Origin of the sequence: Erwinia aphidicola (assembly GCF_024169515.1) — a bacterium.
GTDB classification, from domain to species: Bacteria; Pseudomonadota; Gammaproteobacteria; order Enterobacterales; family Enterobacteriaceae; genus Erwinia; species Erwinia aphidicola.
Genome location: NZ_JAMKCQ010000001.1, coordinates 2297163 through 2353677 on the forward strand (window position 1 = coordinate 2297163; position 56515 = coordinate 2353677).

General features: G+C 57.7%; 56 protein-coding genes (2 of these 56 only partly in view). 44 read left to right on the forward strand and 12 right to left on the reverse strand.

Features of this window, described 5'->3' with window-relative positions; genetic code table 11:
- The 5 genes from J2Y91_RS10540 to J2Y91_RS10560 form a co-directional block, all read left to right on the forward strand.
- Positions 1-892, forward strand: the 3' portion of a protein-coding gene (locus J2Y91_RS10540) for an adenylosuccinate synthase (protein ID WP_133625131.1). The gene continues 407 nt to the left of window position 1, outside the view; only the last 892 of its 1299 coding nucleotides appear in the window; the start codon falls outside the window, past its left edge; it ends in the stop codon at positions 890-892.
- 183 nt (positions 893-1075) lie between these two features.
- On the forward strand, positions 1076-1519 hold the full coding sequence (gene nsrR, locus J2Y91_RS10545) for a nitric oxide-sensing transcriptional repressor NsrR (protein WP_048917397.1): 444 nt from the start codon (positions 1076-1078) through the stop codon (positions 1517-1519).
- A gap of 16 nt (positions 1520-1535) precedes the next feature.
- Positions 1536-3974 carry a ribonuclease R gene (rnr, locus tag J2Y91_RS10550; protein ID WP_048917396.1) on the forward strand — a complete coding sequence of 813 codons (2439 nt, stop codon included), beginning with the start codon at positions 1536-1538 and terminating at the stop codon, positions 3972-3974.
- Positions 3975-4094: 120 nt separating this feature from the next.
- The gene (rlmB, locus tag J2Y91_RS10555) at positions 4095-4832 is read left to right on the forward strand and encodes a 23S rRNA (guanosine(2251)-2'-O)-methyltransferase RlmB (protein WP_253538156.1); all 738 of its coding nucleotides are present in this window, start codon (positions 4095-4097) and stop codon (positions 4830-4832) included.
- 84 nt (positions 4833-4916) lie between these two features.
- Positions 4917-6548 (forward strand): isovaleryl-CoA dehydrogenase, encoded by a 1632-nt coding sequence (locus J2Y91_RS10560; RefSeq protein WP_253538159.1) that lies wholly within the window; start codon positions 4917-4919, stop codon positions 6546-6548.
- Here the strand turns inward: J2Y91_RS10560 and bsmA are convergent.
- Positions 6522-6848 carry a biofilm peroxide resistance protein BsmA gene (gene bsmA, locus J2Y91_RS10565; RefSeq protein WP_048917430.1) on the reverse strand — a complete coding sequence of 109 codons (327 nt, stop codon included), beginning with the start codon at positions 6846-6848 and terminating at the stop codon, positions 6522-6524. The genes J2Y91_RS10560 and bsmA overlap by 27 nt on opposite strands.
- A 46-nt stretch (positions 6849-6894) precedes the next feature.
- Entirely contained in the window at positions 6895-8829 is a 1935-nt protein-coding gene (locus J2Y91_RS10570) for a methyl-accepting chemotaxis protein (protein ID WP_253538162.1), read from the reverse strand.
- 74 nt (positions 8830-8903) lie between these two features.
- On the opposite strand from J2Y91_RS10570, the gene yjfP reads away from it, so the two are divergent.
- The 5 genes from yjfP to rplI all read left to right on the forward strand — a co-directional run bounded on the left by yjfP (position 8904) and on the right by rplI (position 11326).
- Positions 8904-9653 (forward strand): esterase, encoded by a 750-nt coding sequence (yjfP, locus tag J2Y91_RS10575; RefSeq protein WP_253538166.1) that lies wholly within the window; start codon positions 8904-8906, stop codon positions 9651-9653.
- Positions 9654-9882: 229 nt separating this feature from the next.
- Complete coding sequence (rpsF, locus tag J2Y91_RS10580; protein ID WP_034891402.1) at positions 9883-10278, forward strand: 30S ribosomal protein S6; 396 nt, start codon at positions 9883-9885, stop codon at positions 10276-10278.
- Between the two features lie 6 nt (positions 10279-10284).
- The gene (gene priB / locus J2Y91_RS10585; protein ID WP_048917429.1) at positions 10285-10602 is read left to right on the forward strand and encodes a primosomal replication protein N; all 318 of its coding nucleotides are present in this window, start codon (positions 10285-10287) and stop codon (positions 10600-10602) included.
- Positions 10603-10606: 4 nt separating this feature from the next.
- Complete coding sequence (gene rpsR / locus J2Y91_RS10590; RefSeq protein WP_002210155.1) at positions 10607-10834, forward strand: 30S ribosomal protein S18; 228 nt, start codon at positions 10607-10609, stop codon at positions 10832-10834.
- A gap of 39 nt (positions 10835-10873) precedes the next feature.
- Positions 10874-11326: a 50S ribosomal protein L9 gene (gene rplI, locus J2Y91_RS10595; RefSeq protein ID WP_253538169.1), complete on the forward strand. Its 453-nt coding sequence runs from the start codon at positions 10874-10876 to the stop codon at positions 11324-11326.
- A gap of 54 nt (positions 11327-11380) precedes the next feature.
- On the opposite strand, the gene J2Y91_RS10600 is transcribed toward rplI, so the two are convergent.
- On the reverse strand, positions 11381-12076 hold the full coding sequence (locus tag J2Y91_RS10600) for an OapA family protein (RefSeq protein ID WP_436232195.1): 696 nt from the start codon (positions 12074-12076) through the stop codon (positions 11381-11383).
- A gap of 208 nt (positions 12077-12284) precedes the next feature.
- Between J2Y91_RS10600 and bamJ the strand changes: the two genes are divergently transcribed.
- Positions 12285-12905, forward strand: coding sequence for a BamJ family beta-barrel-assembly machinery protein (bamJ, locus tag J2Y91_RS10605; protein ID WP_048917390.1), 621 nt, complete (start codon positions 12285-12287; stop codon positions 12903-12905).
- Positions 12906-13084: 179 nt separating this feature from the next.
- Entirely contained in the window at positions 13085-13825 is a 741-nt protein-coding gene (gene cysQ, locus J2Y91_RS10610) for a 3'(2'),5'-bisphosphate nucleotidase CysQ (protein WP_253538172.1), read from the forward strand.
- A 120-nt stretch (positions 13826-13945) separates the two neighbouring features.
- Here cysQ and J2Y91_RS10615 read toward each other — a convergent pair whose 3' ends face one another.
- Positions 13946-14503, reverse strand: coding sequence for a YtfJ family protein (locus J2Y91_RS10615; protein WP_253538175.1), 558 nt, complete (start codon positions 14501-14503; stop codon positions 13946-13948).
- A gap of 319 nt (positions 14504-14822) precedes the next feature.
- Here J2Y91_RS10615 and J2Y91_RS10620 point away from each other — a divergent pair, with 319 nt between their 5' ends.
- Positions 14823-15029 carry a DUF1107 domain-containing protein gene (locus J2Y91_RS10620; RefSeq protein ID WP_048917387.1) on the forward strand — a complete coding sequence of 69 codons (207 nt, stop codon included), beginning with the start codon at positions 14823-14825 and terminating at the stop codon, positions 15027-15029.
- A 94-nt stretch (positions 15030-15123) separates the two neighbouring features.
- Here J2Y91_RS10620 and paeA read toward each other — a convergent pair whose 3' ends face one another.
- A complete protein-coding gene (paeA, locus tag J2Y91_RS10625) occupies positions 15124-16458 on the reverse strand; it encodes a polyamine export protein PaeA (RefSeq protein WP_133624863.1) in 1335 nt (444 codons plus the stop codon).
- A gap of 545 nt (positions 16459-17003) precedes the next feature.
- Here paeA and tamA point away from each other — a divergent pair.
- The 9 genes from tamA to J2Y91_RS10670 all read left to right on the forward strand — a co-directional run bounded on the left by tamA (position 17004) and on the right by J2Y91_RS10670 (position 29326).
- Positions 17004-18719 (forward strand): autotransporter assembly complex protein TamA, encoded by a 1716-nt coding sequence (tamA, locus tag J2Y91_RS10630; protein WP_253538178.1) that lies wholly within the window; start codon positions 17004-17006, stop codon positions 18717-18719.
- Entirely contained in the window at positions 18716-22489 is a 3774-nt protein-coding gene (tamB, locus tag J2Y91_RS10635) for an autotransporter assembly complex protein TamB (RefSeq protein ID WP_253538181.1), read from the forward strand. The genes tamA and tamB overlap by 4 nt, the downstream gene beginning before the upstream one ends.
- A gap of 2 nt (positions 22490-22491) precedes the next feature.
- Positions 22492-22839, forward strand: coding sequence for a gamma-glutamylcyclotransferase family protein (locus J2Y91_RS10640; protein ID WP_253538184.1), 348 nt, complete (start codon positions 22492-22494; stop codon positions 22837-22839).
- A gap of 580 nt (positions 22840-23419) precedes the next feature.
- Positions 23420-24073, forward strand: coding sequence for a DUF1120 domain-containing protein (locus J2Y91_RS10645; protein ID WP_253538187.1), 654 nt, complete (start codon positions 23420-23422; stop codon positions 24071-24073).
- A gap of 92 nt (positions 24074-24165) precedes the next feature.
- On the forward strand, positions 24166-24870 hold the full coding sequence (locus tag J2Y91_RS10650) for a fimbria/pilus chaperone family protein (protein WP_253538191.1): 705 nt from the start codon (positions 24166-24168) through the stop codon (positions 24868-24870).
- A gap of 5 nt (positions 24871-24875) precedes the next feature.
- Complete coding sequence (locus tag J2Y91_RS10655) at positions 24876-27353, forward strand: fimbria/pilus outer membrane usher protein (RefSeq protein ID WP_253538206.1); 2478 nt, start codon at positions 24876-24878, stop codon at positions 27351-27353.
- A gap of 25 nt (positions 27354-27378) precedes the next feature.
- Positions 27379-28029 carry a DUF1120 domain-containing protein gene (locus J2Y91_RS10660; protein ID WP_253538210.1) on the forward strand — a complete coding sequence of 217 codons (651 nt, stop codon included), beginning with the start codon at positions 27379-27381 and terminating at the stop codon, positions 28027-28029.
- A 24-nt stretch (positions 28030-28053) separates the two neighbouring features.
- Positions 28054-28782 (forward strand): fimbria/pilus chaperone family protein, encoded by a 729-nt coding sequence (locus tag J2Y91_RS10665; protein WP_253538212.1) that lies wholly within the window; start codon positions 28054-28056, stop codon positions 28780-28782.
- Positions 28775-29326 (forward strand): DUF1120 domain-containing protein, encoded by a 552-nt coding sequence (locus tag J2Y91_RS10670; RefSeq protein ID WP_253538215.1) that lies wholly within the window; start codon positions 28775-28777, stop codon positions 29324-29326. The genes J2Y91_RS10665 and J2Y91_RS10670 overlap by 8 nt, the downstream gene beginning before the upstream one ends.
- A 107-nt stretch (positions 29327-29433) precedes the next feature.
- Here J2Y91_RS10670 and ppa read toward each other — a convergent pair whose 3' ends face one another.
- The gene (ppa, locus tag J2Y91_RS10675) at positions 29434-29961 is read right to left on the reverse strand and encodes an inorganic diphosphatase (protein ID WP_048917376.1); all 528 of its coding nucleotides are present in this window, start codon (positions 29959-29961) and stop codon (positions 29434-29436) included.
- Between the two features lie 467 nt (positions 29962-30428).
- Between ppa and J2Y91_RS10680 the strand changes: the two genes are divergently transcribed.
- The 6 genes from J2Y91_RS10680 to J2Y91_RS10705 all read left to right on the forward strand — a co-directional run bounded on the left by J2Y91_RS10680 (position 30429) and on the right by J2Y91_RS10705 (position 37237).
- Positions 30429-31097: a DUF1120 domain-containing protein gene (locus tag J2Y91_RS10680; protein WP_253538220.1), complete on the forward strand. Its 669-nt coding sequence runs from the start codon at positions 30429-30431 to the stop codon at positions 31095-31097.
- Positions 31098-31126: 29 nt separating this feature from the next.
- Positions 31127-31795 (forward strand): DUF1120 domain-containing protein, encoded by a 669-nt coding sequence (locus tag J2Y91_RS10685; protein ID WP_253538223.1) that lies wholly within the window; start codon positions 31127-31129, stop codon positions 31793-31795.
- A gap of 153 nt (positions 31796-31948) precedes the next feature.
- A complete protein-coding gene (locus tag J2Y91_RS10690; RefSeq protein ID WP_253538226.1) occupies positions 31949-32644 on the forward strand; it encodes a fimbria/pilus chaperone family protein in 696 nt (231 codons plus the stop codon).
- Positions 32644-35058: a fimbria/pilus outer membrane usher protein gene (locus J2Y91_RS10695; protein WP_253538229.1), complete on the forward strand. Its 2415-nt coding sequence runs from the start codon at positions 32644-32646 to the stop codon at positions 35056-35058. The genes J2Y91_RS10690 and J2Y91_RS10695 overlap by 1 nt, the downstream gene beginning before the upstream one ends.
- Positions 35030-35575, forward strand: a complete 546-nt coding sequence (locus tag J2Y91_RS10700; protein ID WP_048917372.1) for a DUF1120 domain-containing protein — start codon at positions 35030-35032, stop codon at positions 35573-35575. The genes J2Y91_RS10695 and J2Y91_RS10700 overlap by 29 nt, the downstream gene beginning before the upstream one ends.
- Positions 35576-35671: 96 nt before the next feature.
- A complete protein-coding gene (locus J2Y91_RS10705; RefSeq protein ID WP_253538232.1) occupies positions 35672-37237 on the forward strand; it encodes a methyl-accepting chemotaxis protein in 1566 nt (521 codons plus the stop codon).
- A gap of 99 nt (positions 37238-37336) precedes the next feature.
- On the opposite strand, the gene fbp is transcribed toward J2Y91_RS10705, so the two are convergent.
- Positions 37337-38341 (reverse strand): class 1 fructose-bisphosphatase, encoded by a 1005-nt coding sequence (gene fbp, locus J2Y91_RS10710; protein ID WP_048917370.1) that lies wholly within the window; start codon positions 38339-38341, stop codon positions 37337-37339.
- Positions 38342-38508: 167 nt separating this feature from the next.
- Between fbp and mpl the strand changes: the two genes are divergently transcribed.
- Complete coding sequence (mpl, locus tag J2Y91_RS10715; RefSeq protein WP_253538234.1) at positions 38509-39861, forward strand: UDP-N-acetylmuramate:L-alanyl-gamma-D-glutamyl-meso-diaminopimelate ligase; 1353 nt, start codon at positions 38509-38511, stop codon at positions 39859-39861.
- A 92-nt stretch (positions 39862-39953) separates the two neighbouring features.
- Here the strand turns inward: mpl and yjgA are convergent, their stop codons facing one another.
- Complete coding sequence (gene yjgA, locus J2Y91_RS10720; RefSeq protein WP_048917368.1) at positions 39954-40499, reverse strand: ribosome biogenesis factor YjgA; 546 nt, start codon at positions 40497-40499, stop codon at positions 39954-39956.
- Between the two features lie 150 nt (positions 40500-40649).
- Between yjgA and pmbA the strand changes: the two genes are divergently transcribed.
- The 14 genes from pmbA (at position 40650) to J2Y91_RS10790 (ending at position 52080) form a co-directional block, all read left to right on the forward strand.
- Positions 40650-41990: a metalloprotease PmbA gene (gene pmbA, locus J2Y91_RS10725; protein WP_253538236.1), complete on the forward strand. Its 1341-nt coding sequence runs from the start codon at positions 40650-40652 to the stop codon at positions 41988-41990.
- A gap of 77 nt (positions 41991-42067) precedes the next feature.
- A complete protein-coding gene (gene cybC, locus J2Y91_RS10730) occupies positions 42068-42454 on the forward strand; it encodes a cytochrome b562 (protein WP_253538238.1) in 387 nt (128 codons plus the stop codon).
- Positions 42455-42757: 303 nt separating this feature from the next.
- On the forward strand, positions 42758-43096 hold the full coding sequence (locus tag J2Y91_RS10735; protein ID WP_048917365.1) for a glycine dehydrogenase: 339 nt from the start codon (positions 42758-42760) through the stop codon (positions 43094-43096).
- A gap of 211 nt (positions 43097-43307) precedes the next feature.
- Positions 43308-43667: an SFCGS family glycine-rich protein gene (locus tag J2Y91_RS10740; RefSeq protein ID WP_048917364.1), complete on the forward strand. Its 360-nt coding sequence runs from the start codon at positions 43308-43310 to the stop codon at positions 43665-43667.
- Positions 43667-43966, forward strand: coding sequence for a DUF4312 family protein (locus tag J2Y91_RS10745; protein WP_048917363.1), 300 nt, complete (start codon positions 43667-43669; stop codon positions 43964-43966). Before J2Y91_RS10740 ends, J2Y91_RS10745 begins: the two co-directional genes overlap by 1 nt.
- A 34-nt stretch (positions 43967-44000) precedes the next feature.
- Positions 44001-44777 (forward strand): DUF4311 domain-containing protein, encoded by a 777-nt coding sequence (locus tag J2Y91_RS10750; RefSeq protein ID WP_048917362.1) that lies wholly within the window; start codon positions 44001-44003, stop codon positions 44775-44777.
- A 13-nt stretch (positions 44778-44790) separates the two neighbouring features.
- Entirely contained in the window at positions 44791-45435 is a 645-nt protein-coding gene (locus J2Y91_RS10755; protein ID WP_048917361.1) for a DUF4310 family protein, read from the forward strand.
- Positions 45436-45480: 45 nt separating this feature from the next.
- Positions 45481-46614, forward strand: a complete 1134-nt coding sequence (locus J2Y91_RS10760) for an amidohydrolase/deacetylase family metallohydrolase (protein ID WP_253538240.1) — start codon at positions 45481-45483, stop codon at positions 46612-46614.
- Positions 46598-47734, forward strand: coding sequence for a DgaE family pyridoxal phosphate-dependent ammonia lyase (locus J2Y91_RS10765; RefSeq protein ID WP_253538242.1), 1137 nt, complete (start codon positions 46598-46600; stop codon positions 47732-47734). The genes J2Y91_RS10760 and J2Y91_RS10765 overlap by 17 nt, the downstream gene beginning before the upstream one ends.
- Positions 47731-48471 (forward strand): 2-dehydro-3-deoxy-phosphogluconate aldolase, encoded by a 741-nt coding sequence (dagF, locus tag J2Y91_RS10770; protein WP_187497267.1) that lies wholly within the window; start codon positions 47731-47733, stop codon positions 48469-48471. Before J2Y91_RS10765 ends, dagF begins: the two co-directional genes overlap by 4 nt.
- Positions 48472-48580: 109 nt before the next feature.
- A complete protein-coding gene (locus tag J2Y91_RS10775; protein WP_253538244.1) occupies positions 48581-50491 on the forward strand; it encodes a BglG family transcription antiterminator in 1911 nt (636 codons plus the stop codon).
- Positions 50492-50700: 209 nt separating this feature from the next.
- Positions 50701-51066: a tlde1 domain-containing protein gene (locus J2Y91_RS10780; RefSeq protein ID WP_253538246.1), complete on the forward strand. Its 366-nt coding sequence runs from the start codon at positions 50701-50703 to the stop codon at positions 51064-51066.
- Complete coding sequence (locus tag J2Y91_RS10785) at positions 51063-51596, forward strand: hypothetical protein (protein WP_253538249.1); 534 nt, start codon at positions 51063-51065, stop codon at positions 51594-51596. Before J2Y91_RS10780 ends, J2Y91_RS10785 begins: the two co-directional genes overlap by 4 nt.
- 1 nt (position 51597) lies before the next feature.
- Positions 51598-52080 carry an Hcp family type VI secretion system effector gene (locus tag J2Y91_RS10790; protein ID WP_253538252.1) on the forward strand — a complete coding sequence of 161 codons (483 nt, stop codon included), beginning with the start codon at positions 51598-51600 and terminating at the stop codon, positions 52078-52080.
- 194 nt (positions 52081-52274) lie between these two features.
- On the opposite strand, the gene dolP is transcribed toward J2Y91_RS10790, so the two are convergent.
- Genes dolP through J2Y91_RS10810 form a run of 4 tightly spaced genes read right to left on the reverse strand, consistent with a single transcriptional unit; the run spans position 52275 to position 55852 of the window.
- The gene (dolP, locus tag J2Y91_RS10795; RefSeq protein WP_048917356.1) at positions 52275-52847 is read right to left on the reverse strand and encodes a division/outer membrane stress-associated lipid-binding lipoprotein; all 573 of its coding nucleotides are present in this window, start codon (positions 52845-52847) and stop codon (positions 52275-52277) included.
- 9 nt (positions 52848-52856) lie between these two features.
- Positions 52857-53447 (reverse strand): DnaA initiator-associating protein DiaA, encoded by a 591-nt coding sequence (diaA, locus tag J2Y91_RS10800; protein WP_048917381.1) that lies wholly within the window; start codon positions 53445-53447, stop codon positions 52857-52859.
- An 18-nt stretch (positions 53448-53465) separates the two neighbouring features.
- Positions 53466-53858 carry a YraN family protein gene (locus tag J2Y91_RS10805; RefSeq protein WP_048917355.1) on the reverse strand — a complete coding sequence of 131 codons (393 nt, stop codon included), beginning with the start codon at positions 53856-53858 and terminating at the stop codon, positions 53466-53468.
- On the reverse strand, positions 53816-55852 hold the full coding sequence (locus J2Y91_RS10810; protein ID WP_253538254.1) for a penicillin-binding protein activator: 2037 nt from the start codon (positions 55850-55852) through the stop codon (positions 53816-53818). Before J2Y91_RS10810 ends, J2Y91_RS10805 begins: the two co-directional genes overlap by 43 nt.
- 62 nt (positions 55853-55914) lie before the next feature.
- Here J2Y91_RS10810 and rsmI point away from each other — a divergent pair, with 62 nt between their 5' ends.
- Positions 55915-56515, forward strand: the 5' portion of a protein-coding gene (gene rsmI, locus J2Y91_RS10815; RefSeq protein WP_253538259.1) for a 16S rRNA (cytidine(1402)-2'-O)-methyltransferase. Its footprint extends 266 nt past the window's final position; the window shows 601 of its 867 coding nt (coding positions 1-601); its start codon is at positions 55915-55917; its stop codon lies beyond the right edge, outside the window.

Sequence of the window (56515 nt, forward strand, 5' to 3'; positions counted from 1 at the left end):
GGCCTACGAAGATAAAGTTGCCCGTCGCGGCCTGCGTGTTAGCGACCTGTTCAACAAAGAAACCTTCGCGGCGAAGCTGAAAGAAGTGATGGATTACCATAACTTCCAGCTGGTGAACTTCTACAAAGAAGAGGCAGTCGACTTCGACAAAGTGCTGGCGGATACTCTGGCGATTGCCGATATCCTGACGGGCATGGTGGTTGACGTTTCTGAACTGCTGGACGGCGCGCGCAAGCGTGGCGACCTGATCATGTTCGAAGGCGCGCAGGGTACGCTGCTGGACATCGACCACGGTACGTATCCGTACGTAACCTCTTCCAACACCACCGCAGGTGGCGTGGCAACCGGTTCGGGTATTGGTCCGCGCTACGTTGATTACGTGCTGGGCATTGTCAAAGCCTACTCCACGCGCGTTGGTGCAGGTCCATTCCCCACCGAGCTGTTCGACGAAACCGGTGAGTTCCTGTGCAAGCAGGGCAACGAGTTTGGCGCCACCACTGGCCGTCGTCGTCGCACCGGCTGGCTGGATGCGGTTGCCGTGCGCCGCGCGGTGCAGATCAACTCCCTTTCTGGCTTCTGCATGACCAAACTGGACGTGCTGGATGGCCTGAAAGAGGTAAAAATCTGTGTAGCCTACCGCATGCCGGATGGCCGCGAAGTGACCACCACCCCGCTGGCAGCAGAGGGTTGGGAAGGCATTGAGCCAATCTACGAATCCATGCCGGGCTGGTCTGAGACCACCTTCGGGGTGAAAACGCTGGATGGCCTGCCGCAGGCAGCGCGCGACTACATCAAGCGCATTGAAGAAGTGACCGGAGTGCCGATTGATATTATCTCTACCGGCCCGGACCGCAGTGAAACCATGATTCTGCGCGACCCGTTTGACGCATAATTCAGTTTCAGGCCGGGCAATGCCCGGCCAGCTTTTATCCAGCACCGGTTATCCGCCGTTCCCCTCTGCTGTCATGATAAATAAAATGGCCCCAATCGCTGAGGCTGGTTTATTATCATTGCTAATCACACCCATTCTTAAGCGGACGATCGCAACAACCGCGGTGAACTCTCTGAGGTTTTCTTGCAGCTGACCAGTTTTACAGATTATGGTTTACGTGCGCTGATCTATCTCGCCACGCTTCCGGCAGGCCAGATGACCAGTATCAGCGAAGTCACGGACACTTATGGCGTGTCACGTAATCATATGGTCAAAATAATCAATCAACTTAGTCGTGCTGGCTATGTTGCTGCCGTGCGCGGTAAGAATGGCGGTATCCGACTGGGTAGGCCTGCTGAAGAAATAGTGATAGGTCAGGTGGTGCGCGATATGGAACCGCTACAGCTGGTGAACTGCCACAGCGATTTCTGCCACATCACCTCTGCCTGCCGCCTGAAAAAAGCGCTGCATGACGCCGTCCAGAGTTTTCTGCGTGAACTGGACCAATACACCCTGGCCGATCTGGTTGAAGACAACCATCCGCTCTACAAAATTTTGCTGAATGAACGACCTTCATTCAGCAGCTGACAACGGAGGAACCTCGATGTCACACGATCCCTTTCAGGAACGAGAAGCTGAAAAGTACGAAAACCCCATTCCAAGCCGCGAGTTCATTCTTGCCCATCTGGACAAACGCGAAAAGCCGGCCAGCCGTGAAGAGCTGGCGCAAGAGTTAGATATCAGCGGCGAAGAGCAGATCGAAGCGCTGCGCCGCCGCCTGCGCGCCATGGAGCGCGATGGCCAGCTGGTCTTTACCCGCCGCCAGTGCTACGCGCTGCCGGAGCGCCTTGATCTGCTGAAAGGCAAGGTTATCGGCCACCGCGACGGCTTCGGCTTCCTGCGCATTGAAGGTAGCAAAGACGATCTCTACCTCTCTGCCGAACAGATGAAAATGTGCATGCACGGGGATATGATCCTCGCGCAGGCGATGGGCGCCGACCGTAAAGGCCGCCGCGAAGCCCGCGTAGTGCGCGTGGTTGAGCCGCGTAACGCACAGATTGTTGGCCGTTACTTCACCGACTCCGGCGTTGGCTTTGTCGTCCCGGATGACAGCCGCCTGAGCTTCGACATCCTGATCCCGGCTGAAGAGCTGATGGGTGCGCGCATGGGCTTTGTGGTGGTGGTGGAGCTGACTCAGCGCCCAACCCGCCGCAGTAAAGCCGTCGGTAAAGTGGTGGAAGTGCTCGGCGATAACATGGGCACCAGCATGGCGGTCGATATGGCGCTGCGCACCCATGATATTCCACACGAATGGCCGGAAGCACTGGAAAAACAGATTGCTCACCTTAGCGAAGAAGTGCCGGAAGAGGCGAAACAGGGCCGCGTTGACCTGCGCGATCTGCCGCTGGTCACTATTGATGGCGAAGACGCCCGCGACTTCGATGATGCGGTATTCTGCGAGCGTAAGCGCGGCGGCGGCTGGCGCCTGTGGGTAGCGATTGCTGACGTCAGCTACTACGTGCGCCCGGGTACCCCGCTGGATGACGAAGCGGTGAATCGCGGTACCTCGGTTTACTTCCCTTCCCAGGTGGTGCCGATGCTGCCGGAAGTGCTGTCAAATGGCCTCTGCTCGCTGAACCCGGAAGTTGACCGTCTGTGTATGGTGTGTGAGATGACTATCTCCTCCACCGGCAAGCTGACCGGCTACAAACACTACGAAGCGGTGATGAACTCCTTCGCCCGCCTGACCTATAACAAGGTGTGGAACATTCTGCAGGGGCATCAGGAACTGCGCGAGCAGTACCAGCCGCTGGTGAAAGATCTGGAAGAGCTGCACCGCATGTATCTGGCGCTGGAAAAAGCGCGCGAGCAGCGTGGCGGTATCTCCTTCGAGACCGAAGAAGCGAAATTTGTCTTCAACGCCGACCGCCGCATTGAGCGCGTCGAGCAGGTATCGCGTAACGATGCGCACAAGCTGATCGAAGAGTGCATGATCCTCGCCAACATCGCTTCAGCCCGCTACGTTGAGAAAAACAACGAACCGGCGCTGTTCCGCGATCACGACCGTCCAGGTGATGAGAGCATCAAGAGCTTCCGCTCGGTGCTGAATGAGCTGGGCCTGACGCTGCCGGGCGGCGACAAACCGCAGCCGGTGGACTACTCCGCGCTGCTGAGCCAGATCGCCGGTCGTCAGGATCACGAAATGCTGCAAACTATGCTGCTGCGTTCAATGAAGCAGGCGGTATATGACCCGGAAAACCGTGGCCACTTCGGTCTGGCGCTGGCTTCTTACGCGCACTTCACCTCGCCGATCCGCCGCTACCCGGACCTGCTGCTGCACCGCGCCATCAAGTATCTGCTGGCGAAAGAAGCGGGCACCCTGCAGGGTAACACCACGCCAACCGGCGGCTACCATTACGAAATGCCGCAGATGCTGCAGCTTGGCCAGCACTGTTCGCTGACCGAACGCCGCGCCGATGAAGCCACGCGTGATGTTGCCGACTGGCTGAAGTGCGACTTTATGCAGGATCAGGTCGGGGAAACCTTTAGCGGCGTGATCTCTAGCGTCACCGGCTTCGGCTTCTTCGTGCGCCTGACCGATCTGTTCATCGATGGTCTGGTACACGTTTCGACGCTCGACAATGACTACTACCGCTTTGACGCCATCGGCCAGCGCCTGATCGGTGAATCCGGCGGTCGTACCTATCGCCTGGGCGATACTGTTGAAGTCCGCGTTGAGGCGGTGCATATGGATGAGCGTAAGATCGACTTCGCGCTGATCTCAAGCAGCCGTAAGCCGCGTGGCGAAGGCAAAACCGAGCGCGAGCGTGAAAAACGCGGTGCGGCGAAAAACAGCGGCAGCCGTCGTCGCGCACCGCGCAAGGGTGCCAACTTCGAGCCGGACAGCGCCTTCCGCCCGGCCAAAGGGGCAGAAAATACCCCTGCGGCAAACAAAGAGAAGAAACCGCGTAAGCCGTCGGATAAAACCCGTAAACCTGGCGCCACGCGCGCTAAGCGCGCGAAGAAGACCGACGACGCCTAATCGCATCCGGGCGATGCAGCGAAACGGGGTAACCTGTTTTTCGTAGGGGCTGACCCTCTTTTTCGGTCAGCCTGCTTCGGTCACCCACTAAATGAATATGACATTTGAGTATCCTGAACCATGAGTGAAATTGTTTTTGGTATCCACGCCGTGCAGGCGCTGCTCGACAGCGACCCGCAGCGTTTCCAGGAAGTATTTATCCTGAAAGGGCGTGAAGACCGCCGCTTGCAGACGCTGGTAAAAGCGCTGGAAGCACAGGGCATCGTTATCCAGGTTGCCAACAAGCAGATGCTGGACGCTAAATCTGAAGGTGCCGTGCATCAGGGCATCATCGCGCGCGTCAAGCCGGGCCGTCAGTATCAGGAAGGCGATCTGCCGGACCTGCTGGCCAGCCTGGATAACCCGTTTCTGCTGATCCTTGATGGCGTCACCGACCCGCATAACCTCGGGGCCTGCATGCGCAGCGCTGATGCTGCTGGCGTTCACGCCATCATCGTGCCCAAAGATCGCTCCGCGGCGCTTAACGCCACGGCGAAAAAAGTCGCCAGCGGCGCAGCAGAGCACGTGCCACTGATCCGCGTGACCAACCTGGCGCGCACGATGCGCGTGCTGCAGGAGGCCAACGTGTGGATCGTCGGAACGGCTGGCGAAGCTGACCATACTCTGTACCAGAGCAAAATGACCGGCCCGATGGCGCTGGTGATGGGCGCGGAAGGCGAAGGCATGCGCCGACTGACGCGTGAGCACTGCGACGAACTGATTAGTATCCCAATGGCGGGTAGCGTTTCATCGCTGAACGTCTCCGTCGCCACCGGTGTTTGCCTGTTTGAAGCGGTGCGTCAGCGCAGCGTGAAGTAAATTGTCCGGGGCGTGACCTGCGCCCCAGCATTCTCCTCTGTCCGTCCTATCCTTTCCTCTGGCTTGTCAGAAAAGGATGCCGCAATGGACTGGAAAACTCATCGCGTTTTTAATCAGCCCCGACCGCTCAGCAACAGCAATCTGTTTCTCTCTGATACTCCCCTGCTTGAGGCCGTGCAGCGTGAAGGCGCTGGCTGGGACAGCGAGCGCCTGGCGTCCGTCGGTCAGCAGTTGGGTAGCGCCGAATCGCTCGAACTGGGGCGGCTGGCGAACCGTCATCCTCCTGAACTGCTGCGCTATGATGCCCGCGGCGAGCGGCTTGACGAACTGCGTTTTCACCCGGCATGGCACCTGCTGATGCAGGGGCTGTGCGCCAACCGCGTACACAACCTCGCGTGGCAGCCGGATGCGCCAGCGGGCGCGTTCGTCGCGCGCGCCGCGCGTTTTCTGCTGCATGCGCAGGTGGAAGCCGGCACGCTGTGCCCGGTAACCATGACCTTCGGCGCCATTCCGCTGCTGCAAAAATCCCTGCCGCCACCTTATCAGCACTGGCTGCCCGGGCTGCTTTCCGACCGCTACGATCCCCATCTGCGCGGCGGCGAACAAAAACGCGGGCTGCTGATCGGCATGGGGATGACGGAAAAGCAGGGCGGTACCGACGTGCTGAGCAACACCACGCGGGCAGAACCGCTGGCGCAGCGCGGGCCGGGCGAAGCCTACCGGCTGGTGGGGCACAAATGGTTCTTCTCGGTGCCGCAGAGCGATGCGCATCTGGTGCTGGCGCAGACGGCGGGCGGGCTCTCCTGCTTCTTTCTGCCGCGCCTGCTGCCGGACAATACGCGTAACGCGGTGCAGATCGAGCGCCTGAAGGACAAACTGGGTAACTGCTCCAACGCCAGCGGTGAAGTGGAGTTTCGCCACGCCAGCGGCTGGCTGATAGGCAAAGAGGGCGAGGGCGTGCGGCAGATCCTCAAAATGGGCGGCTACACCCGCTTTGATTGCGCGCTCGGCAGCCACGCCCTGATGCGCCGCGCCTTCTCCGTGGCGCTCTATCATGCTCACCAGCGCCAGGTGCAGGGCAAAACCCTGATCGAACAGCCGCTGATGCGCCAGCAGCTGTGCGCGCAGGCGCTGCTGCTGGAAGGGCAAACTGCCGTGCTGATGCGGCTGGCGCGCGCCTGGTCCCAGCCCGCCACGGCCGGCGAGCGCAGCTATTGCCGCCTGCTGACGCCCGCCGCCAAGTTTGCCGTCTGCCAGCGCGGGCCGGGATTTGTCGCGCAGGCGATGGAGATCCTCGGCGGGATTGGTTACTGCGAGGAGAGTGAGCTACCACGGCTGTACCGTGAAATGCCGGTCAACAGCATCTGGGAGGGATCGGGCAATGTGATGTGCCTCGACGTGCTGCGCGTGCTGGCGAAGCAGCCTGCAGTGCTGGAGCAGCTTGAGGCCGGTTTTGACGGTGTGAAAGGGCAGAGCCGCTACTTTGACCAGCGCTGGCGCCAGCTGCGGCAGGCACTGAAGCGCCCGCAGGAAGCGCAGGCGCGGCAGCTGGTCGAGCGTTTATTCACTCTGGCAACGGCGGAGCAGGTGCTGCGCCATCTCGACCCACCGCTGGCGGATGCGTGGTGCCGCCAGCAGTTAGATCCGCAGTCAGGTTATCTGCTGACGGAAAAGGTCTGTCAGCGCCTGCTACTGCGCGCCAGCGGCGGCAGCTGACGGGCCGTAAAGAATGGCTGAGCCGTACCACATGCCCGGCGCCACGGTCTCACTGACCATCTGGATCAGATAGTAAGTGGCACCTGCGGCGTTGGCTTTCGCGGCCAGCTCACGCTCGGCATCGTCCGGGGAGCCGCGCACCGTCGCGCTGATGGTGCCCAGGCGCGGCAGGGTGCCGCTCTGCGCGCGGGTGATCTCCTGGGCCTGCGACGTTGCCGCAGGCGGCGGTTGTGGCGTGGTATTCAGCGCGCTGCAGCCCGTCAGCAGCAGCGCGACCAGCAGAGCAGGTATCTGGCGCATGATATTCATCTCAAAACAGTCTGAATATCAGTGTACGCCACAATCATCACTTCACGCTAAACACCTTCACCAGCTCGCTCAGATGGTGCCCCTTGCGGCTCAGCTCCTGCGCGGTCAGCTCGGAGTGTGTCACCAGCTCGCTGTTCTGGTGGGTAGCCTGGCCGATCTGCGCCATCGCCAGATTGACGTGGCCGATCCCGGTCGTCTGCTCCTGCGATGCGATATTGATTTCGCTCATCAGCGTCTTCACCTGGCCGATGCTGGCAGTGATGTTATCCATCGCCCTGCGCGTCTGTTCGGACAGTTCATGCCCCTGCACCACTTTGCTCAGCGAGTTGGCAATCAGCCCCTCGATCTCTTTTGCCGCCTGCGCGCTGCGCTGTGCCAGCGAGCGAACTTCGGCCGCCACCACCGCGAAGCCTTTGCCGTTTTCCCCGGCGCGCGCCGCTTCAACCGCCGCATTGAGCGCCAGAATATTGGTCTGGAAGGCGATCGATTCAATCACCTGGGTAATATCGGCAATGCTCTGCGAGGCGGTTTTGATATCCGACATGGTGGCGACGGAGCGGCTAACGGTATTATCGCCGAGGCTGACGGCACAGGCCGCCTCACCCACCAGCTGCAGCGCCTGAGTCACGTTACCGGCGTTTTGCGCCACGGTGGCGCCGAGCTGTTCCATGCTGGCCGAGGTCTCTTCGACGCTGCTGGCCTGGCGCGTGATCTGCTCGCTGATATTGCCGCTGCTGGCGACAATCGCCTCGGTGCCGCTGGCGATCTCATCGGCCGCATGGCGCACCTGCGCCACCACCCGCTCCAGTCCCTCGCCGATACCGTTAATCGCCACGATCAGCTGGCCCACTTCATCCTGGCGCCGAGTGTTCAGCGTCGAGCGCAGATCGCCGGCGGCATACTGGCGTGCCAGGGCGATCACCTGCTGCAGCGGCTGGCTCAGCCAGCGGCGTGTTACCCAGACAAACGTCACGGCGAATACCAGGACCATCGCGCTGCCGATCAGCAGGAACAGATTGCGCGTCTGCTGAACCGGGGCCAGCAGGCTGGCTTTATTGACCTGCGCCACCACCACCCAATTCCACTCCGGCAGATACTGCCAGGCGAGGATCTGCGGGTCGCCGTGTTCATCCAGGGTTTCCAGCCGGCCCTGAGGCTGGTTCAGCAGCTGCTGCTGGATCGCCTGCGGCAGCGTGGGCCGCTTCCCTTCCAGCGTCGGGTGGAAAAGATACTGGCCGTACTGTTTCCCTGCCGCGCGGTTCAGCACGAAGAACGATCCGCTGTCGCCGAGATGTTTCGCCAGCACTTTCTGGCGGATGGCCGCGTACTGCTTGCTGATATCCACTCCGACGAACAGAATGGCAATCACCCGGCCCGCCTCATCGCGCACTGGCTGGTACTGGGTGATATAGCGTTTGCCAAACAGCAGGGCCACGCCGCGGAAGATTTCCCCTTTTTGCACCGGCTGCCAGGCCGGGCTACTGTGGTCAAGCAGGGTGCCGATCGCCCGATCGCCGTTCTCTTTGCGCAGCGAGGTTGAAACGCGCATAAACTCGTTATCGTGGGTCAGGGCAAAGATAGTGGCAATCGCCCCGGTGCGCTCCTGAAAGTCATCCACCAGTACCTGGTCGAGGTTGAGGGTGCGCAGCCCGGCGCGCAGCGTTGGCGTGGGTTGCGCCCCGACGACAATCTGCTGGGATTCATCCAGCGTAAAACGCTTTGGCAGGAAGCTCTGGAACAGCCCGGTGTAATTACTCACCTCTTCAGCCAGCGTGGTGTTGAACATGCCCGCCATATCGCCGATGCCGTTAACCTGGTTTTCCATATCGCTCAGGGTCAGCGTATGAACCTGCTTCGCGGCGCTGTGGCTGAGCGCCAGGGTTAACACGAGGAACAGGACCGCCACGCCAAGCGAGGTCAGTACCGAAAGTTTGACGCCCAGACTCCATGTCTTGAGAGAGAGACGCTTCATTGTTGTGCCTTAATTAGGTTAGGGTGTTACACGGATTAACGGCATGGCGCGGATAAAGTTTATGAGGAAACCTGATGATCGAGCTGAATAGTGAAAGTTTCGCCGGAATTGAGTGCCTGCATGCCTTTCCGGCCGGCAAACGCGATGCGCCACTGCCCAGCGTGATTTTCTATCACGGCTTCACCTCGTCAAAAGAGGTTTACGCCTATTTCGCCGTCGCGCTGGCCCAGGCCGGTTTTCGTGCGGTGCTGCCGGACGCTGACCTGCACGGTGCGCGCTACAGCGGCGACAGCGAACTGCGCCTGACGCATTTCTGGGAGATCCTGCGTAGCAATATTGACGAACTGCCCGGAATTGAACAGGCGCTGCGCGCGCGGCAGCTGGTAGACGCTGAGCGGCTGGCGGTGGCCGGGGCATCAATGGGCGGCATGACGGCGCTGGGGGCGATGGCGCGCTATCCGCAGCTGCGCGCGGCGGCGAGCATGATGGGCTCCGGCTATTTCAGCCAGCTGGCCCGGACGCTGTTTCCGCCGCGGGTGGCGCGCACGCAGGAGGAGAAAAAACAGCTGGACGAGCGGCTGGCACCGCTGGCGCAGTATGATGTCGGCCACCAGCTGGAAAAGCTGGCCAATCGCCCACTGCTGCTGTGGCACGGGGAAGCCGATGAGGTGGTGCCCGCCGCAGAAAGTGCGCGGCTGGAAAAAGCCCTGCGTGACAGCGGGCAGGACGGCAACCTGACGTACCTTACCGAGTCCGGCGTGGGCCACCGCATCACCCCGCCGGCGCTCAGCGCGTTTACCGCCTTTTTTAAGCATCATCTATAAGCCGTAGGGGCGGACCCTCTTTTTCGGTCCGCCCGACATCCCCGTCTCCGCGCCAATATTTACCTTGTGTTTATCCCTCCTCGCCAGTATGATTACGCGTCAATTTTTCAGCCGCATTCTCAGGTTGTGACCCGGAGTTTACTCTGGTCACGGCTTATAACGTTCCTTGCTTCCATGGGCCGCGGCTGACCCTGACAGGAGGCTGAATAATCCGTAAGGAGCAAATTCGATGCGTCATTACGAAATCGTATTTATGGTTCATCCTGACCAAAGCGAACAGGTTCCTGGCATGATCGAGCGTTACTCTGCAACCATCACTGGTGCAGAAGGTACGATCCACCGCCTGGAAGACTGGGGCCGCCGTCAGCTGGCTTACCCGATCAACAAACTGCACAAAGCTCACTACGTTCTGCTGAACGTGGAAGCTCCGCAGGAAGCGATCGATGAGCTGGAAACTAACTTCCGCTTCAACGACGCCGTTATCCGCAGCATGGTTATGCGCGTTAAGCACGCGGTAACTGAAGCATCTCCGATGGTTAAAGCGAAAGATGAGCGTCGTGATCGTCGCGAAGATTTTGCTAACGAAACCTCTGATGATGCAGATGCTGGGGATTCTGAAGAGTAATTGTCCGTGACGGCCAATCGTCTGACGCTGTCTGGCACCGTGTGCAAGACGCCGATACGAAAAGTGAGCCCGTCAGGAATTCCACACTGCCAGTTCGTGCTTGAGCACCGTTCAGAGCAGGTGGAAGCCGGTTTTAACCGGCAAGCCTGGTGTCGGATGCCGGTGATTATCAGCGGCAAAGCCCATCAGGCCATTACTCAAAGTATAACGGTCGGTACGCAGGTTACGGTTCAGGGATTTATTAGCTGCCATCAAGGGCGCAATGGCCTGAACAAGATCGTACTGCATGCCGAGCAGATTGAATTGATAGATACTGGAGACTAGCCTAATGGCACGTTATTTCCGTCGTCGCAAGTTCTGCCGTTTCACCGCGGAAGGCGTTGTAGAGATTGATTACAAAGACATCGCTACGCTGAAAAACTATATCACTGAAAGTGGTAAAATTGTCCCGAGCCGTATTACCGGTACTCGTGCAAAATACCAGCGTCAGCTGGCTCGCTGCATCAAGCGCGCTCGCTACCTGTCCCTGCTGCCATACACTGATCGTCATCAGTAATCGGCCGCCGTCTATTAACGACTTAAAGAGGATAAGGTAATGCAAGTTATTCTGCTTGATAAAGTAGCAAACCTGGGCAGCCTGGGTGACCAGGTTAACGTTAAAGCGGGCTACGCTCGTAACTTCCTGGTACCACAGGGCAAAGCTGTTCCTGCTACCAAGAAAAACGTTGAGTTCTTCGAAGCACGTCGTGCAGAACTGGAAGCCAAACTGGCTGACGTTCTGTCTGCAGCTAATGCACGCGCTGAGAAAATCAATGCACTGGGCACCGTGACCATCGCGTCTAAATCAGGCGACGAAGGTAAGCTGTTCGGTTCCATCGGTACCCGCGACATCGCTGATGCAATTACTGCAGCTGGCGTTGAAGTGGCTAAGAGCGAAGTTCGTCTGCCGAACGGCGTTCTGCGTGTGACCGGTGAGCATGAAGTGGACATCCAGGTTCACAGCGAAGTCTTCGCTAAGCTGATCGTTAACATCGTTGCTGAAGCTTAATCGCTGACGTTAGCGTTGTTCAAAGCGCCGCCCCTCGGGGCGGCGTTTTTGTTTCTACTGCGCTTTTAAGAATGTCCCATCGGGCTGGCGGGTAAACAGTATTTCCCCGTTGCCGCTGTCCAGCGTCAATCCTGTCACCACACCCTGCGCATCCTGACGAATCTTCACCGTCTGCCCGGCATGTAACGTGCTGAGCGGTTTATCGCTGCCCTCAACCCGCGCCATCGCAAACACATCGTTGACCGGCAGATTATTGTCACGGAACAGCTGCGCCAGCGTCTGGCCGGAGGCAATCAGGTATTCATGCCACTCGCCCTGGCTGTCCGGCTGGGCGGTGCTGGTTTGCGCGGGCGGCGCGGTGGGGGTTGTTGCTGGCGGAGGGCTATCGGTGATTTCCGCCTGTAACGGTACCTCAGTGCCGGCGTCGCCGCTCTGCATGGGCGTGACCGGCTGCACCGCACGCTGTTGCGGGGTTGACGGCCACAGGAAGGCCAGCAGGACAACCAGCGCGGCGGCAATAATGCCGCGGCGATGAGGCGCTGGCAGCGGGTTCATCCAGCTTATCTGGTCCGGCAAATGCCAGATTTGATGAAGCCACGACGATAAACGTGATGTTGGCGATGCGTCTGGCATTGCTTCTTCCTCCTGGCGCGACACTCGCGCAATCAGTGAGCGGTTTGCCAGCCAGTTTTTGACCTGGCTGACTAACTGCGGCTGGCCTTTCCTTCGCCTGCGGGCAATCTGGCCCATTTATACCTCTAATACACTGTAGCTTAGCCCGTTGCTGGTGGCGTGTTTTTATCGGTACAGGCCAGCAAGGGGTTTTGGGGCTAATAATCGGAAGTGATATTGTTTCCGTTTCACGGCGAAAAGTCACCAGTGGAAGATGGGATTTTACGCCCGTTGTCTGCGCTGTTATGCTTCGTCTTCGGTTTTATCAATGATGAAAGGAAAATCCATGACAACCCCTTCTTTTGACAGCGTTGAAGCGCAAGCAAGTTACGGTATCGGTTTACAGGTCGGTCAGCAGCTGCAGGAATCTGGTCTGCAGGGTTTACAGCCAGAAGCACTGCTGGCAGGCCTGCGCGACGCGCTGGAAGGGAATGCCCCGTCCGTTCCTGTTGATGTGGTTCACCGCGCGCTGCGTGAAGTTCACGAGCGTGCAGAAGCCGTGCGTCAGGAGCGCCAACAGGCCATGGCAGTAGAAGGTCAGAAGTTCCTGGAAGACAACGCCAAGCGCGACGGCGTCAGCAGCACCGAGACCGGTTTACAGTTCAGCGTGCTGACTCAGGGTGAGGGCGCAATCCCATCCCGTCAGGACCGCGTACGCGTCCACTATACCGGTAAACTGATCGACGGCAGCGTGTTCGACAGCTCCGTACAGCGTGGCGAGCCGGCTGAATTCCCGGTAAGCGGCGTGATCCCAGGCTGGATCGAAGCGCTGACCCTGATGCCGGTTGGCTCTAAATGGGAACTGGTGATCCCACACAACCTCGCCTACGGCGAGCGCGGTGCGGGTGCTTCCATCCCACCATTCAGCACCCTGGTGTTTGAAGTCGAACTGCTGGAAATCCTGTAAGTTCTTCGCGGGCCGGGCATCGCGCCCGGCCCCTGAGCCTGCCTGCGAAAACACCGCCACAACCCGCCTTTTCCCCGCCCCTTAACTCTGTGATTTATCATAAAATACCAGGAAATCGTGTCCCTGCGCGTCAGGTGCGTTATGCTGTTGAAAACACCAGAACAGTCAGGAGGTGGGAAGTGTTAGACCAAATTTGTCAGCTGGCGCGTGATGCCGGTGATGCCATTATGCGAGTGTACGACGGCCAGGCGCCGCTGGATGTCGCCCATAAATCCGATGATTCCCCGGTTACGGCAGCAGACATTGCCGCACACAAGGTGATCGTTGCTGGCCTGCAGGCGCTGACGCCGGCGATCCCGGTGCTGTCAGAGGAAGATCCTGCCGGCTGGGAAGTGCGTCAGCACTGGCAGAAATACTGGCTGGTTGACCCGCTTGATGGCACCAAAGAGTTTATTAAGCGTAACGGCGAGTTCACGGTGAACATCGCGTTGATTGAGGGCGGCAAGCCGGTGCTCGGCGTGGTTTATGCGCCGGTATTACAAGTGCTCTATTCCGCCGATAATGGCAAAGCCTGGAAAGAAGAGGGCGGGCATAAGGTGCAGATCCAGGTACAGAACGCGCATCCGCCGCTGGTGGTGGTGAGCCGCTCCCATTCCGATAGCGAGCTGGAAGATTATCTCAGCCAGCTGGGCGAGCATCAGACCACCGCGATTGGCTCATCGCTGAAGTTTTGCCTGGTGGCGGAAGGCAAAGCGCAGCTCTACCCGCGCTTTGGGCCAACCAATATCTGGGACACCGGTGCGGGCCACGCGGTGGCGCTGGCAGCGGGCGCCCACGTGCACGACTGGCAGGGAAAAACGCTGGATTACACCCCGCGTGAGTCGTTCCTCAACCCCGGTTTCCGCGTCTCAATATATTGATGTTTGCCGCGCCGGCCCCATGCTACCTGGATTTCTGTAGGGGCGGACCTTGTTTTTCGGTCCGCCATGATTAGGGGTCTGTAGGGGCGGACCTTCTTTTTCGGTCCGCCCTGGTCATCATTAGTGCAGTAACTCTTGCAACAATGTCATCACCTGCTTCACCTCATCCTGCGTCAGCGCACCCTCTTTGGCGAACCGCACCTTACCCTGCTTATCCAGCACGATAATCGCTGAGCCGCCGCTCTCCAGCTGCCAGGCTTCACGTGCCGCACCGTTGCTATCGACAATGAACTGCGACCACGGGAACTGCTGCTTGTTGCTGTGAATGCTGCTGCGCACGAACATCCCGGTGCCGGGAATGGCATCATCGGTGTTCACCACCGTGGTTGTCTGGTAGCGGTCGTGCGGCAGTTTTGCCGCTTTGATCGCCTCAATCAGCGCCGCGTTCTGCTCTTTAGCGGAAGATCGCCCGGCAATATGCTGTATCACGCGCACTTTCCCGGGCAGCTGCGCGCTGTTCCAGTTTTTATAGCTAAACTTATCCTGCTGCAGCACCAGTTCCCCCTTGTCGGCAATCCCGACCGGCGCAACGCGTTCCCCCATGTTGAAGTTGTGCGCGGCGACGGTAAAAGGGATAAAAAGGCAAAGCATAGCTGCCAGTTGGCGGGCTGTTGTCATGATGGCTCCCGAGTTTCGATGTGATCCGACCAGTTAGTCATGGTTCTGCAATAATAAGCGCGGATGATGCTGCTGTCGCATCGAAACAACATCTTTGCAACAGATCGCACAAAACCCTATGTATTGAAGGTTTACACTGCGCAGGTACGTTCAGGTAACAGAGAGTTCTGTCATGATGTGTAAAAACAGTAAAAAAAATCGCTTTTAGGAACATCGGCAACGAATGTTGTTCTATATTGTAGTCACTTTGCGCTTCACCACTTCGTACCGTGCTTGGTCACGATGAAGCGTACGCTATACGTTCAGGAGTAAAAACAGAATGAAGATCTTCCAGCGATATAATCCATTTCAGGTCGCTAAATACGTCAAAACGTTGTTCCGGGGAAGGTTGTATATCAAGGATGTGGGCGCGTTTGAGTTCGATAAGGGTAAGATCCTTATTCCCCGCGTCAAGGATAAACAGCACTACAGCGTGATGTCAGAAGTTAACCGTCAGGTTCTGCGCCTGCAGACTGAGTTTAACTGATAAAAAAGATTCAGGGTCAGGCATGCCTGACCCGACAAGTAGGGTCGAGGCATGCCTCGACCGCAAACCACCCTTGCACCATTCTCAATGCATTCTACGAAACCACACTCTCTTCAGGATCTTTCGGCAGCGCCGGCGTAGTCGGGCGTGCATCAATACGCGTCACCAGCAGCTGGTCGATGCGGTAACTGTCGATGTCGACAACTTCAAACTTAAAGCCGTGGAACTTCACGAAGTCGGTGCGCTTTGGAATTTTGCGCAGCATAAACATCATAAAGCCGCCGATGGTTTCATAGTTGCCGGACTGCGGGAACTCGTCGATATGCAGCACGCGCATCACGTCATCAATTGGCGTTCCGCCCTCTACCAGCCATGAGTTCTCGTCGCGCGCGACAATTTGCTCTTCCATTCCCTGGCCGACCAGGTCGCCCATCAGCGTGGTCATCACGTCGTTGAGGGTGATAATGCCCACCACCAGCGCGTATTCATTCATGATCACCGCGAAGTCTTCACCCGCCGCTTTAAAACTTTCCAGCGCTTCAGAGAGCGTCAGCGTGTCCGGCACAATCAGCGCCGAGCGGATCTGCACGCCGCTGTTCAGCGCCATGCTCTGATTACCCAGCACGCGCAGCAGCAGCTCTTTCGAGTCGACGTAACCGATAATGTGGTCAATATCTTCGTTGCACACCAGGAACTTGGAGTGCGGGAAGCGGGCGATCTTCTCTTTCAGGCTGCCCTCATCTTCGTGCAGGTCAAACCACACCACGTTTTCGCGGGAGGTCATCGATGAAGGCACGGTGCGCGACTCCAGCTCGAACACGTTCTCGATCAGCTCATGCTCCTGCTTGCGCAGCACGCCAGCCAGCGCGCCCGCCTCCACCACCGCATAGATATCGTCGGAAGTGATGTCGTCTTTGCGCACCAGCGGGATTTTAAACAGGCGGAAGATGATGTTAGCCCCGCCGTTAAAGAACCACACCAGCGGGCGGAACAGAAACAGGCAGAAACGCATCGGGTTGATGATCTTCAGCGCCACGGTTTCCGGCGCGATCATGCCAAGGCGTTTAGGGAACAGGTCGGCAAACAGAATAAACAGGCTGGTGACCACGGTGAAGGAGCAGATAAAGCTAATGCGCTCCGCCATCTCCGGCTCGAAGAAGCGTTCAAACAGCGAGCGGAAAGCGGGGGAGAACGCGGCATCGCCGACAATACCACCAAGAATGGCGACGGCGTTCAGGCCAATCTGCACCACGGTAAAGAACATGCCGGGGGTTTCCTGCATCTTCATTACGCGCTGCGCGTTGATGTTACCTTCGTCCGCCAGCAGCTTAAGTTTAATTTTGCGGGCAGCCGCCAGAGAAATTTCTGACAGAGAGAAAAATGAGCTGATGGCAATCAGCAGTACGATGACAAGCAAGCTGTCTAACATAGAACATCCATTATTTGGCTCGGCTCTGTGGCGGTGAGAATAGGCTCGCGGTCAGAGTGGGCCGGGTTAATCACTTGTCATTTTTGGCCTGGGCAGCGCGCAGGATGATGTCGAATCGGGTCGATCAGGGCTATCCGTGCCAAAAATGTCTGCGGTTCGGCAAGTGCGCCGGAGCAGAAGGGTAATCAGGGCGCGGTGCGCCCTGCCGGCAGATTATAACTGTGCCGGCGAGCGCTTACAATTACGGCAGTTGCGGGAGTGGATTGCGCGCGGCGAAAAAGTGCGGCGACTTGTCCGATCGCCATAGCGCGTTACACTCCTTTTACCCGCAATCGCGATACTGTGTTGTAACGTACCGTGACTTTGCACACAATAGGCACAAAATTTGTCTTAGGTTTAGATGCGACTTAGCCACAGTGATTCATGCAGGGTTGAAAGCTGTTGCAGCCCAATGGTCGCATAATGGGATTATCAGGTTAAGCCCGGTGGATTGCGGGCTGGCAATAAAAACGGGAGTAAGCGTGCCAAGAGTTCATGTGGTTTGCATGTCTTGCCTGCTGATCGTTGCGCCTGCCGTAGAGGCAGCGAACGTTCGTTTGCAGGTGACAGGGTTATCAGGGGAGTTACAGAAGAATGTCAGGGCGCGTTTATCCACCATCACTAATGATGAAGTGACCTCCGATGGCCGCTTCCGCTCGCGGGTGAGCGAAGCGGTGAAAGAGGGCCTGAAGGCGCTGGGATACTACGAACCTGAGATCGACTTCGAACTGCAACCTCCTCCTCCTGGCGGAAAGCGTCCGCTGCTGCTGGCAAAAGTCACCCCTGGTGAGCCGGTAAAACTGGCGGGAGAAACCGTGATCCTGCGCGGCGGCGCCCGCACAGACGAAGACTATCAAAAGCTGGTGAAAAGCGGAAAACCGCCGCTGGGGACGGTGCTCAACCACAGCGACTATGAAAAATTCAAAAGCTCGCTGAGCAATCTGGCGCTGCGCAAAGGCTACTTTGACGGCGACTACCGTAAAAGCCAGCTGGGGGTGTCGGTAGAGCGGCGTGAAGCCTTCTGGGACCTCGACTATGACAGCGGCCAGCGCTATCGCTTTGGCGACGTCAGCTTCTCCGGTTCGCAAATCCGCGAAGACTATCTGCAAAACCTGGTGCCGTTTAAACAAGGCGATTACTACAACTCCCGCGACCTGGCTGAACTGAATCGCCGCCTGTCGGCGACCGGCTGGTTTAACTCGGTGGTGGTGGCCCCCGAGTTTGATAAGGCGCGCGACAGCAAAGTGTTGCCGCTGCATGGCGTGGTGTCGCCGCGCACCGAGAACACCATTGAGACCGGTGTAGGTTACTCGACCGACGTGGGCCCACGCGTCAAAGCAACGTGGAAAAAGCCGTGGGTCAACGATCGTGGCCACAGCTTCAGCACCAGCGCCAATATTTCTGCCCCCGAGCAGCAGCTGGACTTCAGCTATAAAATGCCGCTGCGCAAAAGCCCCCTCGAGCAGTACTACCTGCTGCAGGGCGGGTTGAAGCGCACCGATCTCAACGACACCAAAGCCGACTCCAGCACGCTGGCTGCCTCGCGCTACTGGGACAGTTCCAGCGGCTGGCAGCGGGCGATTAATCTGCGCTGGAGCCTCGACCACTTTACCCAGGGCAGCGTCACCAACACCACGATGCTGATCTACCCTGGCGTCAGCGTTAACCGCACCCGCTCGCGCGGTGGGCTGATGCCAACCTGGGGTGATTCCCAGCGCTACTCGCTGGATGTCTCCGATACCACCTGGGGCTCCGATATTGACTTCGCCGTGATGCAGGCGCAGAACGTCTGGATCCGCACGCTGGAAGACAAACACCGCTTTGTGGTGCGCGGTAACCTCGGCTGGATAGAAACCAACAACTTCAGCAAGGTCCCACCCGATCTGCGCTTCTTCGCCGGGGGCGATCGCAGCATTCGTGGCTATAAGTACAAGGGTATTTCGCCGCGCGATGACGAAGGCAAGCTGACCGGTGCCTCCAAACTGGCGACCGGCTCGCTGGAGTATCAATACAATGTGTCAGGCAAATGGTGGGGGGCGGTGTTTGTCGATTCGGGCGAAGCCGTCAACGTCATCAAGCAGAGTAATTTCAAAACCGGCGCGGGCTTTGGCGTGCGCTGGCAGTCGCCGGTTGGGCCAATCAAGCTGGACATTGCCCGGCCAATTGGCGACCAGGACGATCGCGATATTCAGTTTTACATTGGACTGGGGCCTGAACTATGAAGTGGTGGAAAAAGGGCCTGATTGGCATTGGGGTTTTTGTGGTAGTGCTGCTGGGCGGCGTTGCCTTTTTACTCGGCACCACCACCGGTCTGCATCTGGTGCTGAACGGCGCTGCGCGCTGGGTGCCGGGGCTCGATATCCAGCAGGTAGACGGTGGTTGGCGTAATCTCACCGTCAAAGGGCTGAAGTATGAGATGCCGGGCGTCACGGTTAACGCCGGGGAGTTCCATCTTGCGCTCAAGCTAAGCTGCCTGAAAGAGAGCGCGTTCTGCGTCAACGACCTGTCGCTGAAGGACGTCAATGTGGTGGTGGACAGCAAAAAAATGGCCCCAGCCGCCACGCCACCGGTTGAGGAAGAGAGCAGCAGCGGGGAGATCAGCACCCCCTATCCGCTCACTCTCAGCAGGCTGGCACTGCACAACATCAATCTGAAAATTGATGATACCGCCATTTCTCTCGCCGACTTCACCAGCGGAATGCACTGGCAGGCGCGCAGCCTGACGCTGACCCCGACCCATATTCAGGGGCTGCTGATCGCGCTGCCGAAAGCGGCAAAAGTCGCCAACGAGCAGGTGGTCCAGCCAAAAGTGCAGGATCCTCAGCCGGATGAAAAGCCGCTGGGTGAAACCCTGAAGGCGATGTTTGCTAAACCGCTGCTGCCGGACCTGCCGCAATTCACGCTGCCGCTGGATGTTGAGGTGCAGCAGATCCTCGGCGAGCAGCTGCGCATCACCGGCGATACCGATATTGCGGTCAACCGCCTGCTGCTGAAGGCGAAGAGCGAAAACAGCCTGCTGCAGCTGCAAACCCTCGACATTGACTCACCGCAGGGGCAGCTTAACGCACAGGGGCAGGCCACGCTGAGCGGCAGCTGGCCGGTCAGCTTCAACCTCTACAGCGCGCTGAATATCGACCCGATCAAGGGCGAAAAAATCAAGATGACGCTGGACGGCGGGCTGCGCGATAGCCTCAGGCTGGCGCTGAATCTCTCCGGCCCGGTGCGCGCCCAGCTGAATGCGGATACGCAGCTGGCTGAAATCGGCCTGCCGCTGAATATGACGCTGCAAAGCCCGCAGCTGCGCTGGCCGCTGGATGGCGCGGCGCAGTATCAGGCGGATAACCTCAACTTCACCTTCAAAGGCAAAGCCACCGATTACGTGATGTCGCTGAAGGCGGCGTTGCAGGGCCAGGGCATTCCTCCTGCCACCCTGACGCTGGACGGTAAAGGCAACGTTGAGCAGTTTGCGCTGGATAAGCTGCGGCTGGCGGCGCTACAGGGCAATGCTGACCTGAGCGCGCTGGTGGACTGGAGCAAGGCGGTCAGCTGGCACAGCGAACTGCTGCTGAGCGGCATCAATACCGCGAAGCAGTACCCGGACTGGCCAGCGAAGCTGGACGGCAAAATCACCACGCGCGGCAGCCTGTACGGCGGCAGCTGGCAGATGCGCGTGCCGGAGCTGAAGCTGAAAGGCAACGTCAGAAACAACGCGGTCAGCGCCGACGGTTCGCTGTACGGCAACAGCTACAACCAGTGGAATATTCCCGGCATCAAACTGGTGCTGGGGCGTAACAACGTTGATGTGAAAGGCTCACTCGGCGATAAGCTGAACCTTGATGCCAATATCGATGCGCAGCATCTCGACAATGCGCTGCCGGGGCTGGGCGGCGTAGCGAAAGGCACTCTCCGCGCCCGTGGCGACCTGAAAACCCCACAGCTGCTGGCCGACCTTACCGCCAGCGGGCTGCGCTGGCAGGCGATGCGCATTGGCCGCATCAAGCTGGATGGCGACGTCAGCTCCGGCGAGCAGGTGCAGGGCAAACTGGCGCTGCGCGTCGAGCAGCTGAAGCAGGATGCGCTGGCGGTGGATCTGCTGACCCTTGATGCCAGCGGCACGGAGAAGCAGCATCAGCTCAAGCTCAATCTCAAAGGTGAACCGGTTTCCGGCCAGCTGGCGCTGAACGGCAGCTTTGACCGCGCCACCCAGCGCTGGCAGGGCAATCTCAACAACACCCGCTTTGATACCCCGGTTGGCGAGTGGCGCCTAACCCGCGCTATCGCGCTCGACTATCTCAACAGCGCCCAGACGGTGAAGATTGGCCCACACTGCTGGCAGAACCCGAACGCCGAGCTGTGCGTGCCGCAGACGGTGGAAGCGGGCCCTTCCGGCAACGCGCGCGTGGTGCTGAATCGCTTTGACCTGGCGATGATCAAACCGTTTATGCCGGAAGCGACCCAGCTGCGCGGCGTGTTCAACGGCGATGCCGATGTCTCCTGGACTGCCGATGGTGCACTGCCGACCGGGCGCATCGCGCTGAAGGGCAGCGGGGTGAAAGTGGAGCAGGATGTGCAGGGCAACACGCTGCCGGTCGCCTTCGACACGCTGAACCTTAATGCGGCGCTGAAAAATGGCCGCGCGCAGCTCGACTGGCTGATCCGCATCGCGGGTAACGGCCAGCTTGACGGTAACGTGCAGATTGCCGACCCGCAGGGCAAGCGCACGCTCTCCGGCAATATCAATATTGCCAATTTGTCGCTGGCGATGCTCAACCCGGCGCTGATGCAGGGCGAGAAAATCGCCGGGGTGCTGAGCAGCAACCTGCGCCTTGGCGGCAATCTGCAGAAACCGCAGGTGTTCGGCCAGCTGGGGCTGCGCAATGTCGATGTCGACGGCAGCTTTATGCCGGTTGACCTGACGGCAGCCAATCTGAATATGGTGTTCAACGGCATGAGTTCGACGCTGGAGGGGCTGATCCAGACCTCACAAGGGCAGATAGCGCTGAACGGTGACGCCGACTGGAGCCAGCTGGATGCCTGGCGCGCGCGCGTGGCGGCCAAGGGCGATAAAGTGCGCGTCACCGTGCCGCCGATGGTGCGTATGGACGTGTCGCCGGACCTGGTGTTTGAAGCCACGCCGCAGCTGTTTAATCTCGATGGCCGCGTCGACATCCCGTGGGCGCGCATTACGGTGCAGGAGGTGCCGGAGAGCGCGGTTGGCGTCTCCTCCGACGAAGTGCTGCTGGATAAAGACCTCAAGCCGATTGCGCCGAAGTCCACCGCCATCCCGATCAACAGCAATCTGATCATCCACGTCGGCAACGATGTGCGCCTCAGCGCCTTTGGCCTGAAAGCGAAGCTCAACGGCGATCTTAAGCTGGTGCAGGATAAGCGTGGCCTCGGGCTGAACGGGCAGATCAACATTCCGTCCGGTCGCTTCCACGCCTACGGGCAGGACCTGCTGGTGCGCAAGGGCGAGCTGCAGTTCTCCGGCCCGCCGGACCAGCCTTACATCAATATGGAAGCGATCCGTAACCCGGAAGCCACCGAGGATGATGTCACCGCCGGGGTGCGCGTCACCGGGCTGGCGGATGAACCCAAGGTTGAGATCTTCTCCGACCCGGCGAAATCCCAGCAGGAGGCGCTCTCCTATCTGCTGCGCGGCCAGGGTTTAGGCGCCTCCGGCAGCGACAGTGACGCATTAACTTCAGCGCTGGTCGGATTGGGGGTTGCACAAAGTGGTCAGGTTGTGGGTAAAATCGGGGAGACCTTCGGCGTCAGCAACCTGGCGCTGGATACTGCAGGGGTTGGCGACAGCCAGCAGGTGCAGGTCAGCGGCTACGTGCTGCCGGGTCTACAGGTAAAATACGGTGTTGGCATATTTGATTCACTGGCGACGTTAACGCTGCGTTACCGCCTGATGCCCAAACTCTATTTGGAAGCGGTGTCTGGTATCGACCAGGCACTGGATGTGCTCTATCAGTTTGAGTTTTAGCAATGCGAATAATCGTTTATGGCAGCCTGCGGCGCAAGCAGGGCAACAGTCACTGGATGACCAACGGGCAGTGGCTGGGCGATCATCAGATCGACGGCTACGAACTCTATAACCTCGGGCTCTACCCGGGCGTGGTTCACGGTGAAGGTCAGGTCTACTGCGAAGTCTACCGCATCGACGCCTCCACGCTGGGCGAGCTGGATGCGTTGAGAACCAAAGGCGGTGAGTACAAACGGGAGCTGCTGCAAACGCCGTATGGCAGCGCCTGGCTCTATGTCTATCAGCGTTCCGTCGCCGGCAGGCAGCATATCGCCAGCGGCGACTGGCTGCGGCGCGATGCGGCTGAATAATCCCCCAAAAAACACCGCTTTCGAGCGGTGTTTTTTTTGCCTGTTATCTGGGCCTTTGTCTCTTCAGTAATACTGGCTGATAAATCAGTGGAAAATAGGAGGGTTCTGTTGCTGTTTTACCGGGGATATAAACTGTGGGGCAGTAGGGTAGATATCAATCATATCGCCTTACTAATGATAAGACATTATTGCGATATTAAATGCTAAATAAAAAGCTTTTTTTTGCAGTATTTATTATTTTGGCGGATGTGGCTAAGTGGTCTGTAGATTTATTAATTTCGCATGTTATTATACGCCCCGATTAACTTAGCAGGTGTTATTTAATCTTATTTTGGAACCATATTTCCATTAACTTCCTTAAATAAGGGGCTTTTGGTAAATGAAACACCTTAAATACATTTATGATCTTTTACAGGATTAATGTGTATTAAAGGTGTTCTGTTTCTGTTTTTTTGGAAAGGAATGCACCCGATGGTCAGCGCTAAGCGGCGGCTGTTGCTGAGCGGCTGATTATTTCCAGACCGATACTGCCGCAGTATCTGCGAGTGGTCAGGTCACTATAAAATAAAGGACTATTGCAATGAAAAAAATAACCGTACTTGCCGCATCAATCCTCTGCGTTATCGCTTCTGGCCAGGCTATGGCTAGCTCATCGGCAAATCTGCAGGTGACCGGCAAGCTTGTGCCGTCTGCCTGCGACGTAACCGTGGGCGGTGGTGGGCAGGGTATCGCCTTTGGTGATATTGATGTCGCTAAGCTTAACAAAGATAAACCTACCGAGTTGAAAGATATCGCGAAGAAAATTGCCATCACGGTGACCTGCCCGGAAGCAGCCTTTACCGGTATCAAATTCTCCGATATGGCTACGGCTAACAAGGACGGCTTTGCTTTCTCACTCGGTTATAAAAACGACGCAGAACTGGGAACTTTCAAGCTGGTATTTGATCCTAAAGAAAGTAACATCGACGGCAAGCCTACCAATGCCATGTACTGGCGTGATAAGAATGGCCGCTTCATGGGTGGCCCTGGGGCTTCAGAGGCTATTATGAAAAATAGCACCGTGAATACCACGGCAGGTTTTGATATTAGTTCGTCGCAAGATGGGCGTACTTTGGCGAAAGTTAAGCGTTTCGGTCTGTCCGTTATTCCAACCATTAATGCCCTTAGCTCAATTGGCAGTGTGCAGGAAGCCGAACTGACTGGTGTCGCAACGGTTGATATCATCTACTTATAATTAATCATGCCACCGGAACAACAGTTCAGCTCAGGCTCGTAGCGGTTGCGCCGGTGGCTGTATTACCCGATTAAGCATCAAGGATGATTGTTATGCTCAAGCTTTTTTTTCCTCTGTTATTTTCCCTCCCGTCGCTGCTGTTTTTTCATTCTGCCTTCGCTGTGATGCAGCCGCAAAGCTCAATGATATTAATTAATGAGGAGAAGGGCGGTGGCAGTATTAATGTGACCAATACGGACGATCGGGAGGCACTGCTGTATGTCAAAGTCATCGATCTGGATGACGATAAACAGCCGCAGGTGGTGGTCACCCAGCCGGTAGTGCGTGTTGGTGCAGGGCAGACCCAGCGGGTGCGCTTTTTGCTGTCAAGCCAGCAGCCGTTAAGCGTGGAACACATAAAACGGGTGACGTTAGAAGGGCTTCCTCTGATATCTGAACCTGGAAAAAATAAGGTTAATATCAACGTTCGCCAGAACCTTCCGCTGATTATTCGTCCGCGCACGCTGGTTGCCGCAGCCGACCCGTGGAAAGCACTGGCATGGTCGGTGGGCGGTGAAAAAATGACGGTCCACAACGCCACGGCTTATGTCATCAGGCTTGGACAAGACATTACGCTGATTCCCAGCGGGCAAAAAGCCAAAATAACGAAAAGCTACCTGCTGCCGGGCGAGACGTTGGCTGTGGCGGTATCGGATGCCAGAGCCCTGGCCAATGTGAGCAAGGTGCGCTTTGAGACCCTTTCGCAGTACGGGTTTGATACCGGCAAAGTAGACATGCCTGTCAGTCACGGCAGCTGATTATCATGTCTTCCCGTTGTCTGAGGCCGGCACCACTCTGCGTTCTGGCGCTGCTGGCGCTGCCGGCAGAAGTCCTGAGCGATGTCGCGCTGCCGCCGTTAAATAAAACACCGCTGGCGCTGGGTAAGCAGCGTGAGCCGGACGAATCCCAAAGTGCTGCCGCAGACAAGGAGTCGCTGGCGGTAAAATTACTGAAAGCGCGCGGAATTGACCCCGCTCAGCTCAGCATACTGGAGAACAGCGCGCGCTTTCCTGCTGGCGTCAATGTCCTCGATCTCAGCGTCAACGGTGAGTTTAAAGGCACCTTCAGCGTCACGGTGAGTGCCGAAGGGGATCTCTGTTTTACCCCGCAGCTGATCGCGCAGCTGGGGTTAAAATCCGTGGAAAAGATGCCGCCGCAGGGCTGCTTTGCCTGGGTAAAGCGCGACCCGCATATCACAACCCGCTCCGATCCCGCCACGCTGTCAGCCAGTATTGTGGTACCGCAAAGCTGGTTGGCCCCTGCTGAGCGGGGGAACAGCAGCGAAACCGGGGGTGCCGGGGCGCTGCTTAACTACAGCTACTTTAATACCCTCAACGTCAGCCGCAACGCCCGCAGCCGCTACAGCTATCTGACGCTGGAAGATGGCCTCAATCTCGGCGGCTGGATGGTGCGCAGCTATCAGCAGCTGAGCCAGAGTAATGGGGTAAACAGTGCCAGCGTCAGCTCTCTCTATGCTGAGCGCGCCCTTGCCCGCTGGCAGCAGCGGCTGCAGTTTGGTCAGATTAGCGTCAGCGATACGCTGTTTGCCGTCGGCGACATTAACGGGGTACAGCTGATCCCTGATAATGGCTTCGAACAGCAGGAGGAGAGCGGCGTCATGGTCGAGGGCATTGCCAGTACGCCGCAGGCGCGCGTCGAGGTGCGTCAGTATGGTGTGGTCATTTATAACACCCTGGTGCCGGCTGGCCCGTTTCACCTGCGTAATATTCCGCTGACCAACCGCAACAGCGATCTTGAGGTCAGCGTGCTGGAAACCGACGGTCGGCAGCAGCACTTCAGCGTGCCCGCCAGTCAGCTGATGGCGTTTAGCAGCGCTGCGCCACGCGGATTTTCGCTGGCGCTGGGTAAACTGCGTGACGCAGGCAGTCAGAATCATGAAGTGCCAGCTATTTTCACCCTGAATAAGAGCTGGCAGCCGACGTCGCGTCTCTCGGCACAAAACGGCATCATGCTGGCGAAAAAGTACCAGTCGCTGGCAATGGCGGTCAGCGGCCAGCTGCTGCAGGGTTTTCAGCTGGCGGCGCAGATCATGGCGACCAACGACAGCTACAGCAAGGTGCGCAGCGGCCGGCTCTCATTGTCAGCCAGCTATCGGCTCTCCGCTCTGCTGTCGCTCAGCGGCAGCGTGAGTAAGAACACGCCGAACTATTTAACACTCAGTGAAGCCAGCAGCCGCTGGCGCAACGGCGTCCGCGACCTGGAAAACACCCAGTACTCGCTGTCGGCCAACCTGTCGCTACCGGTGTTGGGGAGTGTTTCCCTCAGCCACTCTGAAAGCACCAGCTTTGGCACCGGGCGTGGTGCCACGCGTTACAACATGCTGAGCTGGAGTCGAAATATCAACAGGGCGCTGCTGTCGGCCAGCTATGTGCGCAGCAGCGGCGGCTCTGGCGATAAACAGCTGTCGGTCAACCTGACGCTGCCGCTGGGACAGCAGCAGCTCAGCAGTTATTACCGCAGCAGTGCCAGCTCCAGCCAGCTGGGTGCCCGGACGCAGGGGGCGCTTAACAATAATATGAGCTACGCGCTGTCAACCGAACGCGATCTGCAGCAGCGCACGCAGTCGGTGCAGGGCGGGGTTAATGCCAACCTGCACTACACCATGATGGGGGTCACCACCCAGCAGAGCGGCGGGGGATACCGCAGTTACTCACAGAGCGGCAGCGGGAGTATGGCGCTGATCGATCGCCATCTGCTGTTCTCATCTAATCCGATCGGCCAGACCTTTGGCCTGATTGCGCTGAATGAACCGCTGGCCAACGTTGAGATAAGCACCCCCGGCGGCACCAGCTGGACCGACTGGCGCGGGCTGGCGCTGGCGCCCAACCTGCAGGCATGGAGAGAGAGCGGGCTGGATTTGAACACCGAAACGTTGCCGAAGCGCAGCGATGTCAGCAACGGCCACCGTAGCGTCAACCTGGCGCGCGGGGCGGTCAAACGCATCAACTTCTCGGTGCTGACCACGCGCCGGCTGCTGCTGACGCTGCAGCTCAGCGATGGAAAACCGCTGCCGCGCGGCAGCATGGTGAGAGATGAAAACAATAAGCTGTTAACCATGGCGATCGATGACGGCACCGTTTATCTCGAAAATTCGCCGGAAAAAGCCACGCTGCATATTGAAATAGCCGATAAGCAGCAGCAGTGCAGCTTCTCCTATCAGCTTGAAGACGATAAGTCGCAGGATGCGCCTTTCCAGAAAATCAGCGGCGTCTGCGTCTGAATACCATCAACCAGGGAGGAACAAGATGAAAATAGTGAGCCGCACTTTACTGCTCAGCACGCTGATTACCGCTTCAACCGCGCACGCCGATACGCAGCTCACGCTGCAGGTAAAAGGGGCGATCTCGCCGCCCTCGTGCGATCTCACCATTGACCAGCAGGGGGTACTTGACTGGCAGCAGATTAACAGCGCGTCGCTGTCGGGTACCCATGCCACCACGCTGCCTGCGCGCACCACCCATCTTAACGTCAGCTGCGAAACCGCTACCCTGTTCGCGCTGCGCGCAAAGGATATTGCCGCCAGAGCGGCAGACGCAGGCAGCGCCGATGCGACCCTCTTTAGCCTTGGCACCACCCGCAGGGGCAAAGCGATTGGCAGTTATACCCTTCACAGCGCGGCCAGCAGCTGCCTGGTGGATGGGAAAAAGATGGCGGCACTGATAAGTTCCGACGACAGGGGTAAAACGTGGCAATCGGTGCAGGACGAGCTGAGCTGGACCACGCCGGGTGAGCAGCTGATCGCCTTTTCTGACGGCGTTAACCCGCAGCCGCTGCCGGCGAAAACGGCGCTCTTTACGCTGCGCGTTACCCCCTCGGTGGCCGCACGGCAGGCGCTGGATTTTGACGACAGCGTCACCCTGGCGGGCAGCACGACCTTCGACTTAGTCTATCTGTAGCGCAACTTACGGTAACCTCAATCCGTGAAACTCAGCCAATGCAATACGCTAATCCTCTGCCTGGCCGCTTTGCTGCGGGCGGGCGCAGCAGAAGCATCCATTATGCGCCCGGCCAGCTCGATGGTGCTGATCCAGGAGGCGGCGCAGGGCGGCAGCCTGAACGTGACCAATACCAGCGATGTGGACGCCCTGCTGTATGTGAAGGTCTACGATCTGCCGGACGATCGGGGGCCGCAGCTGCTGGTCACGCAACCGGTGACCCGGCTGGCGGCTGGCGAGACGCAGCGCGTGCGCTTTCTACTCAATACCCGCGCAGCGCTGGCGCATGAGCACCTGAAAAGAGTGATCGTTGAGGGGATCCCGCTGGTGCCGATCGCCGCGGATCGCGTGGCGGTCAATCTGCGTCAGGATCTGCCGGTGATCATCCATCCGGCGGCCCTGCCCATGCTGGCGGATCCGTGGAAGATGCTGCGCTGCAGGACGGTCAACGGCGATCTACGCATCGAAAATAGCGGGCGCTACGTAGTTCGCCTGGCGCAGAGCATCACGCTGCTGCCGCAGCAGAAAACAGTGACGCTGGATAAAAGCTATCTGCTGCCCAGGGAGGTCGTCACGCTGGCCGGGCAGGGAGGGTCAGAGGTGCGCCAGCTGGAAATTCAGAGCTTGTCAAAGTATGGCTATGTCGCCGGAAAGTTTCGCCTGCCCGTCAGTGGGGCAGCGCATGCGCAAACATCAGGGAGGAAGAGTGATTAAAAGAGAAATTCAGGTGCGTCAGCTGGCAAGGCGCGCGCTGGCTGCTGCCCTGCTGCTCACTCCGCTGGGGGCCGCAGCGGCCTGTACTATCAGCAGCAGTACTTTACAGCTGGATTATGGTCAGCTGAATAAACGGATTATGCCAGACAGCGCCAGCCGGATTGAACTGCCGGTACGTGAAGTGCAGGTCAGCGTGGATTGCGATGCTCCCCGGGAGATGAAACTGGCATTTAGCGGCAGCAACGGCAGCAACCCGCAGCAGTTCTCTTTTGGCCGTGATGGAAATCTCGAAGTGGCTATTTCAGCGCTGGTGCTCGACAACCATGGCAGTCAGTTTACTGAACGATCGCCGTGGCTGCGCAGCGATGAAGCGCAAAATAAGAGTACGGCAAAATTATTGCCGAGCAGTCAGATTATTTTAAACCAAGCTGGACAGCATCTCAGTTTTACCCTGAAACTGCATCCGGTATTTAGCAACAGTCTGTTTGCCATTCAGGATGATTATTTCCCTGAGAATGCGATTACGATATCGCTCGTCGATTAAAGCGTGGGGCTGTTTTTATTTTTACGAGATAGTGATAAAAGCTAAAAAAAACACCGCCGCAGCGGTGTTTTTATTTAACGCGGAGGAGAGTTCATCTCCTGCACGGATTATTTTGCTGCACGTTCGAAAGAAGAAACAATTTCAGCTTTAGCTGCTGCCACACCTTCCCAACCGTCAACTTTAACCCATTTCCCTTTTTCCAGCGCTTTGTACTGCTCGAAGAAGTGGGTGATCTGGCCGCGCAGCAGTTCTGGCAGGTCGTTCACATCCTGGATGTGCTCATACTCTTTGCTCAGCTTGCTGTGTGGAACGGCAACAACCTTGGCATCTTCACCCGACTCGTCGGTCATTTTCAGCACGCCTACCGGACGGCAGCGGATCACTGAACCTGGCTGCAGTGGGTACGGGGTTGGCACCAGCACGTCTACCGGGTCACCATCCAGGGAGAGAGTGTTGTTGATGTAACCGTAGTTGCACGGATAGAACATCGCAGTCGCCATGAAGCGGTCTACGAACAGCGCGCCAGTCTCTTTGTCGACTTCGTATTTGATCGGAGAGGCATTCGCTGGGATCTCAATCACGACGTAGATATCATCTGGCAGGTCTTTGCCCGCAGGAACGTGGTTCAGGCTCATTTCAATTCCTTTAATTAGCGTAGTTAAGTGCCAGGTATTATAGCTATCTCACCCGGCAACGCACCCCCCTTTTTCCGGCTTTCAGAATAGACCTGAGCGCGGTAGCGCCGTGTTTGCGAGAAAAAACGCTGCCGCTGATGCGCTATAGGGATTAAAAAAGCTTAAGCGCTGCCGTTTTAAGCAGATTAATCGATTAATAATCTCCATTTTGTGCAAAAAAAAGCCACGCTCAGCCCCCCATTTCCTCTGACCTGCAGCTTCCCTGTCTGCCCCTGTTACAGGGGGGTGTAATAGCGGTGAATGTCGCTTTAGCTAGCATTAATGACTGCTTTTCTTCTTTTAGCGAGAGATTAATGGATTAATAAAGTGACTTACCAGACAGGAAAACTATGATGGCTGCGAATCTTGTTGGGGTGATTGCGGTGTATTCCCACTGCAATAGCCCCCCTCAGTTACGGACTACAACAATGACACTGAAGATAAAAAAACTCTCCTGCGCTCTGGCTGTACTCTGCAGCGTGACAGTGAGCCAAAACGCGCTGGCAGCAGACAGCACCACGCTGGAAATTCGCGGAGTGATTAAACCGCCTTCGTGCAACATTGATTTTCAGGGCGGCGGCAGGCTGGACTGGGGCAAGATCCGCGCCTCAGAGTTGAAGCGCGATGAGCCGACCTGGCTGCCACAGAAAAGCACCAGCCTGAACGTCAGCTGTGCCTCCCCAACGCTGTTCTCCATCAAGTCAAAAGATGTGGCCGAGCTGGCAGGCACGCCGCTGGATGGGGTGCCCGATCCGGCTCTGCAGTTCAGCCTCGGCGCCACGCGAGAAAACAAGCTGGTGGGGGTTTACCGCATCAGCACCATCCGCGAAGCATCTCAACTGAACGGAAAACCCGGTATTTTCTTCGTCAGCTCAGATGATCAAGGCGCAAGCTGGAGCCGGATCAACACCATTGAGTGGAGTAATAGCGAAACCCTGAATGCCTTCAGCGACAGCGTAACGGCTGCTCCGGTCGTCGCCTCAAACGTGATGCTGCATATCCAGGTCACCCCGGCTATCTCCCCGGCGGACGAGCTGGGCAAGCTGGAGAATATCCCGCTCAACGGCAACGCGACCTTTGACATTGTCTACCTGTGAAACAACGCCCGAATTAAAGAGTGATTAATATGAAAAAAATGACATTACCACTGGTCGCCGCCGCTGTGCTGGGGCTGGGAACGCTCAGTGCGGCGCAGGCAGCCACCCAGGCACGGCTGCAGGTCAGGGGGATTATCGAGCCACCCGCCTGCAACGTCGCGCTGGAAGGTGGCAGCGTACTGAACTGGGGGGATATTGATGCCACCAGCCTGCACGCCAACCGGGCAACCCAGCTGGAGAGTAAAAGCGTTAACCTCAAAGTTGCCTGTGAAGCCAGCGCGCTGGTGCTGGTGAAGCCTGCCGATATTGCTGAACTGGCAGGGCAAGTCAGCATTGATGGTAAAAACGACGCCAGCTATTTCAGTCTGGGTACCACGTCAGAAGGCAAGATGATCGGCGCCTGGACGCTGAGTGCCGAGGCAAAGAACGCTCATGCTGATGACAAACAGGCGGTGATGCTGCTGGAGTCGGATACCGGCGGCAGCAGCTGGACAGCCAGCAGTCAGGAAATTCAATGGAAGGCATCCGGCAATAGTCTGTATGGCTTAGCGCTGGACGGCGAAGCGTTGCCAGCGGCAACCAAAGAGCTGACCATGGGACTTTCGGCCACGCCCTATATTGCGTCCATCAACGACCTCGGGAACGCCGATGAGATTACGCTCTCCGGTATGGCAACTTTTGATGTGGTCTATCTCTAACCTGACGTTATTTCCCCTCGCTTAATAGAGGCGTAATTAACGCCTTTACAGTCTGAATTACGCAGAGAAAAAATAGTTATCTTTGGCATGCCACGAACCCTGGTGGCATGTCCTTTTTCTCTATGTGTTATTTTTAACGGAAAGTTTATTTATATGTTATTACGTTCTTTATTATTATCACTGGCTGTTATTTCTCCTTTCGCGCAGTCATCAATTATGAAACCTGAAACCTCAATGGTGCTTATTAATGAGGAAGAGGGCGGTGGCAGTATTAATATAACCAACACCAGCGATACCGAAGCGCTGCTTTACGTAAAAGTTTACGACCTGCCGGATGATAAAGAGCCGCAGATACTGGTCACTCAACCCGTTAGCCGCATTGCTGCCGGTCAGACGCAGCGCGTGCGCTTTATTCTCAATCAGGATAAACCGCTGCAGCATCAGCACATGAAGCGGGTTATTTTCGAAGGGATACCGCCGCAGACTGCCAGCGGCGCCAACAGTATTGGCATGAATATTCGTCAGGATCTGCCGGTCATTATCCATCCGGCAGCGCTGGAGATGAGCGCTGACCCGTGGAAGGCGCTGAAATGGACCCAGCGCGGCACAACCTTAACCGTCACCAATCCCTCGGAGATGGTGGTGCGCCTGGCGCAGGAGATCGAACTGCTGCCGCTAAGAAGAAAACTGAAGCTCAGTAAAAGCTACATCCTGCCGGGGCAGTCGCTAAACGTGACGCTGCCGGAAAGCGCAGGCGTCCAGTCGGGCCGCCAGGTGCAGATTCAGACGCTCTCTAAATATGGCTATGTTGCCGGTAAGTTTAAACAGCCGGTCACGCTTGCCAGCTAATGAACAGGCCGCTACTTCTGCTGCTGACCCTCGCTGGCGCCCTGCATTCTGCCTGTGGCGCTGCAGACGATGGGACGCAGCCGGCCAGCGCCGCCGTCAGCTGGGACGCGGGGCGCCTGAAGCGCAGCGGTATCGACCCCAGCATGCTGCAGCTGCTTGAGCGCAACAACCGTTTCCCGGCAGGCGATAACCTGGTGGATATCAGCCTGAACGGCCAGATGGTGGGCGCCTTTCGGGTCCGTTTTGGCCCACAGGGGGCACTGTGCTTTACGCCCAAACTGTTTCAGCAGCTGGGCGTGAAAGAGGTGCGGCCTGACGGCCCGGCAGGCGAGGAGAGTGCCGCCTGTCATGACTGGGCCGACAGCGATCCTGACGTCAGCATTCGCTATCGTCCCTACCGTCTGACGGTCAGCCTGGTGGTGCCGCAGGAGAGACTGCAGCAGGACGATCCGGCGCTGCAGGGTGAAGAGGGCGGTGGCGCGGGCATGCTCAACTATGAATTCTACACCTCGCTGGCGCGCGCGCGCGGCTGGCAGGAGCGTTACAGCTGGCTGAACACCGAGAACGGCATCAATGTTAATAACTGGCTGGTGCGCAGTCGCCAGCAGTTTCAGAAAATGGATGGCAAAGTGGGCGGTGAAATCAGCTCGCTCTGGGCGCAGCGCTATCTGCAGCCGCTCAACAAACTGCTGCAGGCGGGGGTGGTTAATGTCAGCAATACGCCCTTCGCGCTGGGCGTCATTAACGGCGTACAGCTGATGCCGGACAACGGCCTGAATCCAGAGAAAGGTTCCGGCGTGACGGTAAACGGCTTTAGCGCGACGGCCCAGGCAAGAGTCGAAATCCGCCAGTATGGAATGGAGGTTTTTCGTACGCTGGTACCGGCAGGCGCCTTCACGCTGGATAATATTCCGGTGAAAAATCGCAATGCCGATCTTGAGGTAACGGTAACGGAAACCGATGGACGCGTGCAGCAGTTCAGCGTACCGGCCAGCGGCTTCGGGCGCACGCTCACCTCCAGCGCGCAGGGCTACTCGCTGGCGATCGGAAAGATGCGCAACAGCGGCGGTGGCGAGCAACCGCTGCTGGCGACGCTGTCGCAGCAGTGGCAGCCGGCAGGGTGGCTCGATCTGCAAAGCGGCATGCTGCTCTCCCGGCAGTATCATTCGCTGGCGCTGGCGGCTTCGTCCGCCCCGCTGCCCGCCCTGACGGTCATGTCGCAGCTGGTCGCGGTCAATGACAGCTACCGTCGCCAGGTCAGCAGACAGCTGCGGCTGAACACGCGCTATCAGTTCTCTGACACCTTCTCCGCCAGCGTCGGGCTGACTAAAAGCAGCAGTGGTTTTCTCACGCCGGCTGAAGCGACGGATCGCCAGCGCACGACAAAGAAAGAGGGCACCACCCAGTACAGCCTGATGTTGGCCTGGGCGCCCCCTAAACTGGGAAGATTCACCTACAGCCACGCGGTTTCTCAACGCTCGCACGATGGCAAATCATCGCGCTTTCACACCCTGGGCTGGAGTAAGCGCGTGGCGTCTACGCTGGTGACGGTGCACGCTTCACACGGCAGTGACGGGCGAAGCAACGACCGCCAGCTGTCGCTTAACCTGAGCTTCCCGCTCGGCGAACAGCGGCAAAACAGCTACTACCGCCGCAGCAATGACAGCGAACGTATTGGGCTGGAGAGCAGTGGCGAACTCTCTGACAACAGTAACTACCAGCTCTCGACCGAGCGCGACCTGACGGGAAGAGCCTCGTCGGTCTACGGCGCCCTGAACACCAATCTGCACTATACGTGGATGAACGCCACCGCAGGTTACGACAGCGCCGGGCAGCAAAATTACTCCCTTGGCCTTAACGGGGGCATGGCGCTGCATGAGGGAGGGCTGACCTTCACCGCCGCGCGCATTGGCGATACCTTCGGCGTAGTGGAGCTGAATGAGAAGCTGGCCGGGGTGGAGATTGTCTCCCCCGGCGGCACCAGCTGGACCGACTGGCGTGGGCGGGCGCTGGTGCCGTCGATGACGCCGTGGCAGCGCAGCAGCATCGATGTGAATACCGAGAAGCTGCCAAAACATATTGATATCAGTAACGGTCACCGTGATGCCACGCTGGCGCGCGGCACGGTGAAAAAGTTTCGCTATGCCATGCTCACCAGCAATCGCCTGCTGTTCAACCTGACGCTGGCTAACGGTAAACCGCTGCCGCGCGGCAGCCGCGTCTGGGATCGAAAAAACAATTACATCACCAGCGCCATCGATGATGGTGTGGTCTGGCTAAGCAACGCCCCCGAACAGGTGCATCTTTTCGCCGAGACCGGCAGCGGCGAACAGCGCTGTGAATTTCATTACGACAGCAAAAACAGCAGATCGGAGAAACAACTGTATGAAAAAGTTATCGCGCAGTGCCTGTAACAGCCTGCTGATTCTGGCCACGCTGCTCTCTGCGGCGTCAGCAGAAGCAGCCTGTCATGTGACCAGCCACGGTGGGCGCATCGATTACGGCGAGTTGAATCGCCACCTTATCCCCGGCTCGGCAGAAAAATTGAGCCTGACGGCGCGCGAGGTGCAGATCGGCATTGACTGCGATGCGCCACAAATTATCAGCGTGCGCTTCACCTCAGCGCAGGGCGCAGAAGCGGCCTTTGCCTTCGGGCAACAGGGGGAGATGCAGCTGCGGCTGCATGATGCCCGCCTCGACAGCCGCGCGGCCAGCTTCAATTTTCTGCCGTCAGGGGGAAGTCCGGAGAGCGCGCAGCCGCTGAGTGAGGTCTTCGCCGAGCCGGAAAGCCGCATTGTAATGCGTGAACCGGGTCAGCACCTGCGCTTTACGCTGTCGCTGCTGCCGCGCTTTGCGCCGGGGTTTTCCAGCGTGCGCGATCGGACGTCGTTATTGACTCAGATCAGGCTGGAGGTGTCAGAAGGCACATAACCCTGCGCGAAGGGTAAAGATTAACCGCAGAAGTGCCGATAATGATGACGATTTAACGCTCTTGAATAATCTGACTATCTTATCGGGACAACAATCATGCTGAAGAAGATTTCAATACGCTCGGGATTACTGGTGCTGCTTTCACTGATGACGCTATTGCTGCTGGTGGTCAGCATCATGGGGATTATCGCTATTCAGAAAGGCAATCGCTCGCTGGATGTTATCAATCGCATCCAGGGTATTGAACTCAATGCCTTATATATCACTAATGGCAACCTGCTGCGCACCCGCGCTACCGCCGCGCTGGCCATTCGCAAGCTTGAGGTTGGCTTGCCGGATGAAGCGGCCACCATCGCCAGGCGTTCTGCCAGTTATGTGGCTATTTCACTGCAAGAGCTGAAACGATTCGTCGATGCCGGTACGGTGACGGCGCACGGTAAAACGCTGGCCGATGCGGTGGTCGCCACCTACAAGGATTACCTGGACGGCGGCATCACGCCGATGATGAACGCGCTGCAAAAGCAGAGCGCGGATGACTACTACGAGGTGCTGGAGGGCAACATCTCCCCGCTGGCCGGTAAGTTTTCCGAAGCGGTCAATAATTTCGGCAGCTATGCCGATGAGGTGAGCGAGGCTCAGCTGGCGCAGGCGGCACGCAATCAGACGCTGATGACGGTGCTGATTCTGGTGGCGGGCGGCCTGACCCTGCTGCTGGTCGCGCTGGCGTGGATGGTGCTGCGTGAACTGCTGCTGAAGCCGCTGGATGGCGCGATTAAGCATCTGGAGCATGTCGCGGCAGGCGATCTCACCCAGCCGGTACCGGAAAGCGGCAATACCGAACTGGGCCGCCTCAATGCTGCGCTCGGCAGCATGCAGCAGTCGCTGCAGCACTCGGTCAGCCTGGTGCGCGACGCCAGCATGCAGATTGACGTCGGCAGCCGCGAGCTGGCCTCTGGCAACCTTAACCTCTCGCAGCGCACCGAAGAGTCGGCCGCCTCGCTGGAGCAGACCGCCGCCAGCATGGAGCAGCTGACCGCCACCGTGAAGCAGAATGCGGATAATGCCCAGCAGGCGCACCAGCTGGCGCGCTCGGTCTCGGACACGGCCGATAAAGGCGCCGAAGTGGTGTGCTACGTGATGGAGAAAATGGCAGAGATCGCCAACAGTTCGCAGCGCATTGGCGACATCCTCGGCGTTATCGACGGTATCGCCTTCCAGACCAATATTCTGGCGCTGAATGCCTCGGTGGAAGCGGCGCGAGCGGGTGAGCAGGGGCGTGGTTTCGCCGTGGTCGCCAGCGAAGTGCGCAACCTCGCACAGCGCAGTGCCACCGCCGCTAAAGAGATCCGTACGCTGATTGCGGAGTCGCAAGTCCGCGTCAACGAAGGCAGCGACATGGCGACCAAAGCCGGGGAAACCATGGATGAGATCTCCAGCGAGGTGATGCGCGTGACCACCCTGATGAAAGAGATCTCCAGCGCGTCGCAGGAGCAGAGCCGGGGCATCGAGCAGGTGAATCAGGCGGTGACGCAGATGGATGAAGTGGCACAGCAGAACGCCGCGCTGGTCGAAGAAGCCGCCGCTGCCACCCAGTCGCTGGAAGAGCAGTCGCAGCAGTTAGTGCAGACAATGGCGGTGTTTAAAGTCACTCACGTCGCCTGATAATGTAGGGGTCGACCCTTTTATTCGGTCGACCCGCCAACGTTAAAGGGCCGATTGAAAAAGAAGATCGGCCCCTACAGTTTGGTCAGTCCCTACGAATCAGTTGCCGTTATCCGGGAACTCACGCAGGAAGCGTTCAGTGTCGTCGACCATATGATCGTTACCGACGAAGAACGGTGAGCGCTCGTGCAGGCTTTGCGGCACCAGGTCAAGAATACGGTTTTTACCATCAGAGGCTTTACCGCCGGCCTGCTCCGCGAGGAACGCCATCGGATTGCACTCGTACAGCAGGCGCAGCTTGCCTTTCGGGTGGCTGGCAGTGCTTGGGTACAGGTAGATGCCGCCTTTCAGCAGGTTGCGGTGGAAGTCCGCCACCAGCGAGCCGATATAGCGTGAGGTGTAGGGACGGTGCGTCTCTTTATCCTCTTCCTGGCAGAATTTGAGGTACTTTTTCACACCCTGCGGGAAGCGGATATAGTTGCCTTCGTTGATCGAGTAGGTGTAACCCTTCTCCGGGAAGGTCATACGCTCTGCGCTCAGGCAGAACACGCCCAGTGACGGGTCGTAAGTGAAGGCATGCACGCCACAGCCGGTGGTGTAAACCAGCATGGTGGAGGAGCCGTAAACCACGTACCCGGCCGCAACCTGCTGGCTGCCCGGCTGCAGGAAGTCTTCTTCGGTCACCGGCGTACCCGGTGGGGTAATACGGCGGTAGATGGAGAAGATGGTACCGACAGACACGTTAACGTCGATGTTGGAGGAGCCGTCCAGCGGATCCATCAGCACCACGTACTTGCCGTTTTCGACGCCTTCGAAGATCACAATCTCATCTTCTTCTTCAGAGGCGATACCGGCCACGATGCCGCGCGCTTTCAGAGCCGCCTTCAGCTTTTCGTTGGCAAACAGATCGAGCTTCATCTGTTCTTCGCCCTGAATATTTTCGGCGCCGCTGGCACCCAGAATATCGACCAGGCCAGCTTTGTTAATATCGCGGTGGATGATCTTCGCGCCCAGCTTGATCGCGGAGATTAACGCGGTCAGTTCGCCTGTCGCGTGCGGAAAGTCGTGTTGCTTCTCGACGATGAATTCGCCTAACGTTTTCATAACACAATCCCTGAATCTGCGGTTGAGTAGCAGCCTGCTTCACAAACTGCCAACGTATGCGTACGCAGTCTAGCCGATTGGGCGCTAAAGAACATAGGGCAAATCCGTTTCTTCCGCACGATGGGGACGGTACACTGTGCGGGAACTTTTTAAGCAACGGACCTTTTATGCGTATTCATATCCTCGGTATCTGTGGCACTTTCATGGGCGGTCTGGCGATGCTGGCACGCGAGCTTGGCCATGAAGTCACGGGCTCAGATGCTAACGTCTACCCGCCAATGAGCACGCTGCTGGAAAAGCAGGGTATTGATTTAATTCAGGGTTATGACGCCTCACAGCTCGATCCCGCCCCGGACCTGGTGATCATCGGCAACGCCATGACGCGCGGCAATCCGTGTGTGGAAGCAGTGCTGGAGCGCAATATTCCTTACCTCTCCGGCCCGCAGTGGCTGCACGATTACGTGCTGCGCGACCGCTGGGTGATTGCGGTGGCGGGAACCCACGGCAAAACCACCACCGCAGGCATGGCAGCGTGGATTTTACAGGCCTGCGGCTATCAGCCGGGGTTTGTGATTGGTGGCGTACCGGGGAATTTCGAGGTTTCGGCGAATTTAGGAAAAAGCCCATTCTTCGTGATCGAGGCCGACGAGTACGACTGTGCGTTCTTCGACAAGCGTTCCAAGTTCGTGCACTACTGTCCGCGCACCCTGATCCTCAACAACCTTGAGTTTGACCACGCCGATATCTTTGACGATCTGCGTGCGGTGCAGAAGCAGTTCCACCACCTGGTGCGCATCGTGCCGGGGCAGGGCAAGATCATCCTGCCGGAGCACGATGCCAATATTAAGCAGGTGATGGCGATGGGCTGCTGGAGCGAGCAGGAAACCGTGGGTGAAAACGGCCACTGGCAGGCGAAGAAGCTGTCGCCGGATGCGTCGCACTGGGAAGTGCTGCTGGACGGTGAGCGCGTAGCCGAGGTCAACTGGGCGCTGGTCGGCGAGCACAATATGCATAACGGCATGATGGCGATTGCTGCGGCACGCCATGTGGGCGTGAAGCCGGAAGATGCCGGGCGTGCGCTGAATGAGTTTATCAACGCCCGCCGCCGCCTGGAGCTGCGCGGTGAGAGCAACGGCATCAAAGTGTACGATGACTTTGCTCACCACCCGACCGCTATCCTCGCCACGCTCTCCGCGCTGCGTGGCAAAGTGGGCGGCACCGCGCGCATTCTGGCGGTGCTGGAACCGCGTTCAAACACCATGAAGATGGGTATCAGCAAGAACGATCTTGCCCCGTCGCTGGCGCGTGCGGATGAAGTGTTCCTGTTCCAGCCGCACCACATTCCGTGGCAGGTCTCTGAGGTTGCCGATGCCTGCATTCAGCCGGCGCAGTGGAGTGCGGATATTGATACGCTGGTAGAGATGATCGCCAAAAAAGCCCAGCCGGGGGATACCATCCTGGTGATGAGCAACGGCGGTTTTGGCGGGATCCATCAGAAGCTGTTGGATCGGTTAGCGTAAGGGTATGGCGGGCCGAACGAAAAAAACGATCGGCCCCTACATCTGTGTCTGTAGGGGCGGACCCTCTTTTCCGGTCCGCCCTTAACAGGCTGTCATGACGCCTGGGCTAATTCGCGCAGATACTGGAAAATCTGACGGTAGGCTTTTGGCGGCTTATTGGTCGCTTTCTCTTTCTGCGCGTTACGGATCATCGCACGCAGCTGCTGGCGGTCCGCATCCGGGTAGAGGTTCAGCACCTCAGGGATCACGTCATCACCCTGTTCCACCAGGCGGTCACGCAGTACTTCCAGCTTGTGGAACAGCGCAACCTGCTGGTTGTGGCGGTTCTTCAGCTTGTCCAGCGCGGTACGGATCGGCTCTTCATCACGCGAGCGCAGCATCTTACCGATCAGCTGCATCTGGCGGCGGCGGCCCTCTTTCTTGATCTTCTGCGCCAGCTCAATCGCGGCACGCAGATCTTCATCCAGTGGGATCTTGTCCAGGGAGTTTTTCCCCAGTTCCACCAGTTCACCACCGAGGCGCTTCAGCTCTTCGGCGTCACGTTTAATCTCACTTTTACTGACCCAGATAATCTCTTCGTCTTCTTCTTCTTCGTTATCGGGTACTTCGTCGAGCCAGTCATCGGGCTGCTTGGTCATTGGTACGGCTCCTGAAAAAGAGGCTAATGCTATCAGGTTACGTGGCTACTGCGAAATTGTTCTCTGAGTCTGTTAGACTCAAATCATTCCTTATCACCTTGAGAGCTGCATTTGATGCAGGTATTTCTCAACTAATTATATGGCAGGCCGATGAAATTACTCTCCCAAGTTGCAGAACAGCGTAAAACCCTGGAGCAGGCGGTCTCAACAGCACTCGAGCTGGCGAAAGTCAGCAGCGATGGGGCAGAAGTCGCGGTAACCAAAACCACCGGCATCAGCGTCAGCACGCGTTACGGGGAAGTGGAAAACGTCGAATTCAACAGCGATGGTGCGCTCGGCATCACCGTTTACTATCAGAACCGTAAGGGCAGCGCCTCCTCCACCGATCTCAGCCCGGAGGCGATCAAACGCACCGTGCAGGCCGCGCTGGATATTGCACGCTACACCTCACCGGATCCGTTTGCCGGCGTGGCGGATCGCGAGCTGCTGGCGTTTGACGCGCCGGATCTCGATCTGTTCCACCCAACGGAGATCGACGCCGATCGCGCTATCGAACTGGCTGCGCGTGCAGAACAGGCCGCGCTAAAGGCTGACTCGCGCATCACCAACACCGAAGGCGGCAGCTTTAACAGCCACGTCGGCATTAAAGTGTTTGGTAACAGCCACGGCATGCTGCAGGGCTACTGCTCCAGCCGTCATTCGCTCTCCAGCTGCGTGATTGCCGAAGCCAACGGCGATATGGAGCGTGACTACGCCTATACTATTGGCCGGGCGATGGAGGATTTGAAGTCGCCAGAGTCGGTCGGTGAAGAGTGCGCGCGCCGCACGCTGTCACGCCTGTCGCCGCGCAAGCTGTCGACGATGAAAGCGCCGGTGCTGTTTGCCGCGGAAGTGGCCACCGGGCTGTTTGGTCACCTGGTGGGGGCCATCAGCGGCGGCAGCGTCTACCGTAAATCCACCTTCCTGCTTGACTCCCTCGGCCAGCAGATCCTGCCGGAATGGCTGACGATTGAGGAGCATCCGCACCTGCTGAAAGGGCTGGCCTCAACGCCGTTCGACAGCGAAGGCGTGCGGACCGAGCGCCGCGACATCATTAAAGATGGCGTACTACAGAACTGGCTGATGACCAGCTACTCGGCGCGCAAGCTGGGGCTGCAGAGCACCGGCCACGCGGGCGGCATCCATAACTGGCGCATTGCCGGGCAGGGCCACAGCTTTGATGACCTGCTCAGGCAGCTCGGCACCGGGCTGGTGGTCACGGAACTGATGGGCCAGGCGGTCAGCGCGCTGACCGGGGACTACTCGCGCGGCGCATCCGGTTTCTGGGTTGAGAATGGCGTAATCCAGTATCCGGTCAGTGAAATCACCATCGCCGGTAACCTGAAAGATATGTGGCGCAATATGGTGACCATCGGCAGCGATATTGAAACCCGCAGCAATATCCAGTGTGGATCCATTCTGTTACCAGAAATGAAGATTGCCGGGCAGTAATTTAGCGATTTAGGCGTATGCTTATCAGGCGGCTGCCAAGACAGTCGCCTTTTTTTATAATTAAAAGGACTGAAGCAATGCGTAAATTAATGTTTGCAATGTTGAGTGGTTCGCTGTTGTTGTCCAGTTTCGCCGTGCTGTCGCAGGATCTGGAAGGCGATATGGATATGCTGAAAGGCGGCCTGCGTACGGTGCAGAAAACCGACGATAAAGCCGAAATGATTAAAGCGCTGACCGATATGAAGGGCGCAGCTGAAAACGCTAAAATCCAGACGCCGGATAAGCTTAAGGGCCAGCCGGCAGACAGCGCGCAGATCAAAGACTATCACGCCGGACTGGATACCCTGATTGGCCAGATCGATACCAGCCTCAAGCTGGCCAATGACGGAGACCTGAAAGGCGCGAAGGATGAAGCGAAAAAAATGGCTGAAACCCGCGACGCCAATCACAAAAAGTTCCGCTAATGCTCAGGGCCGGGAATGTTTCCCGGCCCTGATTAAATCCGTCATAGGTTTTTCCTCTATTTCCTTCTGCTGGCCGCTTTACTCTGCTGTTGTTTTCTCTGCCTCTGCATAAATTGCGCAAAATAGTCTTTATTTTGTGATTTAACTCTCATTTTTTAATTATTGATGCACGGTCTGATGTTTTTTGCGACCTGGCTCGTACCCCATCCGTTTATTTCCGCTTGCTGGCGGAAAAAGTCGTTCTCCACAGCACCTCTGCGCAGCGGTAGCTTATAACCATTGCAAAAAGGGGGGGGGACGAATGTGAGTAATGGAACGGGGCCGAGTGTGGCAACAGAGCAGGATGATGAGATTCAGGCGCTGGCCGCACGGGTGATGGGGCAGATTGCCGACCTGTTTGCGGCCAGGGCAATACAGCCCAACCCGGTACAGCAGCAGATGCTGACCTCCCACGTGCGGGCGATGGCGCTGCGCTCGCTGACCGGTGAGGCGCTACCCGAAGTGGAAGCTGACCTGTTTGACGATATTTCGCCAGAATCCATGCTGCTGGCACAGCAGGTGGTCGATCTGTTCGGTAATCTGCCGAAAGAGGAAGCCTGGCTACTCTCCGTGCATTTCGAAGTCGCCAAAGAAAACCAATAGTGTGCCTGGTTTACTTGCCATTTTGGGATTGGGCAGTGCTCACAAATTGCGGGCAATTTGAACGCCCTTTAGGGCGGCCCTAAGGGCGAGCGCAGCGAGTAAAATCCTCACGTACTACGTGTACGCTCCGGTTTTTCCGCGCTGTCCGCACCCAAACTGACTGCGTCACCGACGGCACGAGTAATCACTCTATAAATTAAAGGAATACACCATGTCTCAAATCATCGTAGTGATCGGCGATCGTTTAGGTAAAGGCCAGAAAGTGGCAGCAGGTATCGAGAAAGCGGGCGGTAAAGCCATCGTGGTTCCTGGCGTGGCAGCGGATATGAAGCTGGGCGACGTGATGAAAGCGGAAAACGCCAACTTCGGTATCTCCTTCTGCGGCAGCGGCGGCGCAGGTGCCATCACCGCACAGAACAAATATGGCTATAAAGCCAAACACGGCATGCGCTCCATCGACGAAGGCGTCACCGCCATCAACGAAGGCGCCACCGTGCTGGGCTTCGGCTTTATGGATAAAGAAGAGCTGGGCGAGCGTCTGGTGCAGGCGTGGCAGAAGAAGCACGGCTGATGAAAGAGCAATTCACCACCACGGTGAACGTCAGCGGCAAGGGCGACAGCAAAGCGAAAGCCTTTGCCGACGCCCTGAGCCGGGTGCAAAACACGGTGCTCAAGTCCACCAGCAATATCCTCCTGCGTATTGAGCCGGTGGATGTAAAGGTGCTGCGTGCCGAACTGCGCGTCAAAACGGAAAAGTTTCTGTTCTTCTTTCTGGCGCGCGAGCGGCGAACCTACAGCGTTGAGCTGGCGATCACCGTCAACGTCGCGGTGGTCGACACCGACAAGGTGGATTTCACCGCGGTTAACTAAAAACGTTGGGATATAAATCCAAAGGAAAAAACTGATGTTTTTAATCATCTTATTTAAGTCGTTGATTATTGGCGGCCTGGTCGGAGTGGGTGTCGGTGCCGGGGCAGCGCGTATGTTCCACGCCCCGACCACACAGGGCATGGGCGCATTTCGCACACTGGGTGAACTGAATTCCTGTGAGGGCGACCCGGCTTCTCACTTCTCCTTCGGCCTTGGCTTCTTCTTTAACGCCTGGGCCTCCTCCGTGGCGGCAGGTTCCTTCACTCAGGACGTTGACCACCGCATCATCCCCAACTGGGGCGCGGCGGCACTGATGGTGAAAAACCGCAACGTGGCGGAAACCCTGCATAACCCGAAAAAGATGGCGATTGCCTGCGGCATCATCGGCATGATTGTGGTGGCGTTTCTCAACTCCACCGCCTCTGCCGTGCCTGCTGCGCTGCAGGTCACCGCGGTGAAAGTGCTGGTGCCTGCGGCTAACCTGCTGGTGAACACCGTGATGCCGGTGATCTTCTGGCTGGCGGCCATCGACGCCGGGAAGAAATCGGGCTTCTGGGCCACCATCTTCGGCGGCCTCGCGCAGCTGATTATGGGTAACGCCGTGCCGGGCCTGGTGCTGGGTATCCTGATCGGCAAAGGGGTGGAAGAGGCGGGCTGGAACCGCGTCACGAAGGTGATGATGATCGCCATCGTGCTGCTGTTCGTGCTGAGCGGCTTCTTCCGTGGCTTCGACATGAAGCTGTTGCAGTCCTTCCAGCTTGGCGTGCCCGGCTGGATGGAGATGATCCACAACTCCCTGAGCGGCAAATAAGAGGACGATGGTAATGGAAGAGTCAAAAAGCGGTTTTTGGTATGCCGACTGGTCGTTCCCGATCTTTGTCGGTCTGCTCTCTGCCGGGGTGTTCGCCGGTACGCATATGTATTACGTCTACGGCCTGGGCGCGTTTAACGAGGTGGCGTTTGTGTCGATGCTGCGTTCCGGTATGGAAACCGGCGTCTACGGCGCGGTGGCGGCATTTGGCGCCAGCTTCCTGTTTGCGCGCATTATCGAAGGCTCGCTGGTCGGTATTCTTGATATTGGCGGGGCGATCCAGACCGGTATCGGCCTTGGCGTGCCGGCACTGCTGCTTGGGGCAGGCATCGTCTTCCCGGTAGCCAACTTCGCGGCCTCGCTGGTTACCGGCCTGGCGCTCGGCCTGGCGGTGGGTTACATCATCATCCTGGCGCGTAAGTTCACCATCAACAACAGCGACTCCACCTACGGGGCCGACGTGATGATGGGCGCGGGTAACGCCTCCGGCCGCTTCCTCGGGCCGTTGATTATCCTGTCGGCAATGGCCGCTTCGATCCCCATTGGCCTCGGCTCGCTGGTGGGTTCACTGCTGTTTTACCTGTGGAATAAACCGATTACCGGCGGCGCTATCCTCGGCGCCATGGTGCTGGGGGCAATCTTCCCGGTGGCGCTGTAACCAACTTGCGCGGCGGCAGGACGCCGCCGCGCTCAGGAGTCTGCAATGTATGATCTGATTATCCGCCGGGCGCGCCTCAGCGATGGCACCCTCAGCGATGTGGCGATTCGCGCGGGCAAGATTGCCGAAGTCGGGCAAATCGACGGCCCGGCACAGCGCGAGTGGGACCTGCACGGGCGCTACTGGCTCAGCGCGGGCTGGATTGATTCACACGTTCACTGCTACCCCAAATCGCCGATTTATCACGATGAAGCCGACCGCATCGGCGTGGAAACCGGCGTCACCACGGTGGTGGACGCCGGCAGCACCGGCGCCGACGATATCGACGATTTCTACCAGCTGACGCGCAGCGCCAGCACCCAGGTTTACGCGCTGCTCAATATCGCCCGCAGCGGCATTCTGACGCAGAACGAGTTAGCAGATATGGCGCGCATTGACGCCGCAGCGGTACAAGCCGCGCTGCAGCGCCTGCCGCAGTTTATTCTCGGCCTGAAAGCGCGTATCAGCAGCAGCGTGGTAGAGCACAACGGCATTAAGCCGCTGCAGCGCGCCAAGGCGATGCAGCAGGAGAACGGCGGCCTGCCGCTGATGGTGCATATCGGCAATAATCCGCCCAACCTCGATGAAATTGCCGACCTGCTGAGCAGCGGCGACATCATCACCCACTGCTATAACGGCAAGCCGAACCGCATTCTGACGCCGCAGGGCGAGCTGCGCGCCTCGGTTAGCGCTGCGCTCAAACGCGGCGTGCGCCTCGACGTTGGCCACGGCAGCGCCAGCTTCAGCTTCGAAGTGGCGCGCGTGGCGATTGCGCAGGGCATTCTGCCGCACACCATCAGCTCCGATATCTACTGCCGCAACCGTCTGAACGGCCCGGTGTATACCCTCGCGCACGTGATGTCGAAGTTCTTCTGCATCGGCATGACGCTGCCGCAGGTGATCGACTGCGTTACCGCGCACGCCGCAGACGGCCTGCGCCTCGTCGGTAAAGGGCGCCTTGAAGTCGGCTATGACGCCGATCTGACCATTTTCGACGTGCAGCAGGAGAGCGCGCTGTTCACCGACTCAGACGGACAAACGCTGTCCGGTACAACGCAGCTGGTGCCGCTGGCCGCTGTGGTCGCCGGTCAGGCATTCGTGACTAACGAAGGGAAGAAACGTAATGACTTCAGTAAATGAGCTTTCAATTTATGAGAAATACCATCTCAAGCAGGTGATCAACGCCTCCGGCCGCATGACCATTCTCGGTGTGTCGACCCCGAGCGCGGACGTGGTGGAGACGGTGAGCTATGGCCTCAATCACTATTTTGAAATGAAAGATCTGGTCAACAAAACCGGAGCCTATATTGCCGGGCTGCTGGGTTGTGAAGCGGCGGTGGTGGTCTCCTGCGCTTCGGCCGGGATTGCGCAGTCGGTAGCGGCGGTTATCGTTAAGGATAACGACTGGCTGCTGGAAAATCTGCACGCCGCACCGCTGATGGTGCCGCACGACATCGTGCTGCCAAAGGGCCATAACGTTAACTACGGCGCGCCAGTGGGCACCATGGTGGCGCTTGGCGGCGGCAAGCTGGTGGAAGCGGGCTACGCCAACGAGTGCTCGCCGCAGCAGCTCTCCGCCGCGATCACCCCGCAGACCGCCGCAATCATGTATATCAAATCGCATCACAGCGTGCAGAAAAGCCATCTCAGCGTGGAGCAGGCCGCCGGGGTGGCGCGTGAACACGGCGTGCCGCTGATTGTGGATGCCGCCGCCGAGGAGGATTTGCAGGCTTATTACGGCTTTGGTGCTGACCTGGTGATCTACAGCGGCGCAAAAGCCATTGAAGGGCCAACCAGCGGGCTGGTGATCGGCAAAGCGCAGTACGTTGAGTGGGTGAAGCGCCAGTCGAACGGCATTGGCCGCGCGATGAAGGTCGGCAAAGAGGGGATCCTCGGCCTGACGCAGGCGATTGAAAACTATCTGCGCGTGGAGAAGACCACCGGCGCGCAGATGGTGGAGAAGATGACGCCGTTTATCGACAGCTTAAACCAGCTGGCGGGCATTCAGGCGCGCACGGTGTGGGACGCCGCCGGGCGTGATATCGCCCGCGCTGAGATCCACTTCGACGAGGCGGTGATAGGCCGCACCACCGGTGAAGTGGTGCAGGCGCTGAAAACCGGTGCCATCGCCATCTACTTCCGTGGCTACAAGGCCAACGAAGGCATTGTTGAAGTCGACGTGCGCAGCGTCTCTGCCGAACAGCTGCACACCATTTTTATCTGCATCAGAGATCTGTTAACCGGAGAAGCACGCGCATGACACTGAAACCGAAATTTTACCGCGACCGCGTCTGCCTGAATGTCCTCGCCGGTTCGAAACAGAATGCCCGCGACATCTGGCAAGCCGCAGAAGGCCACGTGCTGGTTGGCGTGCTGTCGAAGGACTACCCGGACGTGGCGAGCGCGGTAGCCGATATGCGTGATTACGCGGCGCTGATTGATAACGCGCTGTCGGTCGGCCTCGGCGCGGGTGACCCGAACCAGTCGGCGATGGTCAGCGCGATTGCCGCTGAGGTGCAGCCGCAGCACGTCAACCAGGTGTTTACCGGCGTCGCGACTTCGCGCGCGCTGCTTGGCCAGTCTGACACCGTGGTCAACGGCCTGATCTCCCCGACCGGCACGGTTGGCAAGGTGAAGATCTCCACCGGGCCGCTCAGCTCGCAGCAGGCCGACGGCATTGTGCCCGTCGCTACCGCGGTTGCGCTGCTAAAGGATATGGGCGGCAGCTCGGTAAAATACTTCCCGATGGGCGGCCTGAAGGCGATCGACGAGTTCAAAGCGGTGGCAGAAGCCTGCGCCGCGCAGGGGTTCTGGCTGGAGCCAACCGGCGGTATCGATCTCGATAACTATGAAGCGATCCTGCAGATCGCGCTGGATGCGGGCGTCAGCAGGATCATCCCGCATATTTACAGCTCGATTATCGATAAACAGAGCGGGCAGACGCGGCCGCAGGATGTCGCCACGCTGCTGGCAATGACCAAAAAATTAGTCGGTTAATACTGACCGCGCCCTGGGATTATGCCGGGGCGCGCTATTTTCCCGCAGTGAATTCCGTTAGCCTGCAACAACCCGCTAACAAGGTCGACTATCTAAAGAAGAGCGCTCCGTGAGATTCCCCAACCAACGACTGGCCCAGCTGTTTGATCTGCTACAAAACGAAACGCTGCCGCAGGAGGAGCTGGCGCGGCGCTTCGACGTCTCCACGCGCACTGTGCGCAGCGATATTAACGTGCTCAACGAACTGCTGGCCGAGCACGGTGCCAGCTTTGTGCTAAGCCGCGGAGCGGGCTATCGGCTGGAGATTGCCGATGCGCGCCGCTACGCTCAGCTGCAGCAGCAGTCACCTTCACATCTGCGCGTGCCGCGCACCTCTGCCGCCCGCGTGCACTATCTGCTCACCCGTTTTCTCACCTCGGCTTTTTCCCTCAAGCTGGAAGACCTGGCCGACGAATGGTTTGTCAGCCGCACCACGCTGCAAAGCGATATGGCCGAGGTGAGAGAGTGGCTGGCGCGTTATCAGCTGGCGATTGAAACCAAGCCGCGCTACGGTATGAAGCTGTTCGGCCCCGAAGTGGCGATGCGCACCTGCCTGACCGACCTGCTGTACCAGATTGCGCAGGAGGACAGCGACAGCCCGCTGCTACAGCTGGAGGCGCTTAACAGCGGGATGCTCACCACCCTGCAACCGCTGCTGCAGCAGTGCCTGTCGCGCTTTAATATCCGCCTGGCCGACGACGGCGAGTTTTATCTGCGCCTCTACTGCGCGGTGGCGGTGCGGCGCATTGGCGAGGGCTACCCGCTGACCGACTTCAGCGCGGAGGATGTCGATGATGAGGTGCGCGATGCGGCGCGCCACATCGTTAACCTGATGCGGCCGATTGTCGGCAAGGCGATCTCCCCGGCGGAAGAGGCCTACCTGCGCGTTAATATCGCCGCCCGCCGCGTGGAAGAGATTGCGCCCAGCGCCATCAGCCCGGACGACGGCGATTCGCTGGTGGATTACATCCTCGGCTACATCAACACCCACTACAACTTCAACCTGCAAAATGACCCGCAGCTGCGCGCCGACCTGCTGACGCACATCAAAACGATGATCACCCGCGTGCGCTATCAGATCCACATTCCCAATCCGCTGCTGACCAACATCAAACAGCACTATCCGATGGCCTGGGACGTGACGCTGGCGGCGGTTTCCAGCTGGGGCAAATACACCCCGTACACCATCAGCGAAAACGAGATTGGCTTCCTGGTGCTGCATATTGGCGTCGGGCTGGAGCGCCACTACAACGTGGGCTATCAGCGCCATCCGCAGATCCTGCTGGTGTGCGACACCGGTAACTCCACGGTGCGCATGATCCAGGCGATGCTACTGCGCAAATACCCGCAGATCGTGGTGAACGGCATTATTACGCTGCGCGAGTACGAGCAGCTGGCGAGCGTGGACGAGGACTTTGTTATCTCCACCGTGCGCCTTAGCGACAAGGATAAGCCGGTCGTGGTGATGTCGCCGTTCCCCACTGAGTACCAGCTGGAGCAGCTCGGCAAGCTGGTGCTGCTCGATCGCACCCGCCCTTACATGCTGGAAAAGTTCTTCGATGCCAGCCATTTCCTGATCCTCGATCGGCCGCTGGACCGCAGCGCTCTGTTTCGCCAGCTGTGCGGCGAGCTGGAGCAGGAAGGGATGGTGGATGAGACGTTTTACCCGTCGGTGGAAGAGCGTGAAGCCATCGTCAGCACCATGCTCGGCGAAGGCATTGCGCTGCCGCACTCGCTGGGGCTGCTGGCAAAGAAAACCTGCGTCTATACCGTGCTGGCACCGGAGGGCATCGCGTGGGGGGATGAAACCGCATATGTGATTTTCCTGCTGGCGATCAGTAAGACGGAGTACGAAGAGGCGATGGCCATCTACGATCTGTTCGTGACGTTTATGCGCGAGCGGGCGATGACAAGGCTGCGCGACAGCGCGGATTTCGCCAGCTTCAAGGCGGTGGCAATGGATTGTTTAAGCCGGTTATAGGGGCCGACCTTCTTTTCCGGTCGGCCCGTATTGAGGATTTGCACGGTATTACGTAGTGCCTTATCCTATTTTCTTAAATTCGCTATTACTGCATCCGCTAAAGCTATTTCTTAAATTAATTTTTAGTCGACATAGATCACAAAAAACCAATAGGTTCCTGGTTAGATTACCCCTGCGAAAAATAAAGGAAAAGGCTCAGGGAGAGTGATATGACGTGGGAGTATTCTCAAGGAACTGGTGTGCTCAGACATAACGGAAGCATTGTTGCGCGTGGATATAGTGGAGTGGGAAGTGGACTCAATGCACCCTCAATGCAGCAAGTTGAACGTGTTGGTCCAATACCGGAAGGATTTTATCGTATTAATGGTTATAACAATCATCGTGGACCTTATACGGTAATTTTAGATCCGATAGCAGGAACGAACACTTTTGGGCGTTCTGCATTCAGAATACATGGTGATAATGCAAGTAAGCCGCCAAATTCGTCTTCAGAAGGTTGCATAGTGATTAATGGTGCAGGGATTCGCCAATCGATACTTAATTCTGGTGATTCTATTTTACGGGTGGTGCCATGAATATAGTAATAGCTTTGGTTTTATCATTTTCAACATTCTCAGTGTTTGCTTTTGGACCATTACCGTCTCCTGTTTGTAAAAAGGTAACCGTTAGCGAAGTGAAAAATAAAATAAAGGAGTTAGGTGCCAGGAGATATATAAACTACAGCCAGCCTGATGTGCAATCTGGCGAGTGGGAATGTGTGATGGATAATATCACTAATGGATTACCAGAATGGCTTGATTTAGTACAGGTTTTAGCACCCTTTACCGATGCTGGTACGGCTGAAGATTTGGGTTTAGTACTATCTATTGCGTTACAGACTAATCCAACAAGAGTATTGGCTTTAATTGATAACCGAACTCAGGTCTTGAATGAAAGTGAGATATGTTCACTACCCTTCTATAGGGGTACCAGGGAAGAGAGGAATCAGTATGTGGTCAATGTTATCGAAGCACTTTATAAGGCCAGAAATGGCAAGCACTGCCTGTCTCACATTGTAAGTGTTATTGGTCAATCTACGGCTGAGAATTTTTATGAGGTGAATTAATATGGTTATTCCGGTGTATCTGTTTTTGACTGATGACCACGATCGCCTTCTTAAAGGTAGCGTCGATATTATTGGGCGTGAGGGCAGTATCGAGTTACTTGGAATACATCATAGCATTACCTTGCCAACTGATGACTTAACAGGGAAAGTTACGGGTAATCGTCGTCATCTGCCATTTATGGTTGAGAAAGAGATCGACTGCTCGTCTCCACTATTATACAGGGCATTAACCACAGGCAAAACGCTGAAGAAAGTAGAAGCGAAATGGTTTGGAATTAACGGTAACGGACAGGAAATCGAATATTTCAATACGCTAATGGAAAATGTCCGGGTTGTCAGTATCTCTCCAGTCATGTTTGATATTAAAGAGGTCAGTAAAGAGAGGTTTAATCATATGGAGATAGTAGAATTCCGTTACGAGAAAATTAGCTGGAAATTTTTTGACGGAAATATTATTCACACGGATGACTGGAATAGTCGGTAGTTCCCTATTCAGGTTTTTCTTTTTCAATGTCGATCCCTGCGATTTATGTTAACCAAACCATGTAGAGGTCGGTCAGTATTGAGGATTTACACCGTATTATGTAGTGGCCGACCTTCTTTTCCGGTCGGCCAGTATTGAGGATTTGCACGGTATTACGTAGTGGCCGACCTTTTTTTCCGGTCGGCCCGTAAATCTTATTTCAAAATGGTAAACGCGGTGGTGACGTGTTTCACGCCGCTAACCCGGCTGGCGATATCCGCAGCCGCTTTCGCTTCTGCATCCGTCACCAGACCCAGCAGGAACACTTCGCCATTCTCGGTGGTGACTTTCACATTCGAGGATTTCACCTGATCGCTACCCAGCAGCTGTGAGCGCACTTTAGTGGTGATCCAGGTATCTGAAGATGCCGTGCCGAAGCTGACTTTGTCGCCGGTACGGATCTCGTTATACACCTCGGTTGCGCCATCCACGCCCACGGCAATCTGTTTTGCACGCAGCGCCAGATCGGCACTCGGTGACTGCCCGGTCAGCAGCACTTTACCCTGATAAGCGGTGGCAACAATGTGTGCGCTCTGTTTGATCTGCTCATCTTTCGACAGCGCGTTCGTGACGCGCAGTTCCAGCGTGCCGTCATCAACCTGCGTACCAACGGAACGCGGGTCAGTGGCGGATTTGGTCGCCACGGCCGCACTGCCAACAACCGCCGCGACACAGCCCTGTAGCATCAACGCGGTAAGGATAACTGCACATGCAGATAATGCCTTCATTTAAGCTCCTTAAACATCCTGGTGGGGAAACAAAGTGTTATCTATTAAATCGCACAGACAATTCACGGTGAGCATATGCATTTCCTGAATTCTCGCACTGCGGTGGGAAGGAATGCGGATCTCCACATCCTGCGGACCCAGCAGACCGGCGAGCTCGCCGCCGTCGTAGCCGGTCAGGGCGATAATGGTCATATCGCGGGTGACCGCTGCCTCTACGGCTTTGACAATATCACGACTGTTGCCGCGCGTTGAAATTGCCAGCAGGATATCGCCGGCATGGCCTAACGCGCGCACCTGCTTGGCGTAAATCTCTTCGTGCAGGCGGTCATTACCAATGGCCGTCAGCAGCACGTTATCCGCGCTCAGCGCAATGGCGGGCAGGCTTGGGCGCTCGGTCTCAAAACGATTAATCATGCTGGCAGCAAAATGCTGGGCATTGGCGCTGGAGGTTCCATTACCACAGCTCAGTATTTTGTTGCCATTGAGCAGCGACTGTACCATGGTCATCGCCGCACGTGAGATGGCATCCGGCAGCGCTTCTGCCGCCGCGATTTGTGTTTGAATACTTTCCGTAAAACAGACTTTGATTCTTTCCAGCACGTCATTCACCTGGTCTAGTTATTCTGCTGTAAACGCATTGGGTAACCATTCCACCTGCTCGCCGGTGATCGCTACCACATCAAAACGACAGTCGGCGGTGTCAAAACTCTGCCCGCGACCGTTAAGCCACAGTGCTGCTGCACGCAGCAGCTTCAGCTGTTTACTGCGGGTGACGCTGGCCGCCGCGCCGCCAAAACGGTCACTGCTGCGGTAGCGCACCTCGACAAATACCCACGTTTTGCCATCGCGCATGATCAGGTCAATTTCGCCTGACCGGTAGCGCACGTTAGCGGCGACAAAACGCAGGCCTGACGTTTCCAGCAGGCGGCGAGCCTGACGTTCACGGCTCGCCCCTTGCTGCTGCCGGCTTAGTTGGCCGGAACGATCTGTCCCTGACGATACTGGCTCCATACTAACTTCCTGTTAATCACGCAGTCCCGATCCGCGCTCAGACTGCCGGTGTCGCCCTTAACCTGGAAGCCCGGCAGCGTGCGCATTTCGTTAAAGTGGTTCGCCAGTGTCCAGGCATCAATGCCCATCGCGTAGAGGCGCACCAGCGAGTAGTCGTTGTTAAACATCTTCGCCGCCTGCTGCATCAGCGCCGGGTTGGCACCGGAGAGCAGCGGAGCATCGCTAAACTGCAGGCCATCCACTTCCAGACGGTAGTCCGGGCCGCCGCCTGCCTGATAGCTGCGCGAGCTGGCATACAGGCCCACATTATCACGGCTGCTGACGCGCATGGAGATCATCGGCTTGATCAGTGCCAGTTCATCCTGCGTGGCGACGATATACACCGAGTCAACGCTGCCGCCGCTGGTGGTAGCCGCCGTCGGTTCAGCGACCGGGGCCGGGATCGTCAGGCCGCCAATGGTAACGCCCGCGGGCTGTTCAGGCTGCACGTTAACCGGCGTACCGCTCAGGCGGATACCGGCACCGCTGTTGATCCCCTGCTTCAGCTCTGCGGTCGAACCGAACTGCTGCTGCAGCACGGTGCCGCCGCCAAGCTTCTGCCACTCAGCGGCAAAGGCTTTATTCACGCGGTCGCCGAGTGAGCTGCGCGGCACCAGCAGCAGCGGTGCGCGTTTGCCCTGGTCCCACATATGATGCGCGGCATCACGGGCTTCGTCTTCAGGAGAAAGCGCAAAGTAGCAAATATTCGGATGGTTCTGGATGGTTTCCGGCTCGTTAAGCGCCAGAACGTTGAGGGTCGTCTGGCTGGCTGCCAGCTTTTCGACGTTGCTTTTCAGCAGCGGACCGACCACCAGCGTAGCGCCGTCTTTTTGTGCCTGCGCCAGCACCTGCTCAATCGGCTGGCTGCTGGTGTCATAGACCTGTACCTGCGTAGCGCTGGACGGCGGCGCGGTTTCGACGCTGTTAGCTGGCGCGGACTGCGGCTGCACCTGCTGTGGCTGCGCAGCGGCGGCATCGGTTGGCGCAGCAGAAGGGCTGACTACGGCGTTAGGATCGGCCGGGGTTGCGGTATCCGCAGCGGCAGCCTGTGGCGCTTCAACCGGTGCCGCAGGGGCGGAACCCTGTGCCAGCACGCCGTTTTTCGCGTCGTTAAAGCCTTTCTGAATGGCGTTAGCAAACACCTGCGCCTGGCCGCTCAGCGGCAGCAGCAGCGCGATTTTGCCGGTGGAAGCGGGCTGGAAGTTCTGCACCTGGCTGAGCGCGGTCGGCAGCATTTTCGCCGCCGGGTTATTCGGATAGCGCGTCTGCCAGTCGCGGATCCCGGCTTTCAGCATATCCGGGTCGTTGCTGTTGGCCCGGTAAACGCCGGAGAGATCCAACCAGCCCTGCAGTACGTTTTCATCCGCGTTGATGTTCAGGCTGTTGAGCTGCTCAGGCGTCATCTGGCTCAGCGCCTGCCAGGTGGCATCAATATTCTTCTGCTTGTCTGCCGGGTTGCTCAGCAGCGGCTCCTGGGCAATATAGGCGCGCAGCACTTCCAGCGACGGGCGACCCTGGCTGGCGGCGATCAGCAGCTGGTAGTAGCGGGCCTGCTGATCTTTCGACAGACTGCCGATATCAATCTGCTTCAGCTGGTCAGCGGCGGCGGGCAGATTCTGCTGCATCACGCTGAGCTGAGCCTGCAGCAGCTGGCGCTCCTGCTGCTGGGTGGCGTCCAGGTTCTGCGGCAGCTGGGAGAACTGATCGCTCGCCTGCGGCACCTTGCCTTCGTTCAACAGCGCTCTGATTGCGAGTAATTGCCAGCCAACCTTGTTATCATCTGCGCTTTGCTGCATCTGCTGCAGGTAATAGTCAGAGGTGCCGGTTGCGGCTCCCTGCACATTCGCCTCGGGCGTTTTTGGAGCCTGGCCGGTACATCCGGCAAAAATCAGGGCGGCCAGCAGAAGCGGTACCGTGCGTAGCGCTTTGCGCTGAAGAACTTTCGAAGGAAGCATACTGTATCCAGTGATGTTTTTTTCAAGATGCTCAATATTAAATCGGCAATTCGGATGAAACAATGAAACAACACGATCGGGCAGATATTTCTGCCAGCACGCTCTATATCGTTCCCACACCCATCGGTAATCTGGGCGATATCACCCAGCGGGCACTGAAGGTGCTTGCGAGCGTCGATCTGATCGCAGCGGAAGATACACGTCATACCGGACTGTTGCTACAACATTTCGCCATCAATGCGCGCCTGTTCGCACTGCATGACCATAATGAACAGCAGAAAGCGGAAGTGCTGCTGGCGAAGCTGCGCGAAGGGCAGAGCGTGGCACTGGTTTCTGATGCCGGTACGCCGCTGATCAACGATCCCGGCTATCACCTGGTGCGCCTGTGCCGTGAAGCGGGCATTCGCGTGGTGCCGCTGCCGGGCGCCTGTGCCGCGATTGCCGCGCTGAGCGCCGCGGGCCTGCCGTCGGATCGTTTCTGTTACGAAGGGTTTCTGCCGGCGAAAAGCAAAGGCCGCTGCGATACGCTGCGCGCGCTGGAGCTGGAGCCGCGCACCATTATTTTCTACGAATCCACCCACCGCCTGCTCGACAGCCTGCAGGATATGGTGACGGTGCTGGGCCCCGAACGCTATGTGGTGCTGGCGCGTGAAATCACCAAAA

Bases quoted from the DNA above. Each gene is read 5' to 3' on its own strand.
- J2Y91_RS10790 (WP_253538252.1), top strand. From the start codon at position 51,598: ATGGTTATTCCGGTGTATCTGTTTTTGACTGATGACCACGATCGCCTT.
- J2Y91_RS10695 (WP_253538229.1), top strand. From the start codon at position 32,644: ATGAACAGGCCGCTACTTCTGCTGCTGACCCTCGCTGGCGCCCTGCAT.
- J2Y91_RS10745 (WP_048917363.1), top strand. From the start codon at position 43,667: ATGAAAGAGCAATTCACCACCACGGTGAACGTCAGCGGCAAGGGCGAC.
- J2Y91_RS10760 (WP_253538240.1), top strand. From the start codon at position 45,481: ATGTATGATCTGATTATCCGCCGGGCGCGCCTCAGCGATGGCACCCTC.
- J2Y91_RS10570 (WP_253538162.1), bottom strand. From the start codon at position 8,829: ATGAAGCGTCTCTCTCTCAAGACATGGAGTCTGGGCGTCAAACTTTCG.
- mpl (WP_253538234.1), top strand. From the start codon at position 38,509: ATGCGTATTCATATCCTCGGTATCTGTGGCACTTTCATGGGCGGTCTG.
- ppa (WP_048917376.1), bottom strand. From the start codon at position 29,961: ATGAGCCTGAACCACGTTCCTGCGGGCAAAGACCTGCCAGATGATATC.
- J2Y91_RS10640 (WP_253538184.1), top strand. From the start codon at position 22,492: ATGCGAATAATCGTTTATGGCAGCCTGCGGCGCAAGCAGGGCAACAGT.
- J2Y91_RS10645 (WP_253538187.1), top strand. From the start codon at position 23,420: ATGAAAAAAATAACCGTACTTGCCGCATCAATCCTCTGCGTTATCGCT.
- dolP (WP_048917356.1), bottom strand. From the start codon at position 52,847: ATGAAGGCATTATCTGCATGTGCAGTTATCCTTACCGCGTTGATGCTA.
- yjfP (WP_253538166.1), top strand. From the start codon at position 8,904: ATGATCGAGCTGAATAGTGAAAGTTTCGCCGGAATTGAGTGCCTGCAT.
- pmbA (WP_253538236.1), top strand. From the start codon at position 40,650: ATGAAATTACTCTCCCAAGTTGCAGAACAGCGTAAAACCCTGGAGCAG.
- J2Y91_RS10660 (WP_253538210.1), top strand. From the start codon at position 27,379: ATGAAAATAGTGAGCCGCACTTTACTGCTCAGCACGCTGATTACCGCT.
- J2Y91_RS10805 (WP_048917355.1), bottom strand. From the start codon at position 53,858: ATGGAGCCAGTATCGTCAGGGACAGATCGTTCCGGCCAACTAAGCCGG.
- bsmA (WP_048917430.1), bottom strand. From the start codon at position 6,848: ATGCGCCAGATACCTGCTCTGCTGGTCGCGCTGCTGCTGACGGGCTGC.
- yjgA (WP_048917368.1), bottom strand. From the start codon at position 40,499: ATGACCAAGCAGCCCGATGACTGGCTCGACGAAGTACCCGATAACGAA.
- J2Y91_RS10765 (WP_253538242.1), top strand. From the start codon at position 46,598: ATGACTTCAGTAAATGAGCTTTCAATTTATGAGAAATACCATCTCAAG.
- J2Y91_RS10655 (WP_253538206.1), top strand. From the start codon at position 24,876: ATGTCTTCCCGTTGTCTGAGGCCGGCACCACTCTGCGTTCTGGCGCTG.
- J2Y91_RS10755 (WP_048917361.1), top strand. From the start codon at position 44,791: ATGGAAGAGTCAAAAAGCGGTTTTTGGTATGCCGACTGGTCGTTCCCG.
- paeA (WP_133624863.1), bottom strand. From the start codon at position 16,458: ATGTTAGACAGCTTGCTTGTCATCGTACTGCTGATTGCCATCAGCTCA.
- rlmB (WP_253538156.1), top strand. From the start codon at position 4,095: ATGAGTGAAATTGTTTTTGGTATCCACGCCGTGCAGGCGCTGCTCGAC.
- rpsR (WP_002210155.1), top strand. From the start codon at position 10,607: ATGGCACGTTATTTCCGTCGTCGCAAGTTCTGCCGTTTCACCGCGGAA.
- cybC (WP_253538238.1), top strand. From the start codon at position 42,068: ATGCGTAAATTAATGTTTGCAATGTTGAGTGGTTCGCTGTTGTTGTCC.
- J2Y91_RS10780 (WP_253538246.1), top strand. From the start codon at position 50,701: ATGACGTGGGAGTATTCTCAAGGAACTGGTGTGCTCAGACATAACGGA.
- rnr (WP_048917396.1), top strand. From the start codon at position 1,536: ATGTCACACGATCCCTTTCAGGAACGAGAAGCTGAAAAGTACGAAAAC.
- J2Y91_RS10705 (WP_253538232.1), top strand. From the start codon at position 35,672: ATGCTGAAGAAGATTTCAATACGCTCGGGATTACTGGTGCTGCTTTCA.
- tamB (WP_253538181.1), top strand. From the start codon at position 18,716: ATGAAGTGGTGGAAAAAGGGCCTGATTGGCATTGGGGTTTTTGTGGTA.
- fbp (WP_048917370.1), bottom strand. From the start codon at position 38,341: ATGAAAACGTTAGGCGAATTCATCGTCGAGAAGCAACACGACTTTCCG.
- J2Y91_RS10690 (WP_253538226.1), top strand. From the start codon at position 31,949: ATGTTATTACGTTCTTTATTATTATCACTGGCTGTTATTTCTCCTTTC.
- J2Y91_RS10740 (WP_048917364.1), top strand. From the start codon at position 43,308: ATGTCTCAAATCATCGTAGTGATCGGCGATCGTTTAGGTAAAGGCCAG.
- J2Y91_RS10620 (WP_048917387.1), top strand. From the start codon at position 14,823: ATGAAGATCTTCCAGCGATATAATCCATTTCAGGTCGCTAAATACGTC.
- J2Y91_RS10750 (WP_048917362.1), top strand. From the start codon at position 44,001: ATGTTTTTAATCATCTTATTTAAGTCGTTGATTATTGGCGGCCTGGTC.
- tamA (WP_253538178.1), top strand. From the start codon at position 17,004: ATGTCTTGCCTGCTGATCGTTGCGCCTGCCGTAGAGGCAGCGAACGTT.
- rpsF (WP_034891402.1), top strand. From the start codon at position 9,883: ATGCGTCATTACGAAATCGTATTTATGGTTCATCCTGACCAAAGCGAA.
- J2Y91_RS10685 (WP_253538223.1), top strand. From the start codon at position 31,127: ATGAAAAAAATGACATTACCACTGGTCGCCGCCGCTGTGCTGGGGCTG.
- rplI (WP_253538169.1), top strand. From the start codon at position 10,874: ATGCAAGTTATTCTGCTTGATAAAGTAGCAAACCTGGGCAGCCTGGGT.
- J2Y91_RS10785 (WP_253538249.1), top strand. From the start codon at position 51,063: ATGAATATAGTAATAGCTTTGGTTTTATCATTTTCAACATTCTCAGTG.
- J2Y91_RS10615 (WP_253538175.1), bottom strand. From the start codon at position 14,503: ATGACAACAGCCCGCCAACTGGCAGCTATGCTTTGCCTTTTTATCCCT.
- J2Y91_RS10650 (WP_253538191.1), top strand. From the start codon at position 24,166: ATGCTCAAGCTTTTTTTTCCTCTGTTATTTTCCCTCCCGTCGCTGCTG.
- dagF (WP_187497267.1), top strand. From the start codon at position 47,731: ATGACACTGAAACCGAAATTTTACCGCGACCGCGTCTGCCTGAATGTC.
- J2Y91_RS10600 (WP_436232195.1), bottom strand. From the start codon at position 12,076: ATGGGCCAGATTGCCCGCAGGCGAAGGAAAGGCCAGCCGCAGTTAGTC.
- J2Y91_RS10700 (WP_048917372.1), top strand. From the start codon at position 35,030: ATGAAAAAGTTATCGCGCAGTGCCTGTAACAGCCTGCTGATTCTGGCC.
- J2Y91_RS10810 (WP_253538254.1), bottom strand. From the start codon at position 55,852: ATGCTTCCTTCGAAAGTTCTTCAGCGCAAAGCGCTACGCACGGTACCG.
- bamJ (WP_048917390.1), top strand. From the start codon at position 12,285: ATGACAACCCCTTCTTTTGACAGCGTTGAAGCGCAAGCAAGTTACGGT.
- J2Y91_RS10560 (WP_253538159.1), top strand. From the start codon at position 4,917: ATGGACTGGAAAACTCATCGCGTTTTTAATCAGCCCCGACCGCTCAGC.
- J2Y91_RS10680 (WP_253538220.1), top strand. From the start codon at position 30,429: ATGACACTGAAGATAAAAAAACTCTCCTGCGCTCTGGCTGTACTCTGC.